49 protein-coding genes and 1 riboswitch (2 of these 50 cut by a window edge) are annotated in these 57,671 nt (G+C 41.2%); of the genes, 18 read left to right on the top strand and 31 right to left on the bottom strand.

Going from position 1 to position 57,671, the window contains the following annotated elements; all coding sequences use genetic code 11:
* The 4 genes from H5125_RS03765 to H5125_RS03750 form a co-directional block, all read right to left on the bottom strand.
* A protein-coding gene (locus tag H5125_RS03765; protein ID WP_409085806.1) for a TonB-dependent receptor crosses the window boundary here: on the bottom strand, window positions 1-982 show its beginning. It extends 1,349 nt beyond the left edge of the window; the window shows 982 of its 2,331 coding nt (coding positions 1-982); the start codon lies at window positions 980-982; its stop codon lies beyond the left edge, outside the window.
* Window positions 983-1,225: 243 nt separating this feature from the next.
* Complete coding sequence (locus H5125_RS03760) at window positions 1,226-1,612, bottom strand: VOC family protein (RefSeq protein ID WP_182743579.1); 387 nt, start codon at window positions 1,610-1,612, stop codon at window positions 1,226-1,228.
* 206 nt (window positions 1,613-1,818) lie between these two features.
* Window positions 1,819-3,879: a PhoX family phosphatase gene (locus H5125_RS03755; protein WP_182743578.1), complete on the bottom strand. Its 2,061-nt coding sequence runs from the start codon at window positions 3,877-3,879 to the stop codon at window positions 1,819-1,821.
* Between the two features lie 173 nt (window positions 3,880-4,052).
* A complete protein-coding gene (locus H5125_RS03750) occupies window positions 4,053-5,318 on the bottom strand; it encodes a DEAD/DEAH box helicase (RefSeq protein ID WP_182743577.1) in 1,266 nt (421 codons plus the stop codon).
* Window positions 5,319-5,594: 276 nt separating this feature from the next.
* Between H5125_RS03750 and H5125_RS03745 the strand changes: the two genes are divergently transcribed.
* Window positions 5,595-5,792, top strand: coding sequence for a hypothetical protein (locus H5125_RS03745; protein ID WP_182743576.1), 198 nt, complete (start codon window positions 5,595-5,597; stop codon window positions 5,790-5,792).
* Window positions 5,793-5,804: 12 nt separating this feature from the next.
* On the opposite strand, the gene H5125_RS03740 is transcribed toward H5125_RS03745, so the two are convergent.
* The gene (locus H5125_RS03740; protein ID WP_157822781.1) at window positions 5,805-6,290 is read right to left on the bottom strand and encodes a GNAT family N-acetyltransferase; all 486 of its coding nucleotides are present in this window, start codon (window positions 6,288-6,290) and stop codon (window positions 5,805-5,807) included.
* 312 nt (window positions 6,291-6,602) lie between these two features.
* Between H5125_RS03740 and H5125_RS03735 the strand changes: the two genes are divergently transcribed.
* Window positions 6,603-7,043 carry a DUF3429 domain-containing protein gene (locus tag H5125_RS03735; protein ID WP_101086135.1) on the top strand — a complete coding sequence of 147 codons (441 nt, stop codon included), beginning with the start codon at window positions 6,603-6,605 and terminating at the stop codon, window positions 7,041-7,043.
* Window positions 7,044-7,122: 79 nt separating this feature from the next.
* Here H5125_RS03735 and H5125_RS03730 read toward each other — a convergent pair whose 3' ends face one another.
* Window positions 7,123-10,170 carry a transglycosylase domain-containing protein gene (locus H5125_RS03730; protein ID WP_182743575.1) on the bottom strand — a complete coding sequence of 1,016 codons (3,048 nt, stop codon included), beginning with the start codon at window positions 10,168-10,170 and terminating at the stop codon, window positions 7,123-7,125.
* Window positions 10,171-10,448: 278 nt separating this feature from the next.
* Between H5125_RS03730 and H5125_RS03725 the strand changes: the two genes are divergently transcribed.
* The 5 genes from H5125_RS03725 (at window position 10,449) to H5125_RS03705 (ending at window position 15,247) form a co-directional block, all read left to right on the top strand.
* On the top strand, window positions 10,449-11,297 hold the full coding sequence (locus H5125_RS03725; RefSeq protein WP_182743593.1) for a DUF72 domain-containing protein: 849 nt from the start codon (window positions 10,449-10,451) through the stop codon (window positions 11,295-11,297).
* Between the two features lie 141 nt (window positions 11,298-11,438).
* Complete coding sequence (rluF, locus tag H5125_RS03720) at window positions 11,439-12,320, top strand: 23S rRNA pseudouridine(2604) synthase RluF (RefSeq protein WP_182743574.1); 882 nt, start codon at window positions 11,439-11,441, stop codon at window positions 12,318-12,320.
* Between the two features lie 329 nt (window positions 12,321-12,649).
* Window positions 12,650-13,156, top strand: coding sequence for a hypothetical protein (locus tag H5125_RS03715; RefSeq protein WP_182743573.1), 507 nt, complete (start codon window positions 12,650-12,652; stop codon window positions 13,154-13,156).
* A gap of 11 nt (window positions 13,157-13,167) precedes the next feature.
* Complete coding sequence (locus H5125_RS03710; RefSeq protein ID WP_259395389.1) at window positions 13,168-13,281, top strand: response regulator transcription factor; 114 nt, start codon at window positions 13,168-13,170, stop codon at window positions 13,279-13,281.
* Window positions 13,282-13,429: 148 nt separating this feature from the next.
* Window positions 13,430-15,247: a hypothetical protein gene (locus tag H5125_RS03705; RefSeq protein WP_182743572.1), complete on the top strand. Its 1,818-nt coding sequence runs from the start codon at window positions 13,430-13,432 to the stop codon at window positions 15,245-15,247.
* A 324-nt stretch (window positions 15,248-15,571) separates the two neighbouring features.
* Here the strand turns inward: H5125_RS03705 and H5125_RS03700 are convergent, their stop codons facing one another.
* The 8 genes from H5125_RS03700 to H5125_RS03665 form a co-directional block, all read right to left on the bottom strand.
* A complete protein-coding gene (locus tag H5125_RS03700; protein ID WP_182743571.1) occupies window positions 15,572-16,180 on the bottom strand; it encodes a hypothetical protein in 609 nt (202 codons plus the stop codon).
* Between the two features lie 54 nt (window positions 16,181-16,234).
* Complete coding sequence (locus H5125_RS03695; RefSeq protein WP_182743570.1) at window positions 16,235-17,266, bottom strand: hypothetical protein; 1,032 nt, start codon at window positions 17,264-17,266, stop codon at window positions 16,235-16,237.
* Between the two features lie 49 nt (window positions 17,267-17,315).
* Window positions 17,316-17,663 (bottom strand): hypothetical protein, encoded by a 348-nt coding sequence (locus H5125_RS03690; RefSeq protein WP_182743569.1) that lies wholly within the window; start codon window positions 17,661-17,663, stop codon window positions 17,316-17,318.
* A gap of 27 nt (window positions 17,664-17,690) precedes the next feature.
* Window positions 17,691-18,197 (bottom strand): hypothetical protein, encoded by a 507-nt coding sequence (locus H5125_RS03685; protein WP_182743568.1) that lies wholly within the window; start codon window positions 18,195-18,197, stop codon window positions 17,691-17,693.
* A 44-nt stretch (window positions 18,198-18,241) separates the two neighbouring features.
* Window positions 18,242-19,555: a hypothetical protein gene (locus H5125_RS03680; protein WP_182743567.1), complete on the bottom strand. Its 1,314-nt coding sequence runs from the start codon at window positions 19,553-19,555 to the stop codon at window positions 18,242-18,244.
* A 72-nt stretch (window positions 19,556-19,627) separates the two neighbouring features.
* Window positions 19,628-20,866 carry a hypothetical protein gene (locus H5125_RS03675; RefSeq protein ID WP_182743566.1) on the bottom strand — a complete coding sequence of 413 codons (1,239 nt, stop codon included), beginning with the start codon at window positions 20,864-20,866 and terminating at the stop codon, window positions 19,628-19,630.
* A 157-nt stretch (window positions 20,867-21,023) separates the two neighbouring features.
* Entirely contained in the window at window positions 21,024-21,527 is a 504-nt protein-coding gene (locus H5125_RS03670; protein ID WP_101086143.1) for a hypothetical protein, read from the bottom strand.
* Window positions 21,528-21,613: 86 nt separating this feature from the next.
* Window positions 21,614-22,294, bottom strand: coding sequence for a hypothetical protein (locus H5125_RS03665; protein ID WP_182743565.1), 681 nt, complete (start codon window positions 22,292-22,294; stop codon window positions 21,614-21,616).
* A 276-nt stretch (window positions 22,295-22,570) separates the two neighbouring features.
* Here H5125_RS03665 and H5125_RS03660 point away from each other — a divergent pair, with 276 nt between their 5' ends.
* Window positions 22,571-24,019, top strand: coding sequence for an OmpA family protein (locus H5125_RS03660; protein ID WP_182743564.1), 1,449 nt, complete (start codon window positions 22,571-22,573; stop codon window positions 24,017-24,019).
* Window positions 24,020-24,371: 352 nt separating this feature from the next.
* On the opposite strand, the gene H5125_RS03655 is transcribed toward H5125_RS03660, so the two are convergent.
* From H5125_RS03655 to H5125_RS03645, 3 genes are all read right to left on the bottom strand, one after another.
* A complete protein-coding gene (locus tag H5125_RS03655) occupies window positions 24,372-24,764 on the bottom strand; it encodes a hypothetical protein (protein WP_182743563.1) in 393 nt (130 codons plus the stop codon).
* Window positions 24,764-26,353, bottom strand: a complete 1,590-nt coding sequence (locus H5125_RS03650) for a S41 family peptidase (protein ID WP_182743562.1) — start codon at window positions 26,351-26,353, stop codon at window positions 24,764-24,766. The genes H5125_RS03655 and H5125_RS03650 overlap by 1 nt, the downstream gene beginning before the upstream one ends.
* A gap of 825 nt (window positions 26,354-27,178) precedes the next feature.
* Window positions 27,179-27,622: a DUF2057 family protein gene (locus H5125_RS03645; RefSeq protein WP_157822782.1), complete on the bottom strand. Its 444-nt coding sequence runs from the start codon at window positions 27,620-27,622 to the stop codon at window positions 27,179-27,181.
* Window positions 27,623-28,229: 607 nt separating this feature from the next.
* Between H5125_RS03645 and H5125_RS03640 the strand changes: the two genes are divergently transcribed.
* Window positions 28,230-31,664: a PAS domain S-box protein gene (locus H5125_RS03640; RefSeq protein WP_182743561.1), complete on the top strand. Its 3,435-nt coding sequence runs from the start codon at window positions 28,230-28,232 to the stop codon at window positions 31,662-31,664.
* Between the two features lie 126 nt (window positions 31,665-31,790).
* On the opposite strand, the gene pyrC is transcribed toward H5125_RS03640, so the two are convergent.
* A complete protein-coding gene (pyrC, locus tag H5125_RS03635) occupies window positions 31,791-32,828 on the bottom strand; it encodes a dihydroorotase (RefSeq protein ID WP_101086150.1) in 1,038 nt (345 codons plus the stop codon).
* A gap of 218 nt (window positions 32,829-33,046) precedes the next feature.
* On the opposite strand from pyrC, the gene H5125_RS03630 reads away from it, so the two are divergent.
* From H5125_RS03630 to H5125_RS22330, 5 genes are all read left to right on the top strand, one after another.
* Entirely contained in the window at window positions 33,047-34,051 is a 1,005-nt protein-coding gene (locus tag H5125_RS03630) for a WD40 repeat domain-containing protein (protein WP_242445108.1), read from the top strand.
* Between the two features lie 350 nt (window positions 34,052-34,401).
* Window positions 34,402-34,683 carry a DUF134 domain-containing protein gene (locus H5125_RS03625; protein ID WP_059747677.1) on the top strand — a complete coding sequence of 94 codons (282 nt, stop codon included), beginning with the start codon at window positions 34,402-34,404 and terminating at the stop codon, window positions 34,681-34,683.
* 45 nt (window positions 34,684-34,728) lie between these two features.
* Window positions 34,729-35,172: a transcriptional repressor gene (locus H5125_RS03620; RefSeq protein WP_182743560.1), complete on the top strand. Its 444-nt coding sequence runs from the start codon at window positions 34,729-34,731 to the stop codon at window positions 35,170-35,172.
* 39 nt (window positions 35,173-35,211) lie between these two features.
* Window positions 35,212-36,921 carry an FAD-dependent oxidoreductase gene (locus tag H5125_RS03615; protein ID WP_182743559.1) on the top strand — a complete coding sequence of 570 codons (1,710 nt, stop codon included), beginning with the start codon at window positions 35,212-35,214 and terminating at the stop codon, window positions 36,919-36,921.
* Between the two features lie 62 nt (window positions 36,922-36,983).
* Window positions 36,984-37,412: a PaaI family thioesterase gene (locus tag H5125_RS22330; protein WP_182743558.1), complete on the top strand. Its 429-nt coding sequence runs from the start codon at window positions 36,984-36,986 to the stop codon at window positions 37,410-37,412.
* A 124-nt stretch (window positions 37,413-37,536) separates the two neighbouring features.
* Here the strand turns inward: H5125_RS22330 and lysS are convergent, their stop codons facing one another.
* The 6 genes from lysS to H5125_RS03580 form a co-directional block, all read right to left on the bottom strand.
* Complete coding sequence (gene lysS, locus H5125_RS03605; RefSeq protein ID WP_182743557.1) at window positions 37,537-39,039, bottom strand: lysine--tRNA ligase; 1,503 nt, start codon at window positions 39,037-39,039, stop codon at window positions 37,537-37,539.
* A 54-nt stretch (window positions 39,040-39,093) separates the two neighbouring features.
* A protein-coding gene (prfB, locus tag H5125_RS03600; RefSeq protein WP_162022282.1) for a peptide chain release factor 2 occupies window positions 39,094-40,192 on the bottom strand; the annotation gives its coding sequence in 2 pieces (ribosomal slippage) (window positions 39,094-40,116 and window positions 40,118-40,192; 1,098 coding nt in all).
* 299 nt (window positions 40,193-40,491) lie between these two features.
* The gene (locus H5125_RS03595; protein WP_182743556.1) at window positions 40,492-42,156 is read right to left on the bottom strand and encodes a methyl-accepting chemotaxis protein; all 1,665 of its coding nucleotides are present in this window, start codon (window positions 42,154-42,156) and stop codon (window positions 40,492-40,494) included.
* Between the two features lie 140 nt (window positions 42,157-42,296).
* Entirely contained in the window at window positions 42,297-43,448 is a 1,152-nt protein-coding gene (gene chrA / locus H5125_RS03590) for a chromate efflux transporter (protein WP_101086157.1), read from the bottom strand.
* A gap of 178 nt (window positions 43,449-43,626) precedes the next feature.
* Window positions 43,627-44,760 carry a 23S rRNA (uracil(747)-C(5))-methyltransferase RlmC gene (rlmC, locus tag H5125_RS03585; RefSeq protein ID WP_101086158.1) on the bottom strand — a complete coding sequence of 378 codons (1,134 nt, stop codon included), beginning with the start codon at window positions 44,758-44,760 and terminating at the stop codon, window positions 43,627-43,629.
* Window positions 44,750-45,241, bottom strand: coding sequence for a MarR family winged helix-turn-helix transcriptional regulator (locus tag H5125_RS03580; RefSeq protein WP_101086159.1), 492 nt, complete (start codon window positions 45,239-45,241; stop codon window positions 44,750-44,752). Before H5125_RS03580 ends, rlmC begins: the two co-directional genes overlap by 11 nt.
* A gap of 163 nt (window positions 45,242-45,404) precedes the next feature.
* On the opposite strand from H5125_RS03580, the gene H5125_RS03575 reads away from it, so the two are divergent.
* Window positions 45,405-45,599: a cytoplasmic protein gene (locus tag H5125_RS03575; RefSeq protein WP_101086160.1), complete on the top strand. Its 195-nt coding sequence runs from the start codon at window positions 45,405-45,407 to the stop codon at window positions 45,597-45,599.
* 100 nt (window positions 45,600-45,699) lie between these two features.
* Here the strand turns inward: H5125_RS03575 and H5125_RS03570 are convergent, their stop codons facing one another.
* The 3 genes from H5125_RS03570 to H5125_RS03560 form a co-directional block, all read right to left on the bottom strand.
* On the bottom strand, window positions 45,700-46,080 hold the full coding sequence (locus H5125_RS03570) for an STAS/SEC14 domain-containing protein (RefSeq protein WP_182743555.1): 381 nt from the start codon (window positions 46,078-46,080) through the stop codon (window positions 45,700-45,702).
* A 268-nt stretch (window positions 46,081-46,348) separates the two neighbouring features.
* On the bottom strand, window positions 46,349-47,758 hold the full coding sequence (gene mdtD, locus H5125_RS03565; RefSeq protein ID WP_182743554.1) for a multidrug transporter subunit MdtD: 1,410 nt from the start codon (window positions 47,756-47,758) through the stop codon (window positions 46,349-46,351).
* Between the two features lie 11 nt (window positions 47,759-47,769).
* Entirely contained in the window at window positions 47,770-48,324 is a 555-nt protein-coding gene (locus tag H5125_RS03560) for a TMEM165/GDT1 family protein (RefSeq protein ID WP_162022275.1), read from the bottom strand.
* Between the two features lie 96 nt (window positions 48,325-48,420).
* A riboswitch (yybP-ykoY riboswitch) is annotated at window positions 48,421-48,531 on the bottom strand.
* Window positions 48,532-48,789: 258 nt separating this feature from the next.
* On the opposite strand from H5125_RS03560, the gene H5125_RS03555 reads away from it, so the two are divergent.
* Both H5125_RS03555 and H5125_RS03550 read left to right on the top strand, forming a co-directional pair.
* Window positions 48,790-49,992, top strand: coding sequence for an aromatic amino acid transport family protein (locus tag H5125_RS03555; protein ID WP_182743553.1), 1,203 nt, complete (start codon window positions 48,790-48,792; stop codon window positions 49,990-49,992).
* 215 nt (window positions 49,993-50,207) lie between these two features.
* Window positions 50,208-52,364 (top strand): S46 family peptidase, encoded by a 2,157-nt coding sequence (locus H5125_RS03550; protein ID WP_182743552.1) that lies wholly within the window; start codon window positions 50,208-50,210, stop codon window positions 52,362-52,364.
* A gap of 3 nt (window positions 52,365-52,367) precedes the next feature.
* Here the strand turns inward: H5125_RS03550 and H5125_RS03545 are convergent, their stop codons facing one another.
* The 3 genes from H5125_RS03545 to H5125_RS03535 form a co-directional block, all read right to left on the bottom strand.
* Window positions 52,368-53,075 carry a 23S rRNA pseudouridine(2604) synthase RluF gene (locus H5125_RS03545; RefSeq protein WP_182743591.1) on the bottom strand — a complete coding sequence of 236 codons (708 nt, stop codon included), beginning with the start codon at window positions 53,073-53,075 and terminating at the stop codon, window positions 52,368-52,370.
* 62 nt (window positions 53,076-53,137) lie between these two features.
* Window positions 53,138-53,830, bottom strand: a complete 693-nt coding sequence (locus tag H5125_RS03540) for a hypothetical protein (RefSeq protein WP_182743551.1) — start codon at window positions 53,828-53,830, stop codon at window positions 53,138-53,140.
* A 252-nt stretch (window positions 53,831-54,082) separates the two neighbouring features.
* Window positions 54,083-55,426 (bottom strand): Na+/H+ antiporter NhaC family protein, encoded by a 1,344-nt coding sequence (locus H5125_RS03535; protein WP_101086167.1) that lies wholly within the window; start codon window positions 55,424-55,426, stop codon window positions 54,083-54,085.
* Between the two features lie 367 nt (window positions 55,427-55,793).
* Here H5125_RS03535 and H5125_RS03530 point away from each other — a divergent pair, with 367 nt between their 5' ends.
* Entirely contained in the window at window positions 55,794-56,078 is a 285-nt protein-coding gene (locus H5125_RS03530; RefSeq protein ID WP_101086168.1) for a hypothetical protein, read from the top strand.
* Window positions 56,079-56,183: 105 nt separating this feature from the next.
* Here the strand turns inward: H5125_RS03530 and putA are convergent, their stop codons facing one another.
* On the bottom strand, window positions 56,184-57,671 hold the end of the coding sequence (gene putA, locus H5125_RS03525; protein WP_182743550.1) for a bifunctional proline dehydrogenase/L-glutamate gamma-semialdehyde dehydrogenase PutA. It continues 1,707 nt past the right edge of the window; the window shows 1,488 of its 3,195 coding nt (coding positions 1,708-3,195); its start codon lies off the right edge, out of view; its stop codon occupies window positions 56,184-56,186.

Here is a 57,671-nt window from a genome sequence, read left to right as displayed (position 1 = left end):
CGTTGTACAACGTAATGCTGTCATTTAACTCATATTCGGTACGTAAGGTAAACGTGGTGACCTTAGAATTTAGAAAGTCACCATCTTGAGCATAAACAGGAATATCTTCTAGCGGCTTACGAGTATCTCGATCAAAATAACTGCCTAAATCTGGCACATCTTTCGCGTCTAGGTAGTAACCATCGGCGGTAAATGACAATGCATCGGTGGCTTCATACACACCCGATAACTGAACACCTTGGCGTTCACTCGTAACGCCTTCGCGGCCCGGCTTGTCTTCTTCAGCGGTTAAGCCGTTAAGGCGTACTGCCACTTTGTCTGATATCGGTAAGTTATAGTCCACCGTTAGACGAGTGTGATCGTCAGTACCAATACCGAGATCGACGCGGCCAAAATCGTAAGCTACTGAGGCTTTTTTAGTCACACTGTTAATGGCACCACCTGATGAACCACGGCCAGCAAATGTTGAACTTGGACCTTTGGTAATTTCAACTCGCTCGGTGGCAAAACTTTCACGAGTGGTCATGCCAGGGTCGCGAAGTCCATCTACAAACACGTCGCTACGTGCTTCGTGACCACGGATAATATAACGATCACCGAATGCATTACCGTTTTCACCCGTACCAAGGGTGACACCCGCTTGAGCTGACAAAATGTCTTTTAAGTCCGTATTTCCTGACTCTTGAATTTGGTCTTGAGTTAACACGGTAATCACTTGAGGCGTATCGACAAGTGCAGCCATTCGGCGTTTGTCGGCTGAGTTATTAAACATGTAAACCGAGTTTTGCACACCATGAACACGAATTCGCTCTATTGATTCGTCCGTTTGCGCGGGTTTACATTTCGCCAATATATCCTTATCGCAAGTTTCATTTTTGGTGTCTGCAGCATATAGCGCTGGGCTACTGAATACTAATGCTGCAGCAACGGCTTGAGCACCTAACGATAACCTACTGTAATTACTCGACTTCATGCTTAACATCATCCTGTTATTAATAAGCGTTAACTAAATTTCATTTATGTGATGCACTTTACATAAATGAAACAAAGATCGCAAATGCAAATCATTATCATTTGTGTAAAGATTTATTAAATAAGAGATTTAGCTAACAAAGGAGGCAATAAGCAGATAGGTAGCCGTTATTGATAACCGCGCTTATTGATAAAAAGCTTCATTAATAACAGCTTGAATACCACTCAGAAACAGCGGCCTGGTTGACATAGATTAACTGACTTGATAAAGCTCTAACGGTAAACCGTCTGGATCGCTAAAAAAGGTATATTGTTTGCCGGTATATTCGTCAATACGAATGGGTTCGACTGATATTTGGTTTTGCTGCAAATGAGCCACGACAGCATCGATATCATCGACTTTGAATGCTAAATGACGTAAGCCCTGGGCTTCAGGATAACTGGGTCTTGGCGGCGCACCATTAAATGAAAATAGCTCAATTTGGCTACCATCGGGCAAAGCTAAGTCAAGCTTGTAAGAATCCCGTGCTTCGCGGTAATGCTCAGCAATAACTTTTAACCCTAAAACTTGCGTATAAAATGCTTTTGAACGTGGGTAATCGGCACAGATAATCGCGACGTGATGAATTCCATTTAGCATGGCTGTCCTTGTAAATAGACTATTAATAATTAAAGCTGGTAATTAGAACTGGTAATTAGAACTGGTAATTAGAACTGATCATTAGATTTTGTACACAGAAAAAAGTAAAACCCTGATAGAACAAGTCTATCAGGGTTAATATACGCTTTTAAAGCCATAAACAAGACTAAAGCAAGGTTAATGACTTCCAGAGAAAGTGGCTTACATTAAACGCCGATTTCACCGCCGTCATCTTTAATAAACATCACTGTAGCTGCACGTGGACGAACCGTTGTGCCTGCGGGCGTTTCTTCATCTGCTCTATCAGAGTATGGCCAGTTGCCAGGATGCTGAATATTGGCAAACATTGCGGTGTAGTCTGGCGACATGGCAAAACCAGTCACTTCACAGCCGTTAGGGCCAACAAAGAAACGCTTAAGCTGAGTTTGGTTTTCAGCCGTTACCACTTGTTGGTTACCGTCTGCATCTACCATCGTTGATGGCACAATCGCTAACATTTGATCGTTGGTTTCTTCGGTAACTTCAGAGGCACCATTGTCGGTTTGCACCCACAAAATACCACGTTGATCGAACGCCAAACCGTCTGGACTAGCAAACTGGTTTAAGTCAGTTAAGCCAGATAAGTTAGTCTCAGCATCACCATCTGCAGGTGAACCGAATATAAAGATATCCCAGCTAAATTCCGTTGCTGCATCACCTTCATCCCAACGGATAATATGACCAAAGTTGTTATTTAAACGTGGGTTAGCAGGGTTGGTGCTGTCGGTACGCTTACTGTTGTTGGTTAACGTTAGGTATACCGTACCTGTAAATGGATCGACAGTTGTCCATTCTGGGCGATCCATTGGTGTAGCACCCACTAAGTCAGCAGCGCCAGCAGTATTTAATATAATCGCGGCTTGTGAGTCAAAGCTGCTCGCAAGCGTGCTTCCGTCGGCAGTCACCCCATCTAACGTTAGCGGTAACCATTCACCGACACCGTCTTCGGTAAACTTAGCCGCATATAAGGTTCCGGCATTCATGTACTTATCGCCAACTGTTAAGCGGTTAGTACTGTTAGCATCTGCTGGATCCCATGCTGCGTCAGAAACAAACTTATACAGATATTCAAAACGTGAATCGTGGCCTGAATAAAATGTGATTGGTTTGCCTTCTTCAAGTTTACCAAAGGCACAACCCTCGTGGCGGAAGCGACCTAATGCAGTACGCTTAATAGCGCGCGAGTTGGGATTGTATGGATCAATTTCAACAATATAACCATGGCCATTAGCTTCGTTACGGTAATCATTAGTCGCACTTGAGCCCGTTGGCGTCACATCAAAACGAGCAAATTCGTCTAAACGTTCATCGTCATCACCCGCTAAGTGGCTCCAGCCATAACGAGTGTCAGAAGTCGAAATACCAATGCGGGTTTGCTCTTGCGTTAAGGTGCCTTTATTAACAAAGTAACCAGGCCAGTTTTCTTCACATGTTAAATAAGTGCCCCAAGGCGTATAACCATTACCACAGTTATTTAAGGTACCGCGCGCTTGGCTGCCATCGGGCGAATAACGCGTTTCAAGGTATGAGCTGTACGCTAGTGGGCCAGCAATATCCATCACGGTTGCACCGGTAAAACGACGGTTATGGCTGTCGTTTTCGACCACTTGCCATCGTCCAGAAACTAATTTAATACGTACAACTGAAATACCATGGGCGTTGATTTCTTTGCGGATTTCATCAATTACAGTGCGCTTACCATCAGCATCAAACGTTGGGCCTGTTGGATGTAAAGCATCCTGGTCAATGTATTCGTGGTTAATACACAATAAACCGTCATCTGCCGAATCATTCAACGGGAAGAAATGCATACCATCATGATGCATACCTACTGAGTTTTCCTGATCGATAGCAGTATTACTGCCATCGGCTTTCCACGCTGCAGCTTTCGAATTTAAGGGTGTTCCCCAAGGTGCTAACACATAAGCTGAATAACCAGCAGCTACCGCAACTGCATCGGTTTTAGAACCGGCAATAGACTCAAAACCTAATACTGCAGAACTTTTTGTTGGTGCTGTTGGCGTGATCGGCGTTGTTGGCGTTTCTGCAACGGTGTCATTGTCAGAGCCACAAGCACTTAATCCGAAGCCACCAAACGCCGTCATAGCACTAAGGCCTAAACCACGCTTAACAAAATTACGACGTGATAGATGATTATCCATCACTTCATTGAAGGGGGTATTTTTACTGTTGTTAAAACGAGTTGGATCAAATGTCGCCTTGCTCATAAATTGTCCTTAGATATGCTCTGAAAATAACGGATCAAATATAGGTATAATTATTTGTCAGTTAAGATAAGCGTCTAATGTGACAACTCGGTTCAAACTAGATGACATTAATGTGGCAGTAAAAAGACACTCACCACACTGTCATGTGTGATGGAATTAATATAAAACTCATGTTAGCGTTTTTTACCACGCGAAGATGCCGCTAATGCCTTTTTACGTGCTTGTTGTTTTAATGCAGATTTGGTTGTTTTACGGGTAACTGGAGCAATTAAATCAAGGTCTGGCTCAAAACCTGCCAGCCATTGCTGTGGTAAACGTCGGTCTAAAAAGGCTTCTAGTTTAGTTAATAATGGCTCGTCATCGATGCTTAATAATGTAATAGCTTGCCCAGCTTTACCTGCTCTGCCTGTGCGGCCAATTCGGTGTACGTAGTCTTCAACTTGAAACGGTAACTCCATATTAACGACATAATTCAACTCGTTAATATCTAACCCTCTAGCAGCCACATCGGTGGCGACTAACGCGGCCACATCACCGGCTTTAAATGCTGCTAATACTTGTTCACGTACTGCTTGAGATAAGTCAGCATGAAATGCTTCAGCCGCTACACCAGCTTGATTCATTTGCTTTACCAGTGCATCAGCACCTTGTTTGGTGCGGCTAAATATTAAGCTTTGCTGCCAACCTTCTTGGCTGATTAAATGACACAGCATGGCGCATTTTCGGTTAGCGTCGACATTAAACACTCGCTCAACAATACTGCTGGCGGTGGTATTTCGCTGAGCCACTTCAATCACTTGTGGTGAGCGTAATAAGCGTCGGCTAAAACTGAGCATACGGTCATCTAAGGTGGCTGAAAATAGTAATGTTTGTCGTGTACTTGGTAAACGCTTAAGCACCTCGACAATTTCATCTTTAAAGCCCATGTCCAGCATGCGATCGGCTTCATCAAATACCAAATGAGTTAATTGCGACAATGACAACGCACGCTTACGTAACAAGTCTAATAACCGTCCGGGGGTCGCCACCAAAATATGGGTGCCATTGGCTAGCTGACGGATTTGTTCGCCAATGCTAACCCCGCCATAAACCATCACGCTAGTGACTGAACTGCCATAAGCATATTGCTCAATACTACTGTGCACTTGCTGGGCTAACTCTCGAGTTGGGACCAATACAAGCGCGGTAATAGGGGTTAAATGAATATGTTGAGTATCTGGCTGAGCGACTAGAGCATCTTTATGAGTCAATAGTTGATGCAGTAACGGTAATGCAAATGCAGCCGTTTTCCCGGTGCCCGTTTGCGCCCCCGCCATCACGTCTTTACCGCTTAAAATAACCGGAATAGCCTGTAGTTGGATCGGCGTAGGTTGCTGATATTTCAATTCAGCTAGACGATTAATCAATATGGGATGTAACGATAAATCTGCAAAAGACATAAAAACTCCAAACATGTGGATGGGCAGTTTATCACGCTCATTCAGATGAAAACAAAGGCTCTAGGCGGTGTTTGCTTGGATTATCGTTAATTAACACGGCAGTTAAATGTGATGCTCAACACATCTTAAGCAGGTCGAGCTTATTGCGGCAGATAACACTTGACTAAAAAAGTAAGCCTTATACAATTTAAACATGCAAATAAAAAACATGTTTAAATTTGGCCACTAGATCTCATCACAACATTACACAATCAGCTCCCATAACGAGGTATCACCATGAGTTTTTCAATTAGCGGTATTTTCAAGCCAGCCAAGCAAGCTGAACCAGTTAGCAATGTGGCACCTACAGCCCAGGACACTGCTGTAACAGACTCGAACTCTGCAACAGAAAAAGTATCTCAGGCTGAAAATACTACCAAAAAACAAGATAATGGTAGCAGTTGTTGCGGTGGATGTGGCGGCGGCAATCATTAATCCACGAGAATATTAAACGTTACCACGTCTGAATAAACGTAAATTGTCTTTACTGATTAATTGCGGATACTGCGCTGTAACGTCGAAAAAGCCATTGGCATACGCCACTGCCACTGAGCCTTGATTCTGTTTCTCGATATAAGCAAAAACAGGGCTCGAAATAAATTGCTTTAAAAACATTTCCACTGCTTTGGTGGCAATGCCCTTGCCCCAATGTTCACGTCCAATCCAATACCCAACTAAACGCATTTGTGGGTCGGACTTTGCTGCTGCGTCGGTATTAATCCACGATAAAACATTGCCCACTAAAACATCATCGATCCAAATCCCTTGCGCTATCGCCTTTTCATTAGCCAATACTTTTTGCTGCCAATGCAAGTTAAAAGCCTTACGTTTACGCGGCACAAAATCTGCCATTTTATTAGCAATAGGGTCGTTTTCAAATTCAAACAATATATCTAAATCTGCTTCAGTAATGGGATGAAGAGAAATATTCATTTCGGGTTCGCCTTTTCTATGTTGTGTCACCAAGATCATTTATATTATAGATAACCTCAGCTCTAAAAAGAGATGGGATAAATCGTTAAAAACGGGTTTAATTCAAGTCTGCAATATCAAACTTGCCATGTGTTTTGCTAACAAGGCATATTGGACGTATCAATAGCTCGCCTATTGTAAGTCGATTCAACACTGATAGCGGAAATGCCTGTTTGATGACCGTTTATTATCCATAATTGAGGTTATATATTCTCATTCATCGACACGCTTGACGATGAGTAACCGTATCAACATGCATTAAAGGACTACAGGATGAAAAGCATTAAAACATGGCAATGGTTGGGCTTTGCTGGCCTTTTACCTTTTATTATTCTCAGTGTATTAGCCTTCAATCATAGCCTATTAGCACCCGAACATACTATGCTAGGGTTTGTTAGCTATAGCGCAGTGATTTTAAGTTTTGTTGCCGGTACTCTGTGGGGCAAAGCGGTTATATTAACCTTAGATGACAACATCGCTAAGTTACTTATCATTAGTAATATCATCGCTCTCGCTTGTTGGATTGCACTGTTAACACCATTTGCATTATCCGCGCTTATCCTACTCGCCAGTGGTTATCTGTATCTATTGTATATTGAATTTAAAGCCAAACAATTATCAACCACCACCAGCTACCTCACATTACGCACAATATTAACCAGTGCTGCTGTAGTATGCCACATTATTGTTATGCTCAGTCTTTTTAGCGTTTAACAACATGTTAATTCGAACAAAAAGCCCATACTTTACAGCATGGGCTTTTTTGTTGATCGCAGCAAGCTGGATTCATCATTTATAAACCAGTTTGACACTGTTCTTGCTGGTTTATCATCGGTGATAAAATCGGCATCATGCCTTTAAGTACTTGTAATGGCAGTGCTGAAGTAAAGCTAAAGTCGTCAGCCTTCTCCCCTGGCACAAACGCCGTTAAGGTACCAAAGTGACGATCGCCTAAATAGAACACAAACGTTGCGGTACGGTTTATAGCGGTTGAAGACACTTTACGGCCATTACGAATTTCAGTCGCTATACGGTTATCACCAGTACCCGTTTTACCACCCATAACAACAGCCTGGCCATTGCTATCCACCAAGCTGCCTTTGAGTCTTCTCGCAGTGCCATTTTCGACCACATTTGCCAGTGCTTTTTTCAACGCTCGCGCAACTTCTTGATGCATCACCCGCGTTACTGTTTGCTTATTATTGGCCAATGTCACCTCATATGGTGTGTCCTTGGCAAACTGCAGCTCATCAATTCTCACTGTAGGGTAACGATAGCCATCATTTTGAATAATACCCATTAACTCAGCCAATGCTGCAGGTCTGTCGCCCGAGCTGCCTAAAGCTGAGCCTAATGAAGGCACCATGTATTCAAACGGATAACCCATTCTCACCCACCGCTGATGAATACTTAAAAAAGCTTCAACTTCTAACATCACTTGAATACGCACATCACGTGCATTTTGATGACGCGTTCTAAACAGCCAGCGATACACTTCTTGTAGCTGCGGCTGCGCATCCTCTAATACTTGAGTAAGACCCGTTTCTGGATAGTCATTTAAATAACGTAATACCCACAGCTCCAACGGGTGCACCCGCGCAATATAGCCTTGATCAGCCAAATTGAACTTTTCTTCGCCATACTTGTTGTACAGCACATTAATTTGTTTATCAGTAAAGGTTTTTGCTGGTAAACGCCCTGCAAGAAAAATCTTTAACTCACGGGCACCATCGTAAGGTTTTAAATAACGATAAACCGCCGTTAACTTGTGCTCTTGTTGTTGAATACCATCAAATAACACCTCAAGACGTTGCTCTGGTGCAAGCTGACGATACTTGCGATAAAAACGTTTTACAAACGAACTGCCCTCACGCTTAGCAAATGCTTTTAGGTATTCTTCACGGCGCGGATCTTTGTCGTTACGCAATAGCTGCGACACACTGCCTTCACTGTTATAACTACTACTGTAATTAACAATGTCTTGCATTAAGCGCACAAAAGGCAAGTTTATTGACTCTTGCAATGCTTGATATAATGTTGGTACGCGGCTGTTTTCTTTTTTATTAAAATTGTTAAATACATGCAAACCACCACCGGTGAAGAAACGTTCTTCTGGTGAAGCCGAATATTCGCGCTGCAGTGCTGCATCTAACATTCGGGTTAAATTACGGTCACGGGTGGTAATCAAATAATCGACCACCCAGCGTGTAATATGGTCTTTACGTTCCACATCCACTTGGCGTAAATCAGCCACCGTCATTGCCGAAAAACGCTGTTGTAATTCGGCAATAATGTCTAAATATGTCGCTAATACACGTAACTTAGCCGTTGAACCAAGCTCCAACTTACTGCCTTCGTTAATATCAAACGGCTGATCAATACTGTCGGTTTGAATCCGTACCCGATTGGCGCTGTCGGTGCTTTCATATAAGGTAAAGCTGTACAACACTTTATCTAACTGCTGCACAGACAGTAAACGCTCACCCAGTAGTCCGATACGTTCAGCCGAACTGGGCTGAGCTAAACTACGTAAGTAATCACTAACTTGTTGTTGCAAGTCACCATGAAAGGTACTGTTAATCGATAAATCGTAGCGATCGAGATCAAATAAACTTAATCCCAACATACCCGCAGTACGAATACGTACCGCATTAACCCCTTTATTGTTAGCGAGGTTAGTCGTCGCTAACTTACTAGAATTAAATTGTAATGTTTGCTCAAGTGCCGACACCATCAATTGCGTTTCAATCAGACCATCACCGCCCAGTAAACGTAAATAGCTGTCTACTAACGATTCTAAATCCTCATGACCTTGGCGTAAGTAATACGACGGCCGACGCTGAGCAATCATTAAGGCCACGATTTGACGAAACACCTTGCCACGCTCAGCAGCATTTTGCTGAGTATGACGGCTCAATAGTATTTGGTTAGCTTGATTAAAATCTGTTTTAAACCAGGCCCATAAACCATCACCAATACCGTGGACTTCGCCAAAACCTGGCGCCGATGATAATGGCACTGTGTTGAGATAATCTTGTACGATACGTTGGCGAGCGCCAACGGTGCTTTCACCCTGCTGATACACTCGCACAATTGCCGAACCAATTTGTAATAATTTATCCTTAATACTCAAGGTTAAGCCGTGGTTAGAATGCCTAAATTTTTCAATTTGGGTGGCCAAGGTACTGCCACCTGCTTTAGACATATCAGCCCCAAAAATACCCGCTACCTGGCTGGCGGCAGCCAACACAAATCGAGGCCAGTCAACCACAGGATTGTATTTAGCTTCTGGACTCAACATTTCACGGTTTTCGATAAACAATAAGGTATTAATGATTTGGTCGGGGATTTTATCTTGGTCTTGATACACTCGTTTAGGATAGGAGAAATCGAATACCGTCATGTCACGGCAATCTTTTATCATTAAGCCTGATTGGGCTTTTTCATGATACGGCGGAAAAAAACCAATATTGGTATAATCCATCAACATTGGTGAAAATGCTACTTGCTGAGTGATTTGATAATTACGCTCAATAAGACGCGCTATTTTCTGCGGTAATTGGCTATAACCATGGCGGTCATCAAAAGGACCATACTTAGGATAAATCACTGCATCGCTGCGATAATCACGTACTTTATAGGTTAATTTAGTCGCATATTGATGCAAAAAATAAGATTGATAATACGATGTCCGCACCTCAAACTCGATCAGATAGGCTGTTGCTAACAATAATACGATGAATAACCAACCCGCTTTACTGCGACGAACCGGAGCCGGTTTGGCGGAAGATGTATTAGGTCGATAATTATCAAACTGACTGTCTGTATGTGGACTAGACACAAACTCTCCATCTAACGCATAAAATCACAATAACGCACCATTTAACTTTTGGTTGAGATGTTCAATACATCGCGTAACTAATTGTGATAATTTTATCAGATGGGTAAAGCCATTAGATATAGACAAAAATAACTAAATGTTGTTTTTTAGCCCATTAAAGACCTTATTAGCACAATATCGATATTTTTATATAAAACACTTACCCAAGTCTAAGGATTGTTTTGGACAATAGCACTTCAACAGCGACTATTTATCCGCCATTAAGATTAGGTTTAGCCATGTGGTCACAAAACCAATGGCAACAAACCGTCTACGGCAATAGCCAAGCACATCGGCTCGCGCGCTATGCCGAAATATTTAATACCGTTGAAGGTAACACTACCTTCTATGCCACGCCGTCGTTACAGAATGTACAAAATTGGTACGCCGCAACCCATGACGATTTTAAATTTACCTTTAAACTGCCCAAGCACATCACTCATGAATTACAGCTACAACATGCAGGGCCGGCCCTACAACAATTCTTTAGCGTAATGGAACCGCTAATTAACCGAACCGGGGTGTGGAAAATTCAACTTCCGGCCAGTTTTGGGCCACAATCGTTGCCACAGTTAGCGCAATTTTTAACTCAAGTACCACAAGGCCTAACCTATGGCGTCGAAGTACGTAATAGCGCCTTTTTTGCTAAAGGTGAAGCAGAGCAAGCATTAAACCGCTTACTCATCGACAATAACTGCAATCGTATCATTATGGATACGAGGCCTGTTTTTGCGGCCGCGCCAACCACAGCCGCAGTGATAGATGCCCACCAAAAAAAGCCTAAAGTGCCAGTACACGCCATTGCAACCGCAAACAATCCTGTGGTGCGCTTTATTGGTCATCCGCAAGCGGAAGCCAATATACATTTTTTCCAAAACTGGCTTAAACAGCTGCCTTTATGGATCGCGCAAAACAAACAACCCTATTTGTTTATCCACACCCCAGACAATCACAATGCACCGCAATTAGCGGTCGATTTGTACCGTTTACTGCAACAACAGTTGGCGCACAGTGCATCAGTATTGGCCGACATTAACCTATTACCTCAACAACAGCACACCACAACGCAACTGGGTTTTGATTTGTGATACTCACCTATATGACATAGGAAACCTCAACGACTGATAATAAACGTTTATCAAACAGCTCTTTGTCCGGTTATTTTATGATATTATCTGCGCCGATCCAGCCTGCCTTTGCAGTGCGTTTATGTTGATAAAGGAACCACCATGAGTGAATCTGCAACCCGTCTAAATAAGTACATTAGTGAGAGTGGTATTTGCTCACGCCGTGAAGCAGACCGCTACATTGAGCAAGGTAATGTTTTTATCAACGGTAAACGCGCCAAAATTGGTGACAGCGTCGAATTTGGCGATAAAGTCAAAGTGAATGGTCACGATATCGCCCCTCGAGACGAAGCCGATCTTGTTTTCATCGCCCTTAATAAACCAGTAGGTATTGTGAGTACCACCGAAAATACCGAACGCGATAATATTGTCGATTTTGTAAACCACAGCGAACGCGTATTTCCGATTGGTCGTTTAGACAAAGATTCACAAGGGTTAATATTTCTCACCAGCAATGGTGACTTAGTCAATAAAATTCTCCGCGCAGGCAACAATCACGACAAAGAATATGTGGTCACGGTTAATAAGCCGATCACCGAAGCATTTTTACAAGGTATGCGAGCAGGCGTGCCGATGTTAGGTGTCATCACTAAAAAATGTAAAGTTGAACAAGTTTCAACGTTCGTATTTAAAATAGTTCTAGTTCAAGGGCTTAATCGTCAAATTCGTCGAATGTGCGAACATTTCAACTTTGAAGTGACCAAGCTAGAACGTCAGTCAATTATGAATGTGTCGCTTAAAGGGCTGCCTGTAGGAGAATGGCGCGATTTGGATGAGCAAGAACTCAGCACGCTAATGAAGTTAATTGAACATTCATCTTCAGAAGTCAAAAACGCGCCCAAAAAAGCCAAGAAAAAGCCGACTCAAAGTTTACGAGATAAAATTGAAGGTCCAGAGCACTTTATGCAAGGTCGAGGCGCGAAACCTAAAAAGCCGGTGGCGAATAAAGGTAAACCAAGTCATTCAAGAAAACCTAAACGTTGATCCAAAAAAACAGCATAAGTGATACACCGCTTAGGATAAGCTTACGGGTTAAAAATAATCATTTTACCGTATGCAATAGTCTTTTTATGTTGTAGGATACTGCTCTGAGCATTATTTAAACAATCAATATTGCTCAAATGTAAATAAAACATCGGTTTACAGTAAACATTGTATAATCACTCATGCTAATAGATTACACAAAATGCATTTTTTATTGATTTGATACATGCTAGTGTTGCTACAAGTTTTCAATAAATAGCACAAACAAACATCGAAAAAGTATAAAACAACAGCAAACGGACGCTGGGTTTTTAAACAAGGAATGTGACATGTTCAGCAATAACCTTATAATCGTAGATTTCCCTGTCCATCTTCATGGACAATTTCAAAATCTCGCTAGTTTGATTGAATTTAACTTAATTCCAACCAATGCGAACTGCGCGTTATCAGAATTGTCTGCTGCATCAAATGCCGAAAATGGCAGCGCCATTATGGTTCATTATCTTGATAATCCATTACAAGAAATTGGTTACTTATCTGCTGAATTATTTAAAAGCGACTTGCACATTGCATTTTGTTCTGCTTTGAATGTAGAACTAGAAGTTATCCTTATTTCATCTGGATTTCATGGCGCCATTAGTGTCTCTGACTCTATCGCTCATCAAATACAAAGCATTAAACAAGTACAAGATGGCGACATTAGCTTTAACCCTAAAGCCGTTTCTAAATACATCCTCCAAAGAAAGCGTATTCCATCATCAGGTAATCGCGCCAAAATACTTGCCGTCACCACAAAAAAGAACAACAAGTCTTATCACTTATACTGCATGGATTAACCAACGAAGAAATGGCCAAAGAGCTCAACATCTCTGTTAATACCGTCAAAATGCACGTACAGAATATTTATAAAAAAACCAAGATTAAAAACCGTGGCCAATTATTTGCTTTCGCTGCCGGTTAATCCTCTATCAAATACTCCAGTTAGCACTTAAAAAGTGAGCCTAACAATGTATCCAGTAAACGATACATTATTAGGCTCGCTTAATATTTCACACTCGATATTTTCATTGTTTTAAAAACACTTCACCCCATAATGTAAGGACACATTAATGCACCATAAAAGCATATTAGCCATATTAATCTCTGGCACACTCTTAGTCGGTTGCGGTTCATCTGACGACGACTCTAATACCGAAATCACGCAACCAGATTCAGGTACACCTCCCCCGATTACTACGCCGCCAGTAGCATCAGAATACACTCACCAGGTAAACGGCCTTGCGGTCTACCAAGGGGCATTATCTGGCGCAACCGTGTGTGCTGATTTAAATAAAAACTTAGTTTGTGATAGCGATGAACCTTTTACTATTACAGATGTTGACGGTAACTATCAAATAGACTGGAAGAGCGAAGTTGAAACTCCAGACTATTACTTAGTGGCTAACTGGCAAGCAGCAACAGCAACACAAGCAATCCAGGCCCGCTCTTTAGCACTTAAGGTTAAAAACCCGACTAACCGAGCAGCACCAAAAGCTATCGTTAATGATGCAGGACAAGGGACATTAATCGCAAGCCCACAATACAATGGCGCGATTAACAACCTGACCCATATTAAACTCTCTCGGGTGATTGAGATGAAGAGTCAAAGTCTGTCTAACAGTGATATTAGTCAATTATCGGCTGAATTAGACACTCTATTGGCTATTTTGTATCAATTAGATGCAGACACCTTGTATTCTATTTCAGCGGAAACATCAGCCTCAGCTAACTTTATGCGCATAGACTATGCCATTGCTTATTTGCAGCAAGTCATCGCGACTCAAATTCCAAACTTAATCGCAGCAGAAAAAATTCTTGCTGCGACTTATGCAGAGCTTTGGCAAATATTAAGTGATAGCGGCCTTTCTATCGAAGAGTTCTTCTCAGACGACATATTTACTTTAGCCGCCAACATACTGTTTAGTGATTCAGCTATCGCATTAGGATTTACAGAATTACCGATCGATTCACGTATTTTGTCACAAAACGATTGGGATGTTGTGCTAGGTAATATCATTAATGATAAAGGTTTCACTAATACCTTATCGCTAGCGTTGCTGTCACAGTTCAGCACATTCTCACTAGACAATGATGAGACAGGAAAGACAGTTATAGGATCAGCCTCTATTGACGGAATTGGGTATGTTACCGAATTCCCTAAAGATATAGATGAGCAAGAAATAGAAATTGAATGCTGGAACACAACCCATAACGGTTGGTATACCATTGCACCATTGCCGACGCCTGAACCGTTTATAGATGGTAATAGTTACAAAACAGTGTATGAATCAACAGATGTTAATGTCACTATTAATGTAGAAAAAATACTCACACCAAGTGATAGCTGGAGCTCAATACTTAACATTATTCCTGATAGTCTTAAATTCAACACGCTAAATTGGCCACAAACATTATATTCTATAAACGTATCTCAAGAAGCTGATGTCATGTGTCGTGAAGTCAATAATTATGAAATCTACGACCTTCCTGATTACGAGACGGCTGATATGATCACAGTTGATGATATCGCTAGAGCACAATTTGATAGTTTATATCCAGAGTTTATCATCGTCGATGAGCAACAAAGTAAGATCACTCTGCTTGATATTAACCTGCAACCAGAAACGACATTTACAGTAGAACGCAGCATTAGCCCAAGTAATCAGCCATTAATTATTACAACTGAGGACGCTATAAATGACAAAGTTGCTGAGCACATTCTTCCGACATATTATTTAGTTGCAGATCAACAGTTAATTGAAGTCAATTTAAATAAAGCTTTCGACACGAAAGACGCAAACAATCAACTAATGATGACTTATGACAATTCAGAACGCTTTACCCAAATATTATACAATCATTTATTGTCACTAAAAACAACACCATAAGAGGCTTATTGCTTACTCGCAATGTAAAAAACCATTAGCAAAAGCTAATGGTTTTTTATCATCAAGCCACAAATATTAGCCTGCTTTAATCATATCGTTTTCTTTATCAATAAAACGACCAACAATTGCTAAGACCAAATCAAACACACCATAGACAAAGGACCGTTCTGCTGCCATAAAAATGATGAATCCCTAATGCACTAGATATGCTAGATAGAATAACTGCTATAGCATACACCCCATCCAACTCAATAACCTGTTACTTATTAACAATCAACAAAGTAAACACTGCCAATATGTAAAGTGACATATTAGATACTAGCATTACAGCTCATCACCATCTTCTTCCGCTTCCATACGCTCAACATCTTGCTTGGTGTAACCCATGGCTTCGGTTATATAACACATCTTCACCAGCTGAAACATTTGCACCAAACTACCCACCTGCCCGGCATGCATTTGCAAATTTAATACTGCCATCGTAGCAGCCATTTCATCACCCGGCGCGACCGTGTTAGTTAACTCAGATAAAGATTGATTCTTAGTTGCGACCTCATTAATAAGCTGATTATATTCAGTGACATTTTCAGGTGTATAACAGGCAGAGGTTTCAGGTAATTGCGCTAAAAACTGCTCATACTCTTTGACAAACAGCTTAGCCTGCACCAACGTCTGCTCGCCTAGAGCTTGTAACTCTGTAACCTTACCGCTTTGAAATACTGCAGCAGCATTACCCGACGCTACGAGCTGATTAAACTCACCCATCAACGCTAATTGTTTTTCTGATATCACTTTTGCATCTTGGGCAATCGGTTTAGTTTTAGCCTCAAATGCATCAATAGCACCCTGATTACTCGCCAATGCTGCAAAGCTCACTGTCGTAATGGCGGTAGTCATGGCCACCAGCAAGCTGGCTTTTTTCATCATGTTCATCGATAACATCCTGTTAGTAGAGATTTAAATAAGTGATTTGAGCCAATATCCTATTCAGCGTTTAAGGTATGGCATTAACCAGCTGTGAATGGCATAGCTGTGCTCAGTTGGTAATCTAAAAGCTAACCATTCGGCACCTAATCGAGTCACTAAATACGTATTTCGGGTAATGTTTACTACGCCAATGATATCTGAACGTTTATAGGTTTTTTCGTTAAACACACCATGTTTAACAATCAAAGTATCATTATAAATTCTGAGTTTTGTCCCCGCTGCGCGGTAAAAAAATACCCAAGAAAAAAAGCCAATCAGTAACGCTGATAAAGCATATTGAACTGGCAAGGATACATAAGGCGTAAAAACGGATTCAGAAAAGAATAATATAAATATCGAAATAAAAAATGATATGCCTATGGTACTCATCGCAAACAGCCAAAATCTTAATGATGTAAAAGGCATGCCGCCGATAGTTAGTTGCTGAAAGCCTGATTCACGTACTAAATCACCTGTTGGAAGTGCAGTCGGCTTATGGTCTTTTAATAACCCTTTGGTACTAAATTTATGCCTTTTATGCTGAACAACTAATGCCAAATCGGTATCAAAGTGTTTTTCAAAAAACATCACAATATTGATCATGGTTGATACATTTCTGATAGTGATATGCCATTCAGGGAAGCTATAAAACTTAAGCGCATAATGATGCCTAACTATTTCTTGACGATCAAAAAAAGCGTTAAATTCACCGGTAATGAAACCAGACATTTCGAGTAATGAAAGATTGTTATTAGTCACAATTTCTTTCTCTTTGGTGATACCGAACCAGGACTTTGTTTTCACCACCTCTTTACGGGTCGCATCAATCGTTAATCGGTTACGCTTAAATATAGGGAAGAATAAACAACTACCGACAAGGGCTATAATGAGTGGCATGAATATCTCGCCCGTATCTTGGTAGCCGAACCAACCTAAATAAATAACACCTGCACCCATTGCCGCCATACCAATACCAAAAACAAAGTCGATAATGCCACCAGTATCTTGCAGCACAATGCAATCATCTGTCTGCTTACAAATTTTATAACTCATAAATCCCTTTAATATGCTTTAGGCATTAAAAAAACAAAACCCTATTGATTTAACAACAGGGCTTTTTGACATAGTTAAGGCTTTTTAACAAAATAGCATCTGGAGATGCCTGTAACACAAACATCAATAGCAAAGGTACGCCCACAAAGCTGGTTAACAACAATAGCCAAGTTAGCATTGAAAAAGGTGAAATGAAGATTCTTGAGGCAAATGTAACTTTATGACGTTCATCTAATTTCATTTCGAGTGTCGTATTACTTTTAAAAATACTAAAACTCTGTTTAATCCACGGCATTAATAAGGGCTCTACTTTACAACAATCATTAACATCAGAAACTAATACGTCACTGAACATTGTTAAAATAAAACCAACAGTCAACTGACTGCTGGTTTTCATCTACAAGTGGTAATTTATAAAGCAATACTAAAAGGGTAAATCATCATAAAAATACCATTGGCCATCATCTTCAAATAGTATGCATCTTGTGCCACCTGTACGACTTTGCCCATTTGGCTTTATAAAATTATAACTGTAGTTAATTGTTATAACACGTGTGGTATTGGGGTAATTTCCTTTTAAGTTTGCACTCGGCTCCATAAAGCCTGACGATTCTGGATCAAACATCATAAAATCTATTAGCTCTCCTCCACCGGAAGCTCTTTTATAACCGCCTAAACTAAGCTCAATCAACTTCCGAGCTCTTTTTCCATCCTGCCATTGTTGCATCATAGGGTGATACCCTTTGATAATTTCATCTATTTTTTCATCACGAATATCCCGCATTACTTGATCACAACGCGGCTTTAACTCACTGACCTCTTTAGGTAAACTGGCCTCGCTGGCTGATACGGAAAATACCAGCATTGAGCTACATGCAATAGTTGAAAATTGATAACAGCGACTTTTTACCCATTTAATGAACATCATCATTTATCCCTAATTGATTTAATAGTTACACTTTTCACCAGTCTGAATTATTTAATTAAAACGGTATCCAGTTTCCAGCTGTTATTTTCGTAAACCCACTCCAGTTGTTGAGCACTGTCAGCGTCTTTTAACATTAAACGTTTTCCGTTAACTTCAACTTTCCCTTTAAATTCATCTAATAGCATATTGTAAGCGGCTACATCTTTGTCGCTACTTTTTGACGATAAATAACGTATTGCTTTACTGTACTTTTTTATCGCTGCTGAAAGTATTTTTTGCTTTGAGTCATCACGATTCAAAATATCTGTCATCACACTTGCTCTAAACTGAGCTGAAAACATGGCTAATTGCTCAGGCGTGCCAGACTCAATGGTGTGCAACAATCTAAACCAATTTGCCATCAACCTAGCGGAATCGTCAGGCTTAGGGTTGTTAATATCGCCTTTTGATATCACTACGTTGTTTACCTGCTCAGGTAACGATAATGCTTGGCTTAATGACTCATTAATCATGCTGACAAGTTTTTTTATATCCGCATCGGTGGTCGACAAAAACGGGGCGATTAACGACTGCACTTCCCCTGTAAATATCGTTTTATCCTTAAACTCTTTGGTGAGATTTGTCAGTTGATCGAAAAACGTTGGGTTAGTCAGTGAAATTTTATCTGTCATCGCCTCATAGTCAGCAAAAGCGTCCTGCTGGCGGGTTTTCGCCCCTAAAATATTTTTAAAACTTTTTTGCGGTGCCAATATTGCCAGCCATTGTTTAATCACATCGCGGGTATGAGGTGGCTTTTCATTAATAGCACCAATATTGGGTGGAGTGATATATCCTGCCTCAATAGCAGCATTAACAATCGCCTTTGACCTTTCACCAAAAACAGCTCTAACATCGGCATAGCGAAGATAATCAAGATAGTCAGCCTGCTGCACAACCAAAGCGTTCAACTCTTTATCCATCCCTTGCTGTTGGATCTCTTTCGCGACATAGGTGTATTGTTGCAAGTCGCAACCAGCACAACTTCTAAACGCTAATGTATTGCTGTGACTAAAATAAATACTGGATTGATTAGGAAACAAATGACTTTCAAACACAATATAACTGGTGCCCTCTTTGGTATAAGTCAAAGTCATATCGGCTTTATGCTTTTGAGGACAGCCAGGCAATTCAATATTGTTTTTTGTAAACGCGGTAAGGTTGTTTAAATCCATCGTCTTACGTGAATGTAGAGTATTATAGTAAGTCAATTGGTACTGCAATGAAGGGTCGAGCTCACCTTGTACTTCAACATCAATATTACAACTTGCATATACATTGGCTGTGCTTAAGCCGCACAATGCCAGTAATCCTATCGTTTTCATTTTTAGCTCATCCTTAAGTCATGTATTTAACACTAACTCTGTCGTGTTATGACAACGTTAATGCTTTTACTTTTAAACCAAATAACGAATATATAGCGAGTACAAGCCAAAGCCTGTCATACCTAGTAGCGCTATAGCCATCGGTATGAGTATGTAAAAACGCCATACCGCTGCTATTTTTGGGATTTGCATCAACGTTGCACTGTAGCCGAGTTGAGACAGTGCAATAACAAATTTATTACTATCAAATGTTTGCCCTGCTAACGTAATGCTTTCACCGTTACTCACATCAATGTTTACTCTAAATACAAAAGGTCGCCTGTATTGCCTCAGGGCACTGTCACCATCGCCAGCTTTATACCAATTCCACACAATATTGATTGATTTAATCGCAGACTTTTCTATCTGTCTAACTTGCTTGTCCTCAAAATACACTCTTGGAATAACAAGTGAATTTTCGCTGATAACAATCTCATTAGGAGTCGATATACCCTGTGTATAATGCTTATCGCAAATGAGCTTTCGCCTTACAGCAGACACAGCTACCCCAAATAAGGCAACCACTATGGCCGCTACGATATTATGGCTGGAATAAAGGATAAACAGGGCGGCCATAAAACTAATATAACTTGAAGCCCAGACTTGATGAAAGTATTGCCGAGGTAAAGGCAGCATAAACAGTGTGACGGGGTATTGTAATTTTATCGGGTCGTTAAATAGCTTAATCCCAATAAAGGCTTTTACGGTATCTAGGTCGAGCGGAACTGAACTAAAGGTTGGCCAATCTTTACGACTAACGCTATCAAATTGACCGACAACATTAATCCCCTGCGACATTAACTCTTTTCGACATTGTTGCACCAATGCGGGCAACTTATGTTGCTTCACTTTTAACGATATCGATATCGGTTCAGGAAATTGAGCTTGTTGACTCTCTTTAACATGCAAAATCACTTTATAAGTATTATGCACTTCTTTTAACTCAATATTTTTTATTATCGAGTAATCAACATCTTGTTGTTGAAGGGAATAAATGGATCCCCACCCTAACTTGAAACCATGGAACTGTATTAACACATTGCGTGAGGCATCAAAACACCATCGACATTGATAACTAAACGCTACCAAGATCAACAATATACTGAGCATTAAACGCCCGACAGTTTCAGCCGAAAAAGAAAAGACACTTACCGCCAACACAACATAAATCAGATTAAAACATATAAAAATCCACTTTATTTTTTCAACGGCTGACACGATTGAAAATGATGACGCGGTAATCAATAACGTCCCTGTTAACTTGTTAAACATCCTGTTCCTTAATCGAATTTACATTTTTAAGATTGTTGTCAGTGTCTACCAGCTATATAAAGAGCCTCGTTATCGACTATTTTTAGCCATATAATTCTATTACGTCATTAACATGCCGGTAATGAACAAAAAGGATAAGCAGGTACCATATAATGGCCTACAATAACGAAATAATTTTCCACTGGTTTTGTAGATAGGCTAGTTTACAGTATCCACTCGCTTGACGAGGTTTGTTGGTTTTCGGTGAAACAGTATCAAAACGATATCCCACCCATACCTCAAGATCATGTCCACGCATCTGCGCAGATTGACGAACTAAATTATTGTTAGCGTTTTTAGCATCTTCAAACGCAAACTCGCGTCCTTCATCAATTCGGTAATTATCGATACCCAAATATGACTTGTTATAATATTTATCATGTAAGTCGGCTAAATGCATTTTTACTTGTTCATCTGTTGCTGGTATCTCAGCAAATATTGTTCTGAATAACTTTACATCTTGATTGATTACGACATTAACTGATTTTTTACACAAGGAATGCGGTTCAGATAAGTTAATTTTCTTTGCGGCTTCCATCCACTGAGCTTGCTCATCTTCAGTCGCTCCCATTGACGCTGTCGAGATAAATAGTAATAAAATAATAGCGATTAATTTGTACATGAAAACATCCTTTTAATTTTACGTTATTGCTTTACTAACGCTTAAAAACTCACAATCAATCATGTATGTAATCAATTGAATATACACTACAAAAAATAGTGTTTCACTAATATGCCTGTGACAACGACATTGACTAAAACAGGGAATATTACGGCTATAATATTAGGCAAAAAAGCCCATGACCAATTGCCGTGCAGCGTTGTTAATGGGTAGTCGAAAAAACACAGCATGTAAACAATGTGTTTAAGCGGAAAATACATCGCATTAAGGGTAATGACTTCACCGCTCTTAAGCTCAATATCACACGCGGTAATATGGTTGCGCACATGTAAACGATGCATTTGAGATTTATATTTTACCTTTATGCGATCAATGTCATCGCGTTGTAACTCCAACTGCCCCACAGGCTTATCCATTATTGCATTCGCAGGAATGGCAATACGCTGCTGGCTCACATAGCAACGTAATGTCCCGGTAATACCGTAACGTCGCCTAACCAGCCAATAACGTCCTATTAAGTAGACAGGTAATAATCCAATGTTGATTAATACTAATGCACGAGCAAGCTCAGTATTAGGAACACTAAGAGGTAGCACAGCCAAACCGACCATCAAAATAAGCAGTAACAACGAAACGCCCAAAGACAGAGGGTAACCTATATTAGCGACATATAAACCCACGTCACTTTGCGCGTTAAAGTTACGCATCCCTTTTATGTACAGGTTATAAAACCAAGATTTATCATCTAACTCTATTATTTTGGCCATAATGATTATTAGTGAGCAATATCCTTATTAATGTACTCAAATTTTATCACCATCAACAGAATGTTCACCAATAAACCTGTTACCTTTTCCTAATAAAATATTACTCACCACTTAAATACATCCTTAAGGATGGAGCAAAAAACAAAAGGCACTAAAAGTGATAGGTATATAGTCATCATATTACAAATTGTTTTACACCTTATTGATGTTTGAATATCTTATGATCACTTAATGTTATTTCACAAAATATTGGATACCACACAACAGGGAGTTGATATGTTAAAACCCGTACTTATGTCATTGGCCGTTACTATTGCAGTGATGCCAGCGATGAATGCCTATTCGGCAACATCACAAGAATTATTTTCTGAGCCTAAAGAGGTAAAAGAAACAAAAAATGAATTAAGGCACTTCACGCCTGTGCAATTGATCACGGCAATTGACGATAAAAATATTCAATCAAAAGAAGTGAAAGGTAAACTGATTAGGACCAACTATGAATTGCCGCCGTCTTATACGCCAGCTCATTTAATCAATAACTATAAAAATCAACTCAAGGCATTAAATGCCAATATCCTCTTTGAATGCGAGCAAGCAAGTTGTGGTAGTGAGGAGAATTTAGGCAAATTTATAAAACCGCTATATACAATTTCAAAAAGTTCACCCTCGTTAATTACTGCTTATATCACCCTTCCTAAAAAACAAGTATATGTGTCCATATATGCGGCTGCCTGGCAGCGCGCCACCAACGTAGAGATCGATATTATAGAAGTGATGGATGAACCATTAGATTTGGTGACCACTAACCAGAGCTATTTATCACAAGAAGTGAGTGAAATAGCAGTAACTGACAACAGCAATAAAGATGAAAAAAACTCTGCCGATCATCCAATGTTGACTCGTATACCAGGTGCTTATATTGATGAATATACCACCCATAGTTTTGGACAAATCGCCGTATTAATAGGCAAAAACGGCAAAAAATTTGAGACTAAGATGTTAGACGGAAAAATAACCGATATTGGCTATAACTTACCTCGCACTTATTCTGAATACGAGATTAATGCTAATTACCAAAACGCGTTAACTAAGCTTGGCTTTAACGAAGTTTATGCTTGTACAGGTGAGCAATGTGGGCGAAAAACAGAAATGTATAATGCTTTAAAATTACTGATGTCCAATGGTCGTGACGACAGTCAATTTTATCGATTGTATAAGTTAGATCGGCCCGAGGGAAATGTTTACGTAATGGTGTATGTGATTGGCTTTGTTGGCAATCTCGCTGCTGAAATCAGAATCATTGAAGAAACCACATTAAACAATAACCGTGTGGGAATTGATTTACAGGGCTTAACCGACGAGATAGCCAAAACGGGCCATGTGGCACTAGACGGTTTGTTGTTTAAATATGATAGCGATGAATTACTGCCAGAAGCTTATCCGATTGTTGAAGTGGTAGCTCAATACCTACAAACACACCCTAAACAGCTGTTTTATGTTGTAGGACACTCAGACGACCAGGGCTCGCAAGCTTATAACCAAACCTTGTCAGAAAAACGCGCGACTGCAATTAAAACCCGTTTGATCAAACAGTTCTCTATTTCTGCACAACAAGTTGAAGCCAAAGGGGTTGGTGAGTACTCGCCTATTGCCAATAATCTTGATGAAGCGGGCCAGAAACAAAACCGCCGCGTTGAGTTAGTGATACGTTCAGATAATAAATAACCTCTGCTACAGATAATAGATAATAGATAATTATCTCACTGGAGAAGTAATCATAGAAAGGCAGCCTAGGCTACCTTTCTATTCACTAAGAATATTTTACTTACCAGACACAAGGTTAATACGTAGTCTGTATTTAGTCCTGAATTTAGTTCTTAACTCTTAACTCTTAACTCTTAACTCATTATTGTGATTAACGCTGAAGCGTTAATCACAATAATATCCATCAGATTGACAATAAAACTCCGGTAATAAACCAGCAATATTCCAGTAGTACCAATGATAATATTTCGTCATTGGTACTACTGAGTCCAAGCCTGAATTAACAGGTAACTACGCCATAAGTTAGCCAGTGTTACTCGGCCCGGCAGGTGGTTATTTGCAGTATTCTACGTTGGCCACTTTTGGCATGCTCAAGCAAGCAAGTATCAGTTTGCATAAATAATTGCACACTCTCTGGCATCTCGGTAGAGCGACCCATTAATAAACGACCATTAGTGTCTTTGTGCATTGCAGGTTCAATAGACAAGACACTGGTGTCTGTAAACGCGCTTTGAGCAATCATCACATGGTCTGTATTCAACAAACTGGCAATAGCCGCTTGTAATTCATCCACACTGGCACTATTTGGCGACGTGATTAGCGCAGGAACCGCACTATCGTTTCCGGCCGTTGAAGTGCCACACCCCATAAAAGCCGTGGAAAACATCACTACAGCGATAAGTAAACCAGAAGATAAACGGGACATTACATGGCTCCTGTCGACATTATCCGATTATTTTTAAGCAATGCTGAGTGACGGTCATCTTTCAACATAAAGCCTTTATCCATCATTGTTGGGGCCGCTGACACTTTAGCCGCTGATGAAGTCAGCGCTGGACACTGGTTATTATCACGGTAATACAATGCGGCGCTTAAGAGTCGCTCATTGGTATCACCAAGCGCATGGTTTAAATCATCGCTTAGCGCACAACCTTTAATCTCACTGTCGAGTGTTGGACTTGTAGTGGGTACAAAACCATCTGAATAATCACCAAAACCTTTATCGTTCACACCTTTAAATTGAATGCTAAAGTAAGTGGTGCCGCAGTTTGGTGTTGGGTAAAACCCATAAGGCTTTCCGCACGTTGTGCCACCAATTTGAATCACTTCAATATCAATACCACGCAGACTATTCATCAATGCTTCACTGGCCGAGCATGTATCTGCTGTTGTTAATACATAAAGCCGCTTAAGGTTTAGTGAAGGCAGTGTAATCCCTGCACGCAGCAACCCAGTATTAAAGCCTATTGTTTCCGGAATAAACGGCGTTGGTTCGAGTATTGCTCTAGTTACTGGGTCAATAGTTCGATATTTATCATTAAAACTGGTTCGTTCAAAAATGCGATTATTGGTCGCAGTATCACCTGCTATCATGTAGCCCAACTGACTCGCTAAGGCGAGTAAACCGCCACCGTTGTAGCGTAAATCTAAGACTAAATCTTCTACATCCGCTTCGCTTAACGTGGTAATGGCATCAAACAACCCTCGCTCAGCAGTCGCAATATGAGAATTAAATTGTAAGTATCCAATCTTGCCGCTTGCGGTTTGGATCACTTGGGTATTTTGCACCGGGGTAGAGATAACGGTGGTGGCCGACAATATGACATTGCGATCGACAATGGCATTGAGATCTCGCACGGTAAATGTCGTTTGTTTGCCACTTTGAGTTGGGAATAACCCTGCATTTAATGTATCTATGCTTGCACTATCGTCAGCATTCGCCACATTGACGCCATCTACAGCAACAATAATAGCGCCGCGATTTATTCCCGCGGCCACTGCCGGTGAATTAGGTTCGCTATAAGTAATGGTGACCTGACGTGTTACCCCCGCAGATGCATTGCGAAGTGACAGGTTAAATCCGTAACCGAATGATGCGCCAGATTGATTTAATTGCTCCCATTCATCAGTCGGCATTGAGAAATGAAACTTATCTTTTACATTACCGGTTTCAGACAGCTCATCTGTGATTAATAAATCAAAGTATTGCGCTACGGTATAAGGAGCTGGATCGCGATCGAAAATTTCATCATACCAAAGGTAAGTGTCGTTACTCCATGAGCGAAGCCAAAGCTTTTCGGTGAGTTCAGATCCTGTTTGATCGGCCTGACACTGCAATGCGACATCCGCGTATGGAGTAAATTGGCCCTTGGTCCAAGTAATGCTACTGGTGTCTGTCACCGGAGGTGTGACATTATTACTGGCTGACTCGCTTCCCCCACCACTGCAACCTGCAACGGTTAAACTGGCGGCAACCAATAACGGAGTGATAGCTTTCCTAAAAAGTAACTGCATTAATATTCCTTTATTTTACTTTATGTTAGTCATTTTCATTACAAATAACTGCTCTAGAATGCAACAGTATATTAACGCAAATGATTTACTAAAATACAGAGAATGATCAATAAATGAATTGATTATCGCGCCGCGAGTTCATCTTACAAGAACCAATGCTTTGCTTACCAACGATATTGCTTAAGGACTGCTTTGGTAAGTTGTGTTCATCGTAGGATGAACACAAAAAAATAAACTCCATTTTTAGATGCCATAATAGCCCATATTTATCAATAATTTACGATATAATCCATTGATAAAAGTCATTGACTCGGTATCTATTATTTAAAGCAAACACTCATGAGCAATAAGCGTTGGGCAGCTGTATTCTACAACTCAATACCCCAGAAAAATGGCAAATATGTTCGACAACATAGTATAAAAGCTAGTTGGCGTGTTGAAAATTTGAATGGAGGAAACTAAATGCACATTAATGATGAAACTGAATCTACTATTTTCAATAAATATCTAAAAACACGACAAAAACTATAAATCAACCTATAGATATCATTAACAAAATAATCCAAAAAAACATTAATCGACAACATTAATCGACAATATCAACTCAATAATATCAACTCAATAAAATTACTGAGCTGAAGTTATCAAAAAAAATAAATTAACAAATAAACTAACAATTAGAAAGATTATTACTTAAATTAATATTTACACAATAACGAGTTATAGAATCGGCGATATAGAATCCGTATTACGAGAGTAGCAGTGTCTTAAAATAATTTTTAGCAAGCCGCTTCTGATGATAAGACTTGCTAACCACTTTTAAACTTACCTCAACACTAATTGAGTTAATAACTGCGACTGAGTCAATAATGCGACACTTTTGTGTTGTTGACCATTAATACTCAGCGTGACTTGTGGGTTATCTAAAAAATCACGAGCAGCTTCTGCACTATAAATATCAGGTGTAGCAAGCTCATAACGTTGATTTTCAGCAACTTCTAATGTGAGGTACAAGGATTCAGAACGTACCCAATGGCCTGAATCATCAGCATTATCTTGAAATAAGTCGCGATAGTTAATTTCAACCAATTGTTGCCCGCGGCTAAGTCCAATCGTATTTTTTATACTGACGTTCTGACCATTCACGGTTTCAACTATCATTGAGTCCGGTACTGTAATACTCGATGCTTGAGCTGGCATGCCAAATAATAGCGTTAAGCCTACGGTGGTTGAGGTGAGTAACATTTTTACAGAAAATGAAGTCGTCATAATAATATTCATCCATATTTCATACTTAACGATTAAGTATGTTGGTATTAATGTAAAAGACCTCGATATATACAAATAAATTTCAACTTTTTATATTAAAGATGACTTAATACAAATTAGTGTCACTCGTTAAGCTTTATCTTATTGTATTATTGATAGTTAGCATTTTATAAATGTAATCGGCTTTATAATGCATAGCCCCGAAATGAATTAACACACGCCAATGACAGATCATTCGACAGAAACTCAAGCTATTGAATAGCTGAATAATCGTTCAATATTCAGCCATTCATCCTTAGATAAGTCATCACTCTATCGTTTTAGCTAGATTGCGTTTTTTGCCCTACATTTACAGCCGATAAAAATGAAGCGCGGTGTTTCACAGAACTCATCAACAGATGAAGATTTAGTACACAAAAATACCGTTTAACGACTAAACTTGATCATGCCATTTATTTGAACCTTTGCTCAGACTTCAATGGTCACAGGCGTTAGATATTAATGGTAAAAATCTTATTAACGTAATGATAAAAATAGTTTATTTTTTATTATTATCAGATTTGAACTACAGTAAAAGAAGGCAATGCTCTTTTTATGCGGGGAAAGAATGGATAGTTTTTTCAGTTTGATGAGCAACACCGTATTGTTACTGGCACTTGTCGTTATTTATGATGCCATAAAATTACAAAAGATAGCCCCCAAGAAATATGGAAATGTCTTGAGTGGGGTTTTTATCGGAATGATTGCAATTTGTGTCATGAATAATCCTTGGGAGTTAAGGCCGGGGATATTTTTTGATACTCGCTGGGTACTGTTAAGTTTAAGTGGGCTATTTTTTGGTTTTATCCCGACATTGATTGCCGCGTTACTCGCTGCTTGTTTCCGTATTTATCAAGGCGGCGCCGGTTTATACGTTGGAACCTTAATTATTATTATCAGCTCTGCCATTGGGTTAGGCTGGCGATACTGGATGAAGTCTGCAAACAAACAACCCAATTGGCAAAACTTACTGGCCATGGGGTTTGTGGTGGAGATTGGCATTTTGCTGTGTTTATTACTCATGCCGGTGGTAGATAAATACGACATTATTCTCACAATTGGTCCGACATTATTAACGGTATATACATGTGGCACCATGCTAGTGGGGTTATTGCTAAAACAGCATCAACAAAGGCAACAAATATATCAAGAGTTACATCATCACAAAAGCCTCCTCGAAACCGAGAAAAACCTGTTACAAAGCATTATTGATGGCATTCCCGATATCATTTTTTACAAATCGGTCGACGGGATTTATTTAGGTTGTAACAAGGCATTCTCTGAAGCGTTACACCTTAAACCCGAGGATATTAAGCATCAGACAGACTATGACTTATTTGATCGTCAGCAGGCAGACAGCTTTATCAAGGCCGATCGCTTTGTATTACGAGAAAACCAGCCATGGATGAATGAAGAATGGGTCACAACCCCCGATGGTATCGCCCATATTTTTAAAACCCATAAAACGCCTTTTACTAATTTGTCAGGGGAAATTGAAGGGATTGTGGGCGTAAGTCGAGATATGGCCGACCGAAAACTCATTGAAGAACAGTTACGCCGCAGTGAAAGTACTTATCGTAATATTATCAGTACCGCGCAAGATGGCTTTGTTATTGTGTCGGTGGACGGCAAAATAATTGAGTCGAATCAGAGTTTCGCTAACATGACCGGTTATACTCTCGACGAGCTGAGCAATAAACCGATTGGAGAGATCGAAACCAGTGAAAAACACCAGTATTCTACTCAAAATGTCATTAAAGTTAAGCAAACAAAGTCTATTAATTACACCTCTCAACACCGACATAAGTTAGGTCATTTGTTTCATGTTGAGGTGAGCATCAGCTTTTGGGATGGTGATGATGGGATGTTATTCTGCTTTGTTAAAGATATTTCACAGCGCATTAATGCCGAACAAAAACTGCTTCTGAGTGAATCTAAGTTTAGACATATTTTCGAACAAATACCCTCAATTTCGGTCCAAGGTTATGATAAAAACCGTTCGGTCATTTTTTGGAACCAAGCCAGTGAAAAGCTTTATGGATATACCAAAGAGCAAGCATTAGGGAAGCAATTAGAAGACCTCATTATTCCCCCTCCTTACCGAGAACATGTGATCAATAACGTCAATGCATGGATTAATGATGGGGTTCCTATTCTCGCTGAAGAATTACTCCTGCAACGTGCAGATGGTAGTAATGTAGCGGTTTATTCATCCCATACGTTAATCAACAATACCGATAATGAAGCAGAAATGTACTGCATCGATATCGATTTAAGCGCCCAAAAAAAGGCTGAAGAACAAGCTCTTACATTGTCACAAGCAATAGAACAAAGCCCAATATCAATGATATTAACTAATATCGACAGCAAAATTGAATATGTGAATAGTGCCTTTGAAAAAATTTCTGGCTACGCCGCGAGTGAAGTCATTGGCCAATCGGCCAGCATGCTAAAGTCGGGATTAACCCCAAAATCACTTTATAAAGAATTATGGAATGCTATTTCTACCGGACATGCATGGCAAGGCGAGCTGCAAAACAAAAAGAAAAACGGCGATATTTTTTGGGAACATGCTCATATTGCACCTATTTTTGATAACGCTGGCGTCACTAAACACTATCTAGCCCTAAAACAAGATGTCACTCAATACAAACAACAAGAAGAAAAAATTCTTCATCAAGCCCATTACGATAGCTTAACAGGCCTGCCTAATAGACTACTGTCACTTGATAGATTGTCGCAAATGCTTAAAGACGCCCATCGAGCCAAAAATAATGTGGCAGTATTGTTTATTGATTTAGACGATTTTAAAAAGGTTAATGACACCATGGGTCACTCTGTTGGTGATGAACTGTTGATCCAAGCGGCGGTTCGGTTAAAAAATACCATTAGAGAAAGTGATGTTGTGGGTAGGTTGGGAGGTGATGAATTTATCATTATATTGAGCAATATTAATGAACCCACTGAAGTTGAAATTATTGCCCGTAAGCTACTCGAGCAATTTTACCAGCCTTTTAGGCTCGAAAATCGTGAGCTAGTGTCAACCATCAGTATTGGTATTGCCCTTTACCCGCTAGATAGTGAAGACCCCAAAGAATTGCTAAGACAAGCAGATTCAGCCATGTACCATTCAAAGGATCGCGGCAGAAATACCTATAATTTCTATACACATCAAATGAACCACGATATGAATCGGCGCTTGAAAGTTGAAGAGCAATTACGCAGTGCATTGAAGCAAAAAGAGCTCGAGGTTTACTTTCAACCTTTTGTAGATATCAAGAACCGCAAAATTATCGGCGCGGAAGCCCTTTTACGCTGGAATAATGCTTTGCTCGGTCAAGTCACTCCTGATGAGTTTATCCCTATTGCTGAACAAACGGGACTCATTGTCACAATCGGTCAATATGTTATCGAGGTTGCATTTGCTACAGCCAAAAAATGGCAACAAACCTATAATCCTCATTTTAAAATTGCCATTAACGTGTCCCCAAAACAATTCAGGGAAAATACCTTTGTTGATATGCTTAATATCCAGCTAGATAAACATCAGATTAATCCTAGCACTATTGAACTGGAAATCACCGAAGGAGTCTTACTCAGTGGCGACGCCGTCATCGACAGTAACTTGATATCCATTAACAACATTGGTGTCAGTATCTCAATGGACGATTTTGGTACCGGATATTCGTCGCTCAGTTACCTGCGCAGTTACCCATTCAATACCTTAAAAGTAGATAAAAGCTTTATTAACGATATAACCGTCGATCCGGGCGATCTAGAACTTGTTGGTGCGGCAATCGCTATGGGGCATGGGCTCAATTTAACGGTCGTGGCAGAAGGCGTTGAAACAGAAGAGCAGTATCATCTGCTTAATGCATTGAAATGTGATTACGGCCAAGGTTACTTATTTAGTAAACCATTACCCCAAGCAGCATTTGAAGCACTTTTACAGGCGCAGGCAACAAATGAAACAGCCAATAAGAGATCTTTAATAAGACGCTGATCAAAATGCCTGTCAGCAAACTGACAGGCATTAATAAATCTATTTGGTTATTAAACTATTTCTACTTAGCTACCCGTGATAAAAACAGCATGCTGCGTTAATTACCTAGATAACTTAGTGATTAACTTAAGCCGTTTTCACTTTCCAATTCACTTTTTGTCCTGCAAAAAATGGCACGATAGGATTGCCGTTTGGCAGAATAATCTCTTCTGGTACCGTCCATTCTTGCTTCACTAGCGTCACAGTGCCGCTGTTGCGTGGTAAGCCATAAAAGTCTGCGCCATGTAAGCTGGCAAAACCTTCTAACTTATCTAATGCCCCTAAGTTATCAAATACTTGTGCATAGAGTTCTAATGCACTCCAGGCACTGTAACAACCTGCGCAGCCACAGGCTGACTCTTTGCGGTGTTTTTCATGCGGGGCAGAATCAGTACCTAAAAAGAATTTACTTGAGCCTGTCGCCACAGCAGCTTGCAATGCATGCTGGTGAATGTTGCGTTTTAATACGGGTAAGCAAAAGTTATGCGGACGAACACCACCGACGAGTAAATCATTACGATTTAACAATAAATGCTGTGGGGTAATGGTTGCAGCAACATTAGCTGAAGCCTCTGCGACAAACTCAGCCGCTTCTTTAGTGGTGATATGTTCAAACACCACTTTAAGGCTAGGAATGGCTTCGACAATGCGCGATAAATAGCGATCGATAAACATCTTTTCGCGATCAAAAATATCAATATGCGATTCTGTTACTTCACCATGTACTAATAACAACATGCCTTGTTGCGCCATAACCTCAAATATCGGAAACAACTCATCCAAGGCTTTAACTGCTGCATCTGAATTTGTGGTCGCACCTGCTGGGTATAACTTTCCAGCCACTACCCCTGCCGCTTTGGCATCGATAATATCTTGAGCGCTGGTATTATTAGTTAAAAATAGCGTCATTAACGGCTGAAAACTACTTCCGGCTGGGCGCGCCGCCAAGATACGATCTCGATAAGCTAAAGCCATTGTAGCGGTCGTTACTGGTGGGACTAAATTAGGCATCACAATCGCGCGTTGAAACAGTCTAGCCGTTGCAGGAACCGTTTCACCTAGCATATCCCCATCTCGAAAATGAAGATGCCAATCATCGGGAGTGGTTAAGGTAATTTGCGTCATGTGGGTTCCTTGGCTTAAATAACAGATTGTTAGCCGTTATTGTGCCTGAATTCACTTTTTCTTAATAGATGCATAATTTGAACGCTGACTTTGCTATAGCAAAAAGTCATGCCATTTATAGTAAATATTTCACGATTCATGCAGTTGCGAGCCCATAAAACCGGCGGTAACGCTCTATGCTATTATGTTGAAAGCATCTTTTTATAGAGGGAATTAAATTGTTAGCTAATGCCGGATTTAGATTACAGATAAGTGTGCACCTTATTAGCGTCATCACGATAATGATGGCTGTCTCTGGCTGCAATCAAGCTGAGGTGATGAAAACCCCCGATAATATTCAACCACTCGTACAAGAAACGCTAATTGATGGCGTATTGTCTAACGATGCCAGTATGGCTGTCACATTAGGCAGAAGCCGTACATTATCGATTTGGGATGTGGCAACAAGCCAACTATTACGCCAATGGTCTGACGATGACTTTGATGAAACCAATTATCTGCTGGCGTTGTCTGGTAACAAACAATTCCTTGCGACGGCTGGCAAACAAAAAATATCCGTTTTTAACCTTGAGACAGGCAAATTAGATATACGTTGGCCCGCCCACGGATTTAATCCCGATGCCAGCATTTCGAGCCTTTTTCTGAGCCAAACAGGCAGCACTATTTTGGTGGGGATGAATGATGGTTCAATCACAGTGATACAACGAAGTAGCATGACAATGTCATTGTTTAAACAACACAGCGCCGCCGTTAATCATGTTGAGCTATCAGGCTTTGAACAACAGGTTTTATCGACAGGACTTGATGGTGATGTCCATATTTGGGCTGCTTATAGCGGTGAGTTGATCAGCAGTTTCTCACGTCCTCAACAAATCACCAGCGTGAGTTTTGATGACGCTAATCGGCGCTTATTTATTGCCGATGCACTCGATAACAATGTCATTATCGATACCCAAACAACGCAGCCAGTAAGTCATCTAGATTACCTTGAGCGCTATCGCTATTTTCGGCAGGCGTTATTCGTCAATCACGGCAAAAACTTAATTACCGCAACGTCAAAACAAAGTGTTATCTATTGGGATGCTTCATCAGGAAAAGAGCTTTCTCATTGGGATATCACCGCCTATAACACTGGCACTACGGTATTTTCAATGGTGATCAAACCTAATGGTAAGCTATTGACCTTAAGCTCAGATGGCGCACTTGAGACCTGGAGCTTATAAGTTTATCTCCACCAGAGATAATAAAAAATCATAACAGCGTTATTTGATTTGCATTGTTCGTGTGATTGACTGGCAATTGGCACCTCATAGATACAGGCACTGTTGGGCGTATCACTGGTAATCAATAATCTCTCGGATAGTAACCGTATGAATCAATAGCATCACTAAACAGTCACTAACAATTCCAAAGCCAGCTGGATTTAGCACGGTGATAAAATCAGTATCGTTGAATAGTCAGTTTTATGGGCTAGATCAAAGATCTGTTTGTATCTCATACTCAATAAAGAATAGAGCTTGCATGTGTGAACTACATTCAGTATATATAGCATATGCTACAAACGAGGTGTTACATGGCAAGACCTAAAATCCCCCGAACTATATGCGGCCAAGCTGCCAACATCTGTTTTAAGCCCAATGGTATTCCGATGACGCAGTTAGAACAGGTACCACTTGCAGAGGATGAAATGGAGGCTTTACGCTTAGTTGATTTACTGGGGATGCAACAACAAGAAGCAGCTAAATCAATGAATATTTCTCGTCAAACGTTGGCGAACTTGGTTAAAGGAGCTAGGCATAAGGTGGTTGATAGTCTTATTAATGGCAAAGCGTTGATGACAAATAATATCAGCTGAAGATTAAACACAGTTAACACGTATCGACGTGTTTAGGTCAATCTAATGCAAGCAGTATTGAAAGAATCTGGTCTCAAAATAACCACTCAAAGGTGTAAGTTACTTGAGTTTCTTACTCAAACCGATGAACAGCATTTAACGGTAGAAAATATCTATCAAGGGTTAAATGCACAGGGAGAGACCATTAGCCTTCATACTGTAGACCGAATTATGGCGCATTTTGAACAAGCAGGCCTCGTCGTAGGCCGATTATTTGAATCTAAAAATACTGTTTATGAGCTCAGTAATAAACCACGTCATGATCATCTAATTTGCTTAACCTGTGGCAAGTTAATCGATTTTATCGACCCCTTAATTGAGCTTCGCTTAGGATTAGCGGCAGAACATCACGGCATGAGTATTCACCACCACAGCCTCAATATGTACGGTCACTGCTTTGCTTGCCAAAAAGCACTTAATAGCAAATCAGAAAACAAAAAGTCTGATTGATAGTCGCTAGGTTAATCGTTAATTTTATTGGAGAATAGCATGACCAAAATAGTCATTATTGGTGGTGTTGCTGGTGGTGCATCGGCAGCAGCAAGAGCAAAACGCGTATCTGAAGCCGCTGAAATAATCATCCTTGAAAGGGGCGAATTTGTTTCATTTGCCAACTGTGGTTTGCCTTACCATATTAGTGGTGAAATTGAATCCCGAGACGCACTATTACTGCAAACACCCGAAAGCTTTAAGTCGCGTTTTAATGTCGATGTACGGGTACATAATGAAGTCGTGGCGATTGATAGACAAGCCAAGCAATTAACCGTACGTAACCTTATGACCAATGAAATGTATCAAGAGTCATATGAAAAGCTATTACTCAGCCCCGGTGCATCACCAATAAAACCACCCATTAGCGGCAACAATAACCATTTCGTCCATAGCCTGCGTAATATTCCTGATATGGATAAAATCCTGTCGAATCTTCTACTGCATAAACCTAAACATGCCACGGTAGTAGGCGGTGGGTTTATTGGCTTAGAAATGGTAGAAGCGCTGCGCCACCTTGGGTTAGACGTCACCTTACTCGAACTAGCAGACCAAGTGATGGGGCCTGTTGATCTTGAAATGGCCAACATGCTGCATCAAAAGCTCGTCGATAATGGCGTTGATTTACGCTTAAAAACCGGCTTAACCGCTGTTGATGAATACCCGATACAACTGGCTGAAGCCGATAATACCGGTGATTATGATAAGCCAATATTACCTCACTACCATCTGCAACTAGCATTGAGTGATAACAACACCTTAGCAACCGATTTAGTCATCCTCGCCATTGGTGTTAAACCTGAGACCAGCTTGGCGTCTGAGTGCGGTTTAGTATTAGGCCCACTCGGTGGTATTCGGGTTGACGAAGGCATGCGAACCTCCGATGCAGATATTTATGCTGTGGGCGATGCCATCGAAACCGCCGATTTTGTCACTGGTAATCCGACACTCATCCCCCTTGCGGGCCCTGCCAACCGCCAAGGACGATTAGCTGCCGATAACATGCTTGGTGGTGATAAAAAATATCGTGCCACTCAAGGCACAGCTATTTGTAAGTTGTTTGATATGGCCATTGCTTCAACAGGATTAAATGAGAAAAGTTTACTCAAGCAAAATATCCCATTTGAAAAAATCTATGTCCACACAGCAAGCCACGCCAGCTATTATCCTGGGGCTCACCCTATTAGCTTAAAGCTATTGTTCAGCCCTAGTTCAGGCCGTATTTTAGGCGCGCAGGCAGCAGGGATTGACGGCGTTGATAAACGTATGGACGTATTAGCCGTGGCGCAACGCGCTGGTATGACGGTGCATGACTTAGCCGATCTTGAACTCACATACGCGCCTCCATTTGGTTCTGCAAGAGATGTGGTCAATCAAGCAGGTATGGTCGCAGCCAATGTATTATTAGGTGATGAAGCCATATGTCACAGTCAAGATTTACACGCTTTGACCGCAGAACAAATCATTGTCGATGTTCGAAACACTGGAGAACTCACGGCCGTGGGATCAATTGCAGGCGCAATGAATATTCCACTGCCAGAGCTTCGAGACCGACTAAACGAACTCCCTAAAGACAAAGAGTTACTGGTATTTTGCCAGGTGGGTTTACGCGGTCATGTCGCTTATCGCATGTTAATACAGCATGGTTTTAAAGTGCGTAACCTCACTGGTGGTTATAAAACCTATCAAATGGTTAATGCGCGCTTTTAGTCTATAACAGGCTTTAGGGGAACCTTAAAGCCATCTATAACAATGAACAAACAAGGTCTTGTGTGAACCATTATCAAGATTGTAAACAAAGCCACAGTCAATGTGTTGTCTGTGGCGACGCTAAACAAAATCCATTGTCGTTACAGTGTAAATTTTTTGCTGACGGTGATAACCAAGTTGTCGGTTATCATAAAGTGAGTCCGCAGCTTCAAGGCTACAACAGCTTCTTGCATGGCGGCGTTGCCAGTGCCTTAGTCGATGCGGCGATGACTCATTGTTTGCTGATGCAAGGTATTAAGGCCTTAACCGCCGAAATGACCATCCGCTTTATTGCCCCCATAAAGGTTGGTGATGCCATCAAAATTGTCGGTCGATTGGTGAGCCAACGTTTAGGGATGTACCAATTAGAAGCTACGCTCTTTGTTAATAATAAAGCTTTCGTGACAGCATCGGCAAAGTTTATCCAACCTAAAAGTGGCGTCATCGGCTAGCGTTTTTTGCAAGCAGCAAATTAACCAGTACGAGACAAATTTCCAGTTAATTTTAGTCAAAAAAAACCAGCCCGAAAGCTGGTTTTGATTATTCCTCAGTGTCAGCTACTGCCAACCTATGCCATTACGCTTGTGGGCGCATCGCTGGGAATAAAATCACGTCACGAATAGTATGCGTGTTAGTGAATAGCATCACTAAACGGTCGATACCAATACCTTGACCTGCTGTTGGTGGTAAACCGTGCTCTAGTGCTGTGATGTAGTCAGCGTCATAGAACATTGCTTCGTCATCGCCTGCATCTTTAGCATCAACTTGCGCTTTAAAGCGGTTGTCTTGATCTTCAGCATCGTTGAGCTCACTAAAGCCGTTAGCCACTTCGCGGCCACCGATAAAGAACTCAAAACGATCGGTAATGAAGTCATTGTTATCATTACGACGCGCCAAAGGTGAAATATCCGCTGGGTAGCCAGTAATGAACGTAGGTTGCATTAACTTAGTTTCAGCCGTTTCACCGAAAATTTCTTCAAGTAACTGACCACAGGTCCAGAATTTCTCTAACTTGATGCCTAGGCTCGATGCTAAGTCGCGCATAAACTCTACGTCTTTAACTTGCTCGTAGGTCATAGCTTGAATAGTCGCATTGTCAGGATTGTATTTCTGAATCGCTTCTAACATGCTTAAACGAGCATAAGCGCCACCAAACTCAACAGTTTCTTCACCATACGGCATGCTAGTACTGCCTAATAATTCTTGAGCAATTGACCCCAGCATTTCTTCGGTTAAGTCCATTAGGTCTTTGTAATCAGCATATGCCATATAGAATTCCATCATGGTGAATTCTGGATTATGACGTGGTGACAAACCTTCGTTACGGAAGTTACGGTTAATTTCGAACACACGCTCAAAACCACCAACCACTAAACGCTTAAGGTATAGCTCAGGCGCGATACGTAAGTACATCGCCATGTCTAATGCATTATGATGAGTCACAAATGGACGTGCTGAAGCGCCACCAGGAATAACGTGCATCATTGGGGTTTCAACTTCCATGAACTCTTTTTTGATCATGAAGTTACGAATAGCAGAAACCACTTTAGAACGCATAATAAAGGCATTACGTGAGTCTTCGTTAACAATCAAGTCAACATAGCGCTGGCGGTAGCGAGTTTCTTGGTCGGTTAAACCATGGAATTTTTCAGGTAACGGACGCAATGCTTTGGTCAGTAACTGATATTCTTCCATATTAACGTACAAGTCGCCTTTGCCAGATAAATGCAGCTGACCTTTAACACCGATAATGTCACCGATGTCTAAACCTTGATAACGCTCTTTCAAGTCGCCTTGTACTGGCTTACCAGCATAAGCTTGAATACGGCCAGACACGTCTTGAATTACTAAAAACGGACCACGCTTGGCCATAACACGGCCAGCAATACTGGTTTGAAAAGCTAACTCTTCTAGCGCTTCTTTGGTTTGCTCGCCATATTGAGCCTGTAACTCAGCCGCTTTATGACTACGCTGCCATGTATTTGGATGAGCATTCGCAGGACAGTTGGTGCGGATGTGGTCTAATTTAGCGCGACGTTCAGCAATCAGTTTGTTTTCATCTTGTACGTGTTCAGTCATATTATATTCTCGCGTTTACTCGCCACACTTACATGGCGGAAAAAGTTAATTTAATTAAAGTCCTGATTTTAGGCTGGCTTCAATAAACTTATCTAAATCACCATCCAGCACAGTTTGAGTGTTGCGGTTCTCAACCCCTGTACGTAAATCTTTGATACGGGCGTCATCTAATACGTATGAACGAATTTGACTGCCCCAGCCGATATCTGATTTTGCATCTTCAGCAGCTTGTTTATCGGCATTTTGTTTATGCATTTCTAACTCGTACAACTTCGCCTTTAATTGCTTAAAAGCAGAGTCACGGTTTTTATGTTGCGAGCGATCGTTTTGACATTGCACCACAGTGTTGGTTGGTAAATGTGTAATACGTATCGCAGAATCGGTTTTGTTTACGTGCTGACCACCCGCGCCAGAAGCACGATAAGTGTCGATACGTAAATCTGATGGATTGATATCGATTTCAATATCATCATCAATTTCAGGGTAAACGAAAACAGAACAGAAAGAAGTATGACGTTTACCTGATGAATCAAATGGCGATTTACGTACTAAACGGTGCACACCCGTCTCTGTTCGCATCCAACCAAAAGCGTACTCACCAGTGAACTTAATCGTAGCACCTTTAATACCTGCCACATCGCCGTCGGTCACTTCCATTAACTCTGGGCTATAACCATGCGCGTCACCCCAGCGTAAATACATGCGCAGAACCATGTTGGCCCAGTCTTGTGCTTCGGTGCCGCCTGAACCAGATTGAATATCAAGATAACAGTTTGAAGCATCACTCTTACCTGAAAACATGCGGCGGAATTCGAGATCAGCCAGACGAGTGTCTAACTCCTCAAGTTCTGCGGCAGCATCATTAAAGGTTTCTTCGTCATCTTCTTCAATGGCAAGCTCAAGTAACCCTTGGATGTCTTCTAGACCCGTGTCCATATCATCAATAGTTTTGACCACAACCACTAACGCAGCACGCTCTTTACCTAATGCTTGAGCACGTTCAGGCTCATTCCACACTTCAGGGCTTTCGAGCTCGCGACTGACTTCTTCTAAACGCTCACTTTTGGCAGCGTAGTCAAAGATACCCCCGAAGTAACTCAGTACGTTCGGCTAGCTCTTTAATTTTGAATTTTACCGGATTAACTTCAAACATGAATATTCAACTTAAATTTGGCGGTTAACAAAAGGTGCAACGGCGCATTTTACCCCATGATAGGCACTAAACCTAGACCGGAAGGCCGATTATTAATAAACAAATGACGAATATATTTCATCAAATCAACATCTGGAAAAACACTTACCCATGAATGAATAGAATAAATGGACCGCTTATAATGTTAAAGTTTGCTTCAACAAATATAGGTTCAAATTTAGGCTCTGGTGTAGATTAAAAATTGGACTAAAAAAAATGAACCGCTTCGGGTTCATTTTTAATTACCTACCAAGTAAACATTATATTTTAAATTGACCCACTAATTCCGCTAACGTCTGACCATCATCAGCAACGGTTTTACTCATACCGGACGCATCTTGACTAGCCACCAATAACGTATTAACAATCTCTTGCACTGAATTGATATTGCGATTGATTTCTTCGGTCACTGAGCTTTGTTCAGTAGCCGCTGTGGCAATTTGAGTACTCATGTCATTAATGCTGGTTACTGATGATGTCACGGCACCTAAACTTTCAGAAATCGCTCTAGAAGACTCCACCGAACTCAAACAACTCACCTGGCTTTCTTCCATAGTTTGTACCGTTTGAGTCACTAGCTTATTCAGTTCTGCCAGCATTTCATTAATTTCAACCGTACTGGCTTGGGTTCGACTAGCCAAGTTTCTCACTTCATCAGCAACAACCGCAAAACCCCGACCTTGCTCGCCCGCTCGGGCTGCTTCGATTGCCGCATTGAGTGCCAGTAAATTAGTTTGGTCGGCAATCCCACCTATCACACTCAGCACTGAATTAATTTTCTTAGATTGTTCACTTAATGATTTGACGTTGGCCGCAGCGTTGTCAATTTGGTTCATTAAATTAGACACTTCCGTTAATGAGGTATCGACACAATCTTGCGCTTTCGTGACGTTATCAGAGGCAGCATGCGTGGCTTCAGCTACCATATTAGTATTGTGGGCTACGTCATGCGCCGTCGCCGACATTTCGGTGATTGCGGTGACAATTTGGTCAATTTCATTATTGTGATTGTAGAGTTGCTCTGTCATTGACACTGTTTGGCCACTGATACTTTGAGCCGCATGCTTAACCCTGTCGGTCGCACCAGCCACATCACCCATAATATGTTGTAATTTGTCGATGAACAGATTGAATGCGCTGCCTAATTGGCCAATCTCATCCTCACTGGTGATATCTAAACGTTTGGTTAAATCACCTTCACCTTTAGCGATATCATTAAGCGATGACGCCATATTTTGAATTGGCACCACCATTTTATGGGCCATCACTACCACGCCAAAAGCAGTAATCCCCGTAAGACCTAAAGCAATTAATAGAAACATTAATGCTTTTTGATTCATCTCTTCAGTTTTATAAGTTTCATAACCGCCAATAGACTCTTCAATATCATCAATATAAGCGCCCGAGCCTAACATCCAATTGGTATTAGGGATCATTACTGCGAAACCGAGTTTTTCAACAAGCTGCTCGCTACCCGGTTTCTTGAAGTAAAAGGAAAAATTACCCGCACCCGATTTAGCCGCATCTAATAGCCCAACAATAATCTTGGTGCCATTAGGATCGGTCATATCGATTTTATTTTGCCCTTCAAGTTCAGGCATAGTCGCATGAAAAATATTGACGCCGGCATCATCATACATAAAAAAATACCCTGCACTGCCAAAACGTAAATCTCTTAATGCATCATTCACGCTGCCTTTATCACCCAGAGCCAACTGGTATTCGATAACCCCTTGGGCAATTTGAACCGATTCTTTTAGTTGATTTTTACGTTCTGAAATTAACTCACTGCGAAAATTATCAACATCTTTTTTCAGCGATGAGCCTTCATTAACATAAAAAATACTCAGTAGTACGACGAGGATTAACGAAAGCGGAATTAGCGATAACCCCAGTAGTTTATTGCGTAGGGAAGATCTCAACATAGTGGCCAGCCTTTTGAAGGTCTTTTAAGGTAATAGTCTATCAATATAATAGTCTATTTATTATAGATGGTTAAGCTAACAAACTATTGCAACTCAATAAAGTGAGACCTATCGCAAAGTCATCCAATATAATAACCTTTTTACAACATTGTCAATCCACTGCCCATTGCTGCAAATCCTATTACCAACCATACAAGACCGGGCTTAAAGACTTTTAATATACTAAAACCAATGATCACTAATGCCATGTCTAGCGGCATGATCACCGCACTAGTAAACACAGGTTGATAAAGTGCTGAAAGCAATAAACCAACAACGGCTGCATTTACCCCCGCTAACGCACCGGCTATGGCAGGATGTTGGCTAATAGAATGCCAACTTTTTAAGCCCACCAGCATCAATAAAAAACCTGGAAGGAAAATAGCTAACGTCGCCACTAACGCACCCAAAATAGGAGATTCTAACCATAAATCTGCCCCTAAAAAGGTTGCTAAGGTAAACATAGGGCCAGGAATGGCTTGCGCAAGTGCATAGCCAGTTAAAAATCGATCTGGGGTAATGTATTCACCGACACTGGTTTCAAGCAAGGGCAATACCACATGCCCACCGCCAAATACTAAACTGCCCACTTGGAAGAATTGCGCAAAAATCTGTCCAAGACTGTCAGGTTGATTGATCAAATATAAAGATGCTGCGATGCCTATAATAAATAACGCTAACCAAGCATAATTAAGCTCGATAGCAGGTGTGTCTGGCGTAATACGCTCACCCCGAGTCATCAACATGACTCCAACAATAGCGGCCACAACTAGTACGCCAATTTGCATTAATAATGAAGGCATTAATATGACAGCAACGGCGGTGGCAGCCATGAGTATTTTAGCGGTTTTTCGTTGACAGAATTGATTGAACATTGACAAAGTCGCATCCGCTACGACCACCACTGCCAGTAGCTTTAAGCCATGAATAGCCCCCTCTACGGCCGTTATCTCCAACCATTGAGCACTGGTCACAGCAAATAAAAACATCAGTAAAAAAGACGGCAAGGTAAAACCTAAAAAGGCGGCTAATCCGCCCAATAAACCACCTCGGTGATATCCAATTGCAAACCCTATCTGGCTTGAGCCTGGCCCAGGCATAAACTGACTCAGGGCGATAAAACTTGAATATTGTTTACCGTCTAGCCATTGTAAGTCGTCAACAAATGCTTTTCTAAAATAGCCTATGTGAGCCGCAGGGCCACCGAAACTGATTAACCCTAACGCTAAAAAGCGACTGAAAATTTGCCACATCGTCCTAGTACCTTTTTTATGTTAATAAACAATGTTATGACATTGAGATGACATTTTTATGATGACAATATATACCACAACCTAACAGCTACCTTTGTTCGATATAACCTATAATTTAGCGACACCAAACGAGTACTTAATTTCGATTATAAAACACCTTAATTGATAGCAAAGACTATTACAGCTGTTCTAGCATAACCAGTACTTCAAAATGATCGGTATGAGGAAACATATCAAACATTTGAACTTTGGTGATTTGATAACCCGTAATGCACTCTAAATCGCTCATTAAGGTGTGTGGATTACAACTAGAGTACACGATTGCTTTAGGCGCAAACTCACTCAATAAATCGCATAATGATTTGCCTAATCCACGCCGAGGTGGATTGACAATAATAAGATCCGGTTTATCTTGAGCAGATTGTCCTTTAGCAAAATGAGTTGAATCGAGTGCACTAAAATCCACTTGCGTAAGCCCTAGTTTGGTTGCTGACAAGATGGCACATTCTATTGCTTCAGATTCGATCTCAATTCCAGTTAAACGGGTATTGCTGTTAGCGCAATGAAGCCCAAATCCACCGACACCACAAAATAAGTCCCAAATATAGTTCGGTTTGAATTCAGTAACCCACTCCCTCGCTATTTGATACAACTGGGCGGCAACCTCCGGATTAGTTTGAAAAAAGCTTTTTGGCCGTATGAACAACGGTACATTATTAAGTTGTTCTTCTAATCGTGTTGTTTCCGTTAAAAATATTTCCCTTTCGCCTTCTAGAATAGCCATGTGGATTGGCTGAATATTGGCCGAGACTAAGGTGATTTCGGGAAACTCTTGTAATAATTGGGGTAATTCTCGTTCAATTCTCACGATGGCTTGGTCACTACGTAATACAAAACGCAGCATAAACTGGCCACTACTTTGGCTGCGAGTCAATAAAATAAATTTTAGCTCGCCTTTGCTTTTATCGACCCGATAAGGCGGTATACCAGCTTGCTGCACAAATCGTTCTAAACGGTGTAACAATAATTGCATATCTTTAGGGTATAACGAGCAGTCACATAAACTGACCGGCTCCCCTTTAGGATTAACCAAACCTAAAATAGGTTTGTGAGCTGCACCTAAAACGACCATTTTGGCTTTATTACGAAAACCTGATTCTGCGCTTAATATTGGCGCTAACCATTGTTTAACTGAGATGCCGCGAAACAAATCGGTTAATTGTTGTTGCTTTACACTCACTTGCTCAACCATAGGTAGTTGAATATTGCGGCATGACAGACAATCGCCACGCTCAAAATAATCACATTTCACAGCTGCTCGCCTCTCCGGAATTTAACATGGTAAATGCTTGATCACACAGTTGCTTTAATTGTTGTAAGTTTTCAATAGTGCCACCTACTTTACAACGCATCTGTTCAGGAATACTCAACGCTTGCTGATGTAATTGCTGGCCTTGCTCAGTAACATGTAACACCCGCACGCGTTCATCTAACTCACTGCGACCACGGCTCACTAAGCCCTTGCCTTCTAAACGCTTTAGCAAGGGCGTTAACGTTCCAGAATCTAGATGTAATTTTTCACCTAAGGTTTTAACACTAATCCCCGGCTCTTTCCAAAGTACCATCATCACTAAATACTGAGGATAAGTCAGCGATAACTCATCTAATAATGGTCGATATGCGCGGATCATCGCATTAGTCGCACTATACAATGAAAAACACACTTGATTTTCAAGTGCTAGCGGGTTTTGCGCTGAAGGTAATTGAGACTCAGTAAGCGCTTTATTAGACATAGGCTTCACTCCACTAACCAATAATATGAGTTAATTATAACATTGGTTGTGCGCAACCTATAATCAAAAAAAGCTCAACGAATGCTTTTTAGCAAAAATGTGTCAAGCATTTTGATTTTCAGCCGATATACTATTACCATCCGACTTTATATTAAGGTTAACCATGTCAATTAGTGTTAATTCACCGTCTTCAATGCCAACAACGATTGATTCTGGCAGCAGCTTAAAAGTGGCCGTAATGGCTAAAGAACAGCAAAAGATTGAAGGTCAAATGGCATTGCAGCTCATTGAAGCAGCGCAACCACCTGCGCCGCAGCCCGTTGGCAACAGTGGTCACAATGTTAATACCACGGCGTAAATGCTTATAGCCCTAGAGAATCTGTTCCTAGGGTTAATCATGCCATCACAACGGTAAAGATCTAGGCATCATTCGAGATAAACATACCTTGAACATCGTATTAGTATCGAAGCCATTTCAACGCATCATCTTCATCGTCGAAATATTTTATCTCGCCCGCAATAAACCAACTACCGACTTTGGCCGCCCATTCTTGCCAATCTCTATTGCCCAAAATCGCCACTCTTTCAAACTCAGATTTGTGCTTTAACCCCAGCTTTAAATCATCCCACGCGGCGCGTAAATCCCAGCCGTCGAGCTCGGTAGCATCGAGAAATAAACTCACTTTAGGTTGATCAACTTGGCTTAATGCCCCCTCTAGCATAGGGGTAATGACGAGATAGTCTTCGTGGGTTAATGTGCCAATGGCTTTTAATGTCACAAAAAACACATTTTCAATTCGGTTTATGCCTATCGATAAACCATGTTTCTTCATATCCATATCGTGACTCCTTTAACTATCAGCTTACTATCCGTTTACCATCCGCTTACACATTTACATGCACACGGCTATCCATAAAGCTTATGCATGATTATATTTTAACCAACCATACAATGAAGTGTGTGCCGGACTGCACAAAAAACTAATGGGAAATTAAAATTGAGGTTTATCTGCATCATATTCAGAGCATCATTTTGGTAAAAAATACCGCGTTATAAATAATCGCAAAATACCTTTTTTTATCCGAAATCGGCGAAATGATGCACTGTTATGAATGGGTTATCCGACGGCCATCGTCTTTAGATAATTGCGAAAATATCACTGCGGCTAACATTGTCATAAGACCAACGGTAACGAACGTCAGTTGGAAAGCGCCAAGTACTGTTCCCCCTGTACCGCTGCCGACATCGGTACTGAAGCCACCGAGCAAAGCACCTGCACACGCAACCCCTAAACTTAATGATAATTGACCTACTACCGACAATAGACTGTTACCGCTACTGGCATTAACATCATCAAGATCTATTAAGGTCACGGCATTCATGGCCGTAAATTGTAACGAGTTAATCGCGCCAAGAATCGCCAACAGAGCTAATAGCAACCAGTAAGGAGTTTGTTCGCTAACCAAGCCCATGGTCGCCAGCATAACGCCAAGCGCCAAAGTATTCGCGGTAAGCACTACTCGATAACCTAAGCGTTCGATAATCGGTCGAGCCACTGATTTGGCCATTATTGCTGCAGCGGCCAGCGGCAGCATACTCATTCCAGCCTGAGATGGTGAATAACCCAGTGCAACTTGCAGCAACAACGGCACCAAGAATGGCAATGCACCACTGCCCAAACGCGCAAACAGATTACCAAAAAGACCAATAGCAAATGTTTTGGTGTTGAATAGCGATGGCGAAAACAGTGGATTACTAATACGACCAGCCCGCAGCCAATATGCTATCAAACACGCCATACCACCAAATAACAGCAACATCACCCGTAAGTGCGGCAAGTGCAGTTCGCCGAGTCCTTCCATAGCGATGGTGATCAATAACATCGCAGCCCCAAACAACAAAAATCCGAAGCTATCGAAACGTGATTTTTCCTTACCACGCAGATCTGGAATGAACTTCCACACCGTATAACAACCGACTACACCGACAGGCAGATTGATCAAAAAGATCCAATGCCATGTCAAGTATTGCACCATCCAACCGCCCATCGTTGGACCAAGCAGTGGCCCCAGTAAACCGGGGATGGTGATAAAGCCCATAATCCGTACCAATTCCGAACGTGGATATGCCCGCAGCACTACAAGTCGGCCGACTGGCAACATTAAAGCACCACCTAACCCTTGTACCACCCGAGCACCAATCAACATGTCTAATGAATTGGACAATGCACAAAGCAATGATCCAAAGCTGAACAATAAGATCGCACCAAAGAAGATTTTTTTGGTGCCAAAGCGATCAGCGATCCAGCCAGAAGCAGGGATCAGCAATGCCACGGTGAGCATGTAAGCGATAATCACGCCTTGCATACGCAGCGGGTCTTCATTTAAATCACTGGCCATAGCGGGTAATGCAGTATTAAGGATCGTTCCATCGAGTGACTGCATGAAAAAAGCAATGGCAACAACCCAGGGCAACCCGCGGGCAGTATCTGCATCAAGAACTTGGTTATCGGACATGGAACCTCCTTTTACCACAGCAGTGTAGCGACCCCAAGTAGCGCAAACAACACAGCACAACCGCGATGAATCAGTTTCATGGGCAATTTGTTAGCACTAAAATGCCCAGCCAGCACAACTGGGACATTAGCAATTAACATTCCCAATGTCGTGCCGATGACAACCCATGTCAGTGCTTGGTATTTTGCCGCTAAGACTACTGTCGCAATTTGAGTTTTATCCCCTATTTCAGCAATAAAAAACAAAATAAACGTCGCAGTAAAAGCACCGAGTTTATAGAAGCGATTATCATCATCATCCATTTTATCGGGTATCAGCACCCATAGTGCAATAGCAAAAAATGACCCGGCCACCAAATAGGTCGCCCATTGTGGATCAATCCACGCTATGGCCCATTGACCTAACCATGCAGCAAGAAAATGATTTAATAATGTGGCTAACAAAATGCCTGAGATTATAGCGGTTTTATTGCTAAATCTCACCGCGAGCAGTAAGGCTAATAATTGAGTTTTGTCGCCTATTTCAGCGATGGCAACAGTAAGAGTTGAGGCGAATAAAGCTTCCAATGTGATATTCCTAGGGGTAAATGACAACTAAGCACGAGCCACCGCATACCCCTTGATACAGTTACTGTGCTTAGGTCTCGCTTGGTAAAATCACTGATTAACAGTGTGTTACTGTCTGCACCATGGCGTGAGGCCAATTATGTTGATACAGACATCTTGTGTGCCATAACAGCAAGACAAGATTAGCTACTCCCCTAAAACAAGTCGCATTATAACGATTAAATAATTTTATTCAACGCACTCATTTTACATTGTAAATTCGACATATAAATAACCTTACCCTACTCGTAACGCCGTAATGCTACGCTATTGCAAAAATCACGTGTAAAAAAGTTTAGTCTATTGTTGTGTAATTGTTTATAAACATAGCTGTTAGCCTTTAACAGTCAAAGATCCTTGCCTGCTCTGTCACCCTTCTGCTAATGTCCGACACAAATAAAATAATAATTAAACAGGACGTTTTCTGTGAATTTTAAAACTTTAGGTTCTATTTCGATTGTCGCGGGAACGGCAATTGGCGGAGGCATGCTAGCGCTACCATTAGCAACAGCTGCTTTGGGGATGATCCCCGCATTAATCTTATTAGTGGTTATTTGGGGTTTATCGGCTTACACCTCGTTACTGATGTTAGAAATTAATCTTCATAGTGGTGTCGGCGATAACGTCCATGCCATTACCGGTAAAACACTGGGCAAAGTCGGCCAGCTCATTCAAGGTGGCTCATTCCTTAGCTTATTATTCGCCTTAACCATGGTGTATCTAATGGGAGGGTCATCGCTATTAGAAACCCGTTTACAACCCATCGGCATTAACATGAGCAACCAAGTCGCCGTCATACTGTTTACGGTTATTTTTGGTGGCTTGATTGCCATTGGTGTTAAATGGATTGATAAAGTATCACGTATTTTATTTACTTCTATGGTGGTGCTGCTGGTCATTGTGGTGGCATTTCTATTACCAGACGTTAATTTAATCAGTGCATTAAACAATTATTCAACCGATGTGGCTTCGGGCACCGCCCTGCAACAATTATGGTTAGCAGCCATCCCAGTGGTATTCACTTCATTTGGTTTCCATGTGTGTATTGCCACCATTGTGCGCTACTTAGAAGGTGATGCTGCATCACTTAGAAAAGTGTTATTAATAGGATCGACCATTCCACTGGTTTGTTACATCCTGTGGTTGCTCGTAACGCTAGGTTCTTTAGGCGGCGAAACAGTTCATAACTTTGGTGGTTCACTGCCTAAACTGGTTGCTGCTTTGCAAGGCTTAGCCCAGTCACACATTATCAGCCAAGCAATTGATCTGTTTGCCAACCTTGCATTGGTGACCTCATTTTTAGGTGTCACCATGAGCCTATTTGATTATGTCGCCGAACTGACCCGAGCTAAAGATGACGCTGTTGGTCGTGCTAAAACATGGTTGATAACCTTTATACCGCCGCTGTTATGTGCGCTTTACTACCCAGACGGGTTTTTCAAAGTGCTTGGTTTTGCAGCCATTCCATTAGTGGTGATGATTATCTATTTACCCATTGCGATGGCATTAAAGCAACGCGCGCAGAAAATGGACGGTTATCAAGTGTCTGGTGGCACATTAGGGCTTATCGCCGCAGGATTGCTCGGCACATTAATTGTTGTGGCGCAGTTGATGGTGGCATTAGCCTAAATCGGATGACTGATAAAGTGGATTTGTAAGCGAGTTTTTCAAACGCTGTTAAGATAGTAAAACATTTGTTAAAGTCAGGCTTAGCCTGACTTTTTTGTTTTTATGGTCCGACGTTTTTATGATCCGCCAACATTGACCTAGATGATTAAACAAGAAATCGACACGACTTACGGCAATATTGATTACCCGTGAATACCCCAAATGGAATTATTATAATGAAAAAATGGTTATTAACTGTCGCTATGGCAGCCAGCTTTGGCGCTGCGGCAGATGAAGGTATGTGGCAACCACATCAACTTCCCGCTATGGCTGATGAACTGAAAGCAAAAGGCTTAGAAATAAGCGCTGATTCAATTTCAAAATTAACCGAATTCCCAATGAATGCCGTTATCAGCCTGGGTGGTTGTACCGCATCATTTGTATCGCCAAAAGGCTTAGTGGTTACCAACCATCACTGTGCCTATGGCTCAATTCAGTACAACTCAACCCCAGAAAAAAACCTCCTTAAAGACGGATTTTTAGCCAAAACTTACGCAGAAGAATTACCTGCGACACCTGGTTCACGTATTTTTGTAACTGAAGCGGTAACCAATGTTACTGATAAAGTTAAAGCAAACCAGATGGATAAAGTGGGTAATGAGTTTTATAAAGGTATAGAACTACAAGAAAAAACCTTAGTAGCTGAATGTGAAAAAGAAGATGGTTACCGTTGCCAGGTGTATAGTTTCCATGGCGGCCTAGAATATTATCTTGTTAAGCAGTTAGAAATTCGTGATGTGCGTTTAGCCTATAACCCAGCCGCTAGTGTGGGCAAATACGGCGGTGATATCGATAACTGGATGTGGCCTCGTCATACCGGTGACTTCTCATTTTATCGTGCTTACGTATCTAAAGACGGCAAGCCTGCCGATTTTAGCAAAGACAACGTACCGTACGAGCCAAAAAGCTTTTTAAAAGTATCAGCTAAAGGCGTTAGCGATGGCGACTTTGTGATGGTTGCTGGCTATCCTGGCCGTACCAACCGTTACCGCACAGCCGATGAAGTTAACAATCAGTTTAATTGGGCTTATCCTGAAGGCAAAGTCCTACAAGAACGCATGATTAGCATCATCAAAGAAACAGCCTCTGAAGGCAGCGACGAGCGGATTAAATACGAAAGCTTGATTGCTGGTTTAGCTAATTATGCTAAAAACTTTACCTCGATGATTGAGTATTATGGAAAATCAACCATGCTCGCTGATCGTGAGAAAATAGAAAGCGATTTAGCAAACTGGATTGGTAAAGATAAAAAACGCCAGCTGCAGTATGGCGAAACACTATCAAGCTTAGAAAAGTTAGTGGCAAAGAGTCAGCAAAATCAGCAACGTGACATTTTATTAGGTTACATCGGTTACACCACTATGGTCACTACCGCACGTGATTTGTATCGCTTAGCTAATGAGAAAACCTTAGCTGATATGGCACGAGAACCAGGCTACCAAGAACGTGACATGACCAACTTCACTTCAAGCATGGAACGGATTGATCGCCGTTATGCCGCCAGTGTCGATAAAGCCCTGCTAGCCGATTTACTGACACGTTATGCTGCATTACCTGCAGAGCAGCATTTAGCCGCTTTAGACAAAGCATTTGGTATTAGCAGCAAGTTCGATGCTAAAGCATTAGCTAAAACACTCGATAAAATGTACGCCAACACCAAGCTAAATAACAAAGAAACTCGCTTAGCATGGATGAACAAATCGGTTGCCGACTTTAAAGCATCTAACGACCCATTCATTCAATTTGCAGTACAAACCTATGATGCTGACATGGCGCGCGAGAAAGAGAAAAAGCAATTAGAAGGTGACTTAATGAAAGTACGTCCACAATATATGGACGCTATCATTGCCTACAATCGCGAGTTAGGAAAACCTGTTTATGCTGATGCAAACTCAAGCCTGCGTGTAACGGTCGGAAACGTGAAAGGTTATTCTCCACAGGATGGTTTAGTGGCGGTGCCTTTTACCCGCTTAGAAGGCATTTTAGCCAAAGACACTGGTGTTGATCCTTTCGATGCGCCAGCTAAACAACTTGAGCTGATTAAACAAAAGCAATACGGCGATTACTACGTCAAAGCGGTTGACTCTGTACCGGTTAACTTCTTATCTACCCTAGACACAACGGGTGGTAACTCAGGCTCACCAACCTTAAACGGTCGTGCTGAACTAGTGGGTTTACTGTTTGATGGTGTGTACGAAAGTATCATTGGAGACTGGGGATACGACGCACAAAGTAACCGTTCTATCCAAGTAGACAGCCGCTACATGCTATGGGTAATGCAGTATTTAGATAATGCTGACAACTTATTAGCTGAAATGGAAATCGTTAGATAAGGTTCAGTTTACTGCACGTTTAAGACTCAATAACTCTGCGGTCGTTAATGGCCGCATTGTTTTTTCTGCAAGCTCATCAATACGTATATCTAATAATTGTGTTCGCATTAAATCAATCACTTTGTAACCTAATGCTTTGCACATACGGCGTATTTGCCGATTTAATCCTTGGGTTAATACAATCTCAAACCTGTCTTCTGCACTCGCCAGGCTCAATGGCCGAATTTCGCATGGTCGAGTTTGCACATCGCCATAACTAACACCCTTTGTCATCATCGATAGAAAACTAGCACTAATTGGCTTATCAACTTGGACCACGTATGTCTTAGGATGATAATAATCGGGATGCATGAGCGCTTGCGTTAATTGACCATCATTAGTGAGTAGTAGCAAACCACGAGAATCTTTATCCAAACGCCCTGCAGGATACAACCTTGGTAACTCAGGTAATACATGCAGTAAGCTGTGAGGATCATCAACTAATAAACGGCAATCAATTCCAACAGGCTTATGATATAGCCAATACTGTTTATCTTGCACAGCAAGGATCGGTTTATCGTCTACTAGAATTGTCTCGATTTCGCAAAGGTTAACTCGATCAGTGTGTTTAGCTAATTGATGATTAATACTCACTCGACCACTGTCGATAAGCCGTGCAGCTTGGCGTCTTGAGGCCACACCACACACCGCCAAATAATGACTTAATCGCATTGATGTCATAGACTTAATCGTATTGATATCATAGATAGTACTCAAGCAAGAATAAATAGACGTTAACGGGTTTCGAGAAATTGATACACGCTATGTTGTTGAGTTTTAATGGTTGTCAGTAGGCTTAACCCAAGGCAAATACACCATAGAATATTCGCTTGCGTTAATGTCCACATGGCTGAGGACACCATACAATACTGAGGTAAATCCGTTGAGCATTCGGTAAAATCCAGCTGACTCCAATCGAACAACGTTAATAATAATAACCCACTACACAGTGAAATAATGCTCAAACTAAGCATTCGCTTGGTCATCGTGCTGCCAGGTTTAAAGTAATCAAGTAGGCAAATACAATGCAAAAAAATAGTACTGAATAAATAAAGCGTCGACGCTTTACGGTGTAAGTCTAGAAAGTTAATCGGAAACACACCCATTAGCACAATACTCACACCCACTACGCCACCAATAATGGCGATGTAGCGGCTCAGTAAATCAGGGAAAGTATTAAACACCGCCACCATGGCGAGTAAGAAGCATGAGCCACCTGCTAATAGTGATAAATTAAACACGATTGCAAACGACGAATGCATATAGTCGCCAAGCGTATCGGGGCGGATCATCAACATGTCCAAATTGATGCCGTCGGCTTGCACGATTAACGCACTTCCTACACCAAAAGAGCAGATTACAGCCGCAGCCAATGACATAAATACAATCACTAGGTGTAAATCATAATTACGGACTCTATCTGTCACTGAACGATACTTATGTCAAAAATGGGATGAGAATGTTAACGCGGAAAGCCAAAAAGTAAAAGCCGATAATCACATAACCAAAAAACTAAACCTAAGCCGAAACTTAAACAAAAACTTAAACCAAAAACTTAAACCAAAAATAAAAATGCCCAATCGTTACTGACTGGGCATTGGTTGCAATAGTGGCTAAATCGTCACCTTAACCTTAATCTTGTTAACCTTAGCGACAGTGTGATTTACCCTGTAGCCAATTTAATTACGTTGACGCAATATTACAATTATCACCGCTACAACGGCCAAAATCATACAGTACCAAGCATTAGACACTGCAGTTAATGGGCTGATGGTAAACACCGAGGCAATTAATAATGCTTGGGCACCATGTGGAATTAATCCCTGAATAATACATGCAAAGATATCTAAAATACTCGCAGCTCGTTTTGGCGATACCCCATGTTTTTCAGCAAGCTCTTTAGCAATGTCACCGGTGACCACTATCGATACTGTATTGTTAGCAACACAGGTATTAGTGGCGGCAACAATCGCTGCCATGCCTAACTCTGCCGCACGACTTGATGCTTCGCCATTGGCTTTTGAAAAGCGACTGATTAAACCTTCAATTTGCTTACTGACAAAGGTTAATCCGCCTTGTTGCTGCATTAACGCCGCTAAACCACCGACTAACATCGACAGAATAAAAATTTCCTGCATATTGGTAAAACCAGTATAAATATCATTACCAAATTGAATAACGCTATAACCCGAGCTCAGCACGCCGGTCATGCCAGCAAGTACAATCCCTAACGACAACACTACAAAGACGTTTAAACCGATCACAGCTAACACCAGAATGGTTAAATACGGTAATACTTTTAATATTTCGATGTCCTGAGCTGCAATATCCGCTTGTCCTTGACCGACAATCGAAAAAGCAATCAAGGTGAGGATCGCCGCCGGTATCGAAAAGACTAAGTTTTCACGGAACTTGTCTTTCATTTCACAACCTTGAGTACGTGTTGCCGCAATCGTGGTATCAGAAATAATCGATAAGTTGTCTCCAAATAATGCACCAGACATCACCGCACCCGCCATTAAGGCATAATCAATTTGTGCTTGGTCTGCGACACCTAGTGCCACTGGTGCTACCGCCGCGATGGTGCCCATAGATGTACCCATTGAGGTCGCGATAAAGGCGGCAATAACAAAGAAACCTGGCAATAATAAATTTGATGGGATAAACGATAAACCAAGCGCAACGGTGGCATCAACGCCACCAGTGGCTTTAGCCACTGCAGCAAATGCGCCTGCCAATAAATAAATTAAGCACATGGCTATAATATTGCTATGGCCAATACCTTCAATAAAGGTTTCTATCGCACTATTTATTTTCTGTTTCGACAACAAAACTGCCAACACGATGGCAGGGAGAATCGCAATCACACTGGGTAATTGATAGAACGCATAATCAACACCTTGGCTTTGAAAATATAAGCCTGCGCCAATAAATAATCCTAAAAACAAAAATAACGGTAATAACGCCACAAACGATGCCGGGCTGTTTCCTGCTGTGGTAACTGATGAAGTAGCTTTGGTCAAAATGATCTCTCTTTATCTTAACGAATAGGGATTGTTGGATGAGAAAAGCGAGTACGACACAATCTCGGTCATCGGTGATTATTTAACAACAGATTCAAAGGTGCTAAATATTGCAGTCACATCATAACAAGTTGTGCCAAGAATAAGAGAACTGTTCGCCGCTGTCAATCTAGACGTCTAGACTTCTTTGCTTCCAAAGCATTTTTTATTCTAAAACCTGAGAACTGCTACAAATATTTTACATAACCATAATCAATTTATCTATTTAGGTCTCTTTATTCACTAAAAAATTGATGTACGTTAATCATAACCTAATGCCGATTTGTTACGCTGACAAGGATTCTCTAACTTATATAGAGGTGAGGCTATGGAACGTAAACCAGACAGAGTGAGTGCAATGAAGCGACTCCTTGAGCAAGTAAAAAATACCTTACCATTTGATCAACCCGGTATATTTAGCTGTGGCCCCAACAACAACTGTGTTGGCTGCCCTAAAAAGTTACTCGATTTGGTTGATGCTGAAGTTAATTACTGGGACGCAGCCATTGCCCAGGGCGTTATACCTTCACTTGGCGATATCAGCCGCTTTGGAAAACTGTGTAAAAATGTCAGTCGTGGCTTACAACGCAATGATATCCAGAGTCATCATTAAATTGCCTCATAATTAAATAGCCTTATACCCATTAGAGTCACATAACCTAAACTCGAGATAACAAAAAGCCCACTAAAAAGTGGGCTTAATGCAACTACTTCAGGTTTATTCTTCAGCATCGCCTAGTGACAATAACGTCGCATTGCCACCAATAGCGGTAATGTTATTGGTACGAGTTTTTTCTGTCACAAAACGAGTTAAGTAGTGTGGGCCACCCGCTTTAGGACCTGTACCCGATAATCCTTGGCCACCAAATGGTTGTACACCTACAACTGCACCAATTTGGTTACGGTTAATGTATACGTTACCCACGTTAACCTTGTCTGCTAAGCTAAGCGCATGGCCTTCATTACGGCTATGAATACCCAATGTTAACCCAAAACCTGTGCTGTTGATTTCATCAACCACTTTTGCCAAATCTGCCGCTTTATAACGGATAACATGCAAAATAGGCCCAAAATGTTCTTTTTCGAGTAGCTTAATTGAACTAATTTCAACGGCTGTAGGTGCTACAAAATGACCATTTTCAGTACCCGCAGGTAATTCAAGTTTATTAATTAACTTGCCGACCTGGCTGATATGATCAATGTGGGCATTCAAGTTAGCTTTGGCAGTGGCATCAATCACGGGGCCCACATCGGTTTTCACTGAACTTGGGTTGCCAATCACTAATTGCTCCATGGCGCCTTTCATCACTTCAATTACGCGATCTGCAATATCTTCTTGTAAGAACAATACACGCAATGCCGAACAACGCTGGCCAGCACTGGTGAACGATGAAGACACCACGTCATTAACAACTTGTTCTGGTTGTGATGTTGAGTCAACCACCATGGCATTTTGACCACCGGTTTCAGCAATTAATGGAATAATTGCGCCATCACGGTTGGCCAAGGTGCGGTTAATCAATTTAGCAGTGCCAGTCGAGCCGGTAAAACACACACCGCCAATACGTTCATCTGCAGTGATTGCAGAACCAACAACTGCGCCAGTACCTGGTAAAAACTGCAATACGTCGGTAGGAATACCGGCTTCATGCGCAAGTTGCACAGCACGATAACCGATCAAACAGGTTTGCTCTGCAGGCTTGGCAATAACCGTGTTACCCGCAGCAAGTGCAGCAGAAACTTGACCAAGGAAAATCGCCAACGGGAAGTTCCATGGGCTAATACACACAAAAATTCCGCGACCTTGTAGAAACAGCTCGTTTAACTCGCCTGTTGGGCCAGGAAGCAATTCAGGCTGAGCCATCATCTTCTTAGCTTGTACGGCGTAATAACGACAAAAATCTACTGCTTCGCGAACTTCATCAATACCATCTTGAATACTCTTACCCGCTTCACGAGTACATAATACAATCAGCTCTTCACGGTTTTCTTCCAATAAATCAGCTAATTTCTGTAGTGCATTAGCACGAGTTTCAACAGGTGTACGTGCCCAACCACCAAAAGCAGCATCTGCACCAGCAATGGCTTGTTCAATTGCGTTAGCATCAGCAAAAGCCACTTTACCTACCGTTAATGAAGTATCGTATGGGCTAACAACGGTTTGCACTTCACCCGTTAAGGTTTTACCGTTTACCAATGGACCTGC

Origin of the sequence: Shewanella sp. SR44-4, from assembly GCF_014163715.1 — a bacterium.
GTDB lineage: Bacteria > Pseudomonadota > Gammaproteobacteria > Enterobacterales > Shewanellaceae > Shewanella.
Note: the sequence above shows the minus strand (reverse complement) of the source record. Positions and strands in the feature narration are given on the sequence as shown.

Bases quoted from the DNA above. Each gene is read 5' to 3' on its own strand.
- H5125_RS03760 (WP_182743579.1), bottom strand. From the start codon at position 1,612: ATGCTAAATGGAATTCATCACGTCGCGATTATCTGTGCCGATTACCCA.
- H5125_RS03755 (WP_182743578.1), bottom strand. From the start codon at position 3,879: ATGAGCAAGGCGACATTTGATCCAACTCGTTTTAACAACAGTAAAAAT.
- H5125_RS03750 (WP_182743577.1), bottom strand. From the start codon at position 5,318: ATGTCTTTTGCAGATTTATCGTTACATCCCATATTGATTAATCGTCTA.
- H5125_RS03745 (WP_182743576.1), top strand. From the start codon at position 5,595: ATGAGTTTTTCAATTAGCGGTATTTTCAAGCCAGCCAAGCAAGCTGAA.
- H5125_RS03740 (WP_157822781.1), bottom strand. From the start codon at position 6,290: ATGAATATTTCTCTTCATCCCATTACTGAAGCAGATTTAGATATATTG.
- H5125_RS03735 (WP_101086135.1), top strand. From the start codon at position 6,603: ATGAAAAGCATTAAAACATGGCAATGGTTGGGCTTTGCTGGCCTTTTA.
- H5125_RS03725 (WP_182743593.1), top strand. From the start codon at position 10,449: ATGTGGTCACAAAACCAATGGCAACAAACCGTCTACGGCAATAGCCAA.
- rluF (WP_182743574.1), top strand. From the start codon at position 11,439: ATGAGTGAATCTGCAACCCGTCTAAATAAGTACATTAGTGAGAGTGGT.
- H5125_RS03715 (WP_182743573.1), top strand. From the start codon at position 12,650: ATGTTCAGCAATAACCTTATAATCGTAGATTTCCCTGTCCATCTTCAT.
- H5125_RS03710 (WP_259395389.1), top strand. From the start codon at position 13,168: ATGGCCAAAGAGCTCAACATCTCTGTTAATACCGTCAAAATGCACGTA.
- H5125_RS03705 (WP_182743572.1), top strand. From the start codon at position 13,430: ATGCACCATAAAAGCATATTAGCCATATTAATCTCTGGCACACTCTTA.
- H5125_RS03700 (WP_182743571.1), bottom strand. From the start codon at position 16,180: ATGAACATGATGAAAAAAGCCAGCTTGCTGGTGGCCATGACTACCGCC.
- H5125_RS03695 (WP_182743570.1), bottom strand. From the start codon at position 17,266: ATGAGTTATAAAATTTGTAAGCAGACAGATGATTGCATTGTGCTGCAA.
- H5125_RS03690 (WP_182743569.1), bottom strand. From the start codon at position 17,663: ATGAAAACCAGCAGTCAGTTGACTGTTGGTTTTATTTTAACAATGTTC.
- H5125_RS03685 (WP_182743568.1), bottom strand. From the start codon at position 18,197: ATGATGATGTTCATTAAATGGGTAAAAAGTCGCTGTTATCAATTTTCA.
- H5125_RS03680 (WP_182743567.1), bottom strand. From the start codon at position 19,555: ATGAAAACGATAGGATTACTGGCATTGTGCGGCTTAAGCACAGCCAAT.
- H5125_RS03675 (WP_182743566.1), bottom strand. From the start codon at position 20,866: ATGTTTAACAAGTTAACAGGGACGTTATTGATTACCGCGTCATCATTT.
- H5125_RS03670 (WP_101086143.1), bottom strand. From the start codon at position 21,527: ATGTACAAATTAATCGCTATTATTTTATTACTATTTATCTCGACAGCG.
- H5125_RS03665 (WP_182743565.1), bottom strand. From the start codon at position 22,294: ATGGCCAAAATAATAGAGTTAGATGATAAATCTTGGTTTTATAACCTG.
- H5125_RS03660 (WP_182743564.1), top strand. From the start codon at position 22,571: ATGTTAAAACCCGTACTTATGTCATTGGCCGTTACTATTGCAGTGATG.
- H5125_RS03655 (WP_182743563.1), bottom strand. From the start codon at position 24,764: ATGTCCCGTTTATCTTCTGGTTTACTTATCGCTGTAGTGATGTTTTCC.
- H5125_RS03650 (WP_182743562.1), bottom strand. From the start codon at position 26,353: ATGCAGTTACTTTTTAGGAAAGCTATCACTCCGTTATTGGTTGCCGCC.
- H5125_RS03645 (WP_157822782.1), bottom strand. From the start codon at position 27,622: ATGACGACTTCATTTTCTGTAAAAATGTTACTCACCTCAACCACCGTA.
- H5125_RS03640 (WP_182743561.1), top strand. From the start codon at position 28,230: ATGGATAGTTTTTTCAGTTTGATGAGCAACACCGTATTGTTACTGGCA.
- pyrC (WP_101086150.1), bottom strand. From the start codon at position 32,828: ATGACGCAAATTACCTTAACCACTCCCGATGATTGGCATCTTCATTTT.
- H5125_RS03625 (WP_059747677.1), top strand. From the start codon at position 34,402: ATGGCAAGACCTAAAATCCCCCGAACTATATGCGGCCAAGCTGCCAAC.
- H5125_RS03620 (WP_182743560.1), top strand. From the start codon at position 34,729: ATGCAAGCAGTATTGAAAGAATCTGGTCTCAAAATAACCACTCAAAGG.
- H5125_RS03615 (WP_182743559.1), top strand. From the start codon at position 35,212: ATGACCAAAATAGTCATTATTGGTGGTGTTGCTGGTGGTGCATCGGCA.
- lysS (WP_182743557.1), bottom strand. From the start codon at position 39,039: ATGACTGAACACGTACAAGATGAAAACAAACTGATTGCTGAACGTCGC.
- H5125_RS03595 (WP_182743556.1), bottom strand. From the start codon at position 42,156: ATGTTGAGATCTTCCCTACGCAATAAACTACTGGGGTTATCGCTAATT.
- chrA (WP_101086157.1), bottom strand. From the start codon at position 43,448: ATGTGGCAAATTTTCAGTCGCTTTTTAGCGTTAGGGTTAATCAGTTTC.
- H5125_RS03580 (WP_101086159.1), bottom strand. From the start codon at position 45,241: ATGTCTAATAAAGCGCTTACTGAGTCTCAATTACCTTCAGCGCAAAAC.
- H5125_RS03575 (WP_101086160.1), top strand. From the start codon at position 45,405: ATGTCAATTAGTGTTAATTCACCGTCTTCAATGCCAACAACGATTGAT.
- H5125_RS03570 (WP_182743555.1), bottom strand. From the start codon at position 46,080: ATGGATATGAAGAAACATGGTTTATCGATAGGCATAAACCGAATTGAA.
- mdtD (WP_182743554.1), bottom strand. From the start codon at position 47,758: ATGTCCGATAACCAAGTTCTTGATGCAGATACTGCCCGCGGGTTGCCC.
- H5125_RS03550 (WP_182743552.1), top strand. From the start codon at position 50,208: ATGAAAAAATGGTTATTAACTGTCGCTATGGCAGCCAGCTTTGGCGCT.
- H5125_RS03545 (WP_182743591.1), bottom strand. From the start codon at position 53,075: ATGCGATTAAGTCATTATTTGGCGGTGTGTGGTGTGGCCTCAAGACGC.
- H5125_RS03530 (WP_101086168.1), top strand. From the start codon at position 55,794: ATGGAACGTAAACCAGACAGAGTGAGTGCAATGAAGCGACTCCTTGAG.